The 53,568-nt window shown below is 63.9% G+C and carries 60 protein-coding genes (2 of these 60 cut by a window edge); 33 read left to right on the top strand and 27 right to left on the bottom strand.

The genetic code is table 11. The annotated features are described in order from the left end of the window. From argC to DEM26_RS13750, 4 genes are all read left to right on the top strand, one after another. Positions 1–72 carry the end of an N-acetyl-gamma-glutamyl-phosphate reductase gene (argC, locus tag DEM26_RS13765; protein ID WP_088725563.1) on the top strand. 957 nt of this gene lie to the left of the window's left edge, so only the last 72 of its 1,029 coding nucleotides appear in the window; its start codon lies beyond the left edge, outside the window; it ends in the stop codon at positions 70–72. A 63-nt stretch (positions 73–135) separates the two neighbouring features. Next, positions 136–579, top strand: a complete 444-nt coding sequence (gene ccmE, locus DEM26_RS13760; protein WP_078522044.1) for a cytochrome c maturation protein CcmE — start codon at positions 136–138, stop codon at positions 577–579. An 85-nt stretch (positions 580–664) separates the two neighbouring features. Further along, entirely contained in the window at positions 665–1,276 is a 612-nt protein-coding gene (locus tag DEM26_RS13755; RefSeq protein ID WP_109172636.1) for a holin-associated N-acetylmuramidase, read from the top strand. Beyond that, entirely contained in the window at positions 1,267–1,761 is a 495-nt protein-coding gene (locus DEM26_RS13750) for a holin family protein (protein ID WP_109172635.1), read from the top strand. Before DEM26_RS13755 ends, DEM26_RS13750 begins: the two co-directional genes overlap by 10 nt. A gap of 138 nt (positions 1,762–1,899) precedes the next feature. Here DEM26_RS13750 and metG read toward each other — a convergent pair whose 3' ends face one another. Then, positions 1,900–3,609 (bottom strand): methionine--tRNA ligase, encoded by a 1,710-nt coding sequence (metG, locus tag DEM26_RS13745; protein ID WP_109172634.1) that lies wholly within the window; start codon positions 3,607–3,609, stop codon positions 1,900–1,902. Between the two features lie 248 nt (positions 3,610–3,857). On the opposite strand from metG, the gene DEM26_RS13740 reads away from it, so the two are divergent. Continuing rightward, positions 3,858–4,592 carry a YoaK family protein gene (locus DEM26_RS13740; RefSeq protein ID WP_158275125.1) on the top strand — a complete coding sequence of 245 codons (735 nt, stop codon included), beginning with the start codon at positions 3,858–3,860 and terminating at the stop codon, positions 4,590–4,592. Between the two features lie 84 nt (positions 4,593–4,676). Here the strand turns inward: DEM26_RS13740 and rpmE are convergent, their stop codons facing one another. The 10 genes from rpmE to DEM26_RS13690 form a co-directional block, all read right to left on the bottom strand. Beyond that, complete coding sequence (gene rpmE, locus DEM26_RS13735; protein WP_078522037.1) at positions 4,677–4,898, bottom strand: 50S ribosomal protein L31; 222 nt, start codon at positions 4,896–4,898, stop codon at positions 4,677–4,679. 11 nt (positions 4,899–4,909) lie between these two features. Beyond that, complete coding sequence (gene rplS, locus DEM26_RS13730; protein ID WP_075775806.1) at positions 4,910–5,287, bottom strand: 50S ribosomal protein L19; 378 nt, start codon at positions 5,285–5,287, stop codon at positions 4,910–4,912. Positions 5,288–5,567: 280 nt separating this feature from the next. Further along, a complete protein-coding gene (gene trmD, locus DEM26_RS13725; RefSeq protein ID WP_109172632.1) occupies positions 5,568–6,401 on the bottom strand; it encodes a tRNA (guanosine(37)-N1)-methyltransferase TrmD in 834 nt (277 codons plus the stop codon). Beyond that, positions 6,394–7,209 carry a hypothetical protein gene (locus tag DEM26_RS13720; protein ID WP_109172631.1) on the bottom strand — a complete coding sequence of 272 codons (816 nt, stop codon included), beginning with the start codon at positions 7,207–7,209 and terminating at the stop codon, positions 6,394–6,396. Before DEM26_RS13720 ends, trmD begins: the two co-directional genes overlap by 8 nt. Positions 7,210–7,213: 4 nt before the next feature. Continuing rightward, positions 7,214–7,720, bottom strand: coding sequence for a ribosome maturation factor RimM (gene rimM / locus DEM26_RS13715; RefSeq protein WP_075775809.1), 507 nt, complete (start codon positions 7,718–7,720; stop codon positions 7,214–7,216). An 83-nt stretch (positions 7,721–7,803) separates the two neighbouring features. Next, the gene (rpsP, locus tag DEM26_RS13710) at positions 7,804–8,175 is read right to left on the bottom strand and encodes a 30S ribosomal protein S16 (RefSeq protein WP_075775810.1); all 372 of its coding nucleotides are present in this window, start codon (positions 8,173–8,175) and stop codon (positions 7,804–7,806) included. Positions 8,176–8,220: 45 nt separating this feature from the next. Beyond that, positions 8,221–8,517: a chorismate mutase gene (locus tag DEM26_RS13705; RefSeq protein WP_088727862.1), complete on the bottom strand. Its 297-nt coding sequence runs from the start codon at positions 8,515–8,517 to the stop codon at positions 8,221–8,223. Beyond that, on the bottom strand, positions 8,514–9,056 hold the full coding sequence (locus DEM26_RS13700) for a GNAT family N-acetyltransferase (RefSeq protein WP_075776005.1): 543 nt from the start codon (positions 9,054–9,056) through the stop codon (positions 8,514–8,516). The genes DEM26_RS13705 and DEM26_RS13700 overlap by 4 nt, the downstream gene beginning before the upstream one ends. 5 nt (positions 9,057–9,061) lie before the next feature. Then, positions 9,062–10,561, bottom strand: coding sequence for a signal recognition particle protein (gene ffh / locus DEM26_RS13695; protein ID WP_088735938.1), 1,500 nt, complete (start codon positions 10,559–10,561; stop codon positions 9,062–9,064). A gap of 206 nt (positions 10,562–10,767) precedes the next feature. Next, complete coding sequence (locus tag DEM26_RS13690) at positions 10,768–11,340, bottom strand: FMN-dependent NADH-azoreductase (RefSeq protein WP_109172630.1); 573 nt, start codon at positions 11,338–11,340, stop codon at positions 10,768–10,770. 123 nt (positions 11,341–11,463) lie between these two features. Between DEM26_RS13690 and DEM26_RS13685 the strand changes: the two genes are divergently transcribed. Beyond that, positions 11,464–12,360, top strand: coding sequence for a LysR family transcriptional regulator (locus DEM26_RS13685; protein WP_075775814.1), 897 nt, complete (start codon positions 11,464–11,466; stop codon positions 12,358–12,360). A gap of 1 nt (position 12,361) precedes the next feature. Here the strand turns inward: DEM26_RS13685 and DEM26_RS13680 are convergent, their stop codons facing one another. The 4 genes from DEM26_RS13680 to DEM26_RS13665 are packed head-to-tail and all read right to left on the bottom strand — an operon-like array spanning position 12,362 to position 17,231. Continuing rightward, positions 12,362–13,561 (bottom strand): OpgC family protein, encoded by a 1,200-nt coding sequence (locus DEM26_RS13680; RefSeq protein ID WP_109172629.1) that lies wholly within the window; start codon positions 13,559–13,561, stop codon positions 12,362–12,364. After that, the gene (gene mdoH, locus DEM26_RS13675; RefSeq protein WP_109172628.1) at positions 13,554–15,368 is read right to left on the bottom strand and encodes a glucans biosynthesis glucosyltransferase MdoH; all 1,815 of its coding nucleotides are present in this window, start codon (positions 15,366–15,368) and stop codon (positions 13,554–13,556) included. Before mdoH ends, DEM26_RS13680 begins: the two co-directional genes overlap by 8 nt. Before the next feature lies 1 nt (position 15,369). Further along, positions 15,370–15,582 carry a hypothetical protein gene (locus tag DEM26_RS13670; RefSeq protein WP_075775816.1) on the bottom strand — a complete coding sequence of 71 codons (213 nt, stop codon included), beginning with the start codon at positions 15,580–15,582 and terminating at the stop codon, positions 15,370–15,372. Next, the gene (locus tag DEM26_RS13665) at positions 15,579–17,231 is read right to left on the bottom strand and encodes a glucan biosynthesis protein (protein ID WP_109172627.1); all 1,653 of its coding nucleotides are present in this window, start codon (positions 17,229–17,231) and stop codon (positions 15,579–15,581) included. The genes DEM26_RS13670 and DEM26_RS13665 overlap by 4 nt, the downstream gene beginning before the upstream one ends. A 416-nt stretch (positions 17,232–17,647) precedes the next feature. Between DEM26_RS13665 and DEM26_RS13660 the strand changes: the two genes are divergently transcribed. From DEM26_RS13660 to DEM26_RS13630, 7 genes are all read left to right on the top strand, one after another. Further along, positions 17,648–20,644 (top strand): monovalent cation/H+ antiporter subunit A, encoded by a 2,997-nt coding sequence (locus tag DEM26_RS13660; protein ID WP_109172626.1) that lies wholly within the window; start codon positions 17,648–17,650, stop codon positions 20,642–20,644. Continuing rightward, entirely contained in the window at positions 20,644–20,982 is a 339-nt protein-coding gene (locus tag DEM26_RS13655) for a Na+/H+ antiporter subunit C (RefSeq protein ID WP_088722908.1), read from the top strand. The genes DEM26_RS13660 and DEM26_RS13655 overlap by 1 nt, the downstream gene beginning before the upstream one ends. Continuing rightward, on the top strand, positions 20,982–22,694 hold the full coding sequence (locus DEM26_RS13650; protein ID WP_109172664.1) for a monovalent cation/H+ antiporter subunit D: 1,713 nt from the start codon (positions 20,982–20,984) through the stop codon (positions 22,692–22,694). Before DEM26_RS13655 ends, DEM26_RS13650 begins: the two co-directional genes overlap by 1 nt. Before the next feature lie 13 nt (positions 22,695–22,707). Beyond that, positions 22,708–23,199 (top strand): Na+/H+ antiporter subunit E, encoded by a 492-nt coding sequence (locus DEM26_RS13645; RefSeq protein WP_075776007.1) that lies wholly within the window; start codon positions 22,708–22,710, stop codon positions 23,197–23,199. Beyond that, complete coding sequence (locus DEM26_RS13640; RefSeq protein WP_075775821.1) at positions 23,196–23,465, top strand: K+/H+ antiporter subunit F; 270 nt, start codon at positions 23,196–23,198, stop codon at positions 23,463–23,465. Before DEM26_RS13645 ends, DEM26_RS13640 begins: the two co-directional genes overlap by 4 nt. A gap of 7 nt (positions 23,466–23,472) precedes the next feature. Continuing rightward, positions 23,473–23,889 (top strand): Na+/H+ antiporter subunit G, encoded by a 417-nt coding sequence (locus DEM26_RS13635; RefSeq protein ID WP_075775822.1) that lies wholly within the window; start codon positions 23,473–23,475, stop codon positions 23,887–23,889. A gap of 83 nt (positions 23,890–23,972) precedes the next feature. After that, positions 23,973–24,716, top strand: coding sequence for a sterol desaturase family protein (locus tag DEM26_RS13630; RefSeq protein WP_075775823.1), 744 nt, complete (start codon positions 23,973–23,975; stop codon positions 24,714–24,716). 106 nt (positions 24,717–24,822) lie between these two features. Here DEM26_RS13630 and DEM26_RS13625 read toward each other — a convergent pair whose 3' ends face one another. Beyond that, positions 24,823–25,872, bottom strand: a complete 1,050-nt coding sequence (locus DEM26_RS13625; RefSeq protein WP_109172625.1) for an NAD(P)/FAD-dependent oxidoreductase — start codon at positions 25,870–25,872, stop codon at positions 24,823–24,825. A 49-nt stretch (positions 25,873–25,921) separates the two neighbouring features. On the opposite strand from DEM26_RS13625, the gene mnmD reads away from it, so the two are divergent. Both mnmD and DEM26_RS13615 read left to right on the top strand, forming a co-directional pair. Then, the gene (gene mnmD / locus DEM26_RS13620; RefSeq protein WP_109172624.1) at positions 25,922–26,596 is read left to right on the top strand and encodes a tRNA (5-methylaminomethyl-2-thiouridine)(34)-methyltransferase MnmD; all 675 of its coding nucleotides are present in this window, start codon (positions 25,922–25,924) and stop codon (positions 26,594–26,596) included. Further along, entirely contained in the window at positions 26,589–27,461 is an 873-nt protein-coding gene (locus tag DEM26_RS13615; RefSeq protein WP_088727870.1) for a DMT family transporter, read from the top strand. The genes mnmD and DEM26_RS13615 overlap by 8 nt, the downstream gene beginning before the upstream one ends. Positions 27,462–27,525: 64 nt before the next feature. Here the strand turns inward: DEM26_RS13615 and DEM26_RS13610 are convergent, their stop codons facing one another. Next, the gene (locus tag DEM26_RS13610) at positions 27,526–29,472 is read right to left on the bottom strand and encodes a lytic transglycosylase domain-containing protein (protein ID WP_109172623.1); all 1,947 of its coding nucleotides are present in this window, start codon (positions 29,470–29,472) and stop codon (positions 27,526–27,528) included. Between the two features lie 154 nt (positions 29,473–29,626). Between DEM26_RS13610 and dapA the strand changes: the two genes are divergently transcribed. Then, complete coding sequence (gene dapA, locus DEM26_RS13605; protein ID WP_088720420.1) at positions 29,627–30,499, top strand: 4-hydroxy-tetrahydrodipicolinate synthase; 873 nt, start codon at positions 29,627–29,629, stop codon at positions 30,497–30,499. 73 nt (positions 30,500–30,572) lie between these two features. Here the strand turns inward: dapA and DEM26_RS20850 are convergent, their stop codons facing one another. The 3 genes from DEM26_RS20850 to DEM26_RS13590 all read right to left on the bottom strand — a co-directional run bounded on the left by DEM26_RS20850 (position 30,573) and on the right by DEM26_RS13590 (position 32,825). Next, positions 30,573–31,721, bottom strand: a complete 1,149-nt coding sequence (locus tag DEM26_RS20850; protein WP_109172622.1) for a flagellar motor protein MotB — start codon at positions 31,719–31,721, stop codon at positions 30,573–30,575. A 201-nt stretch (positions 31,722–31,922) separates the two neighbouring features. Continuing rightward, positions 31,923–32,387 carry a MucR family transcriptional regulator gene (locus DEM26_RS13595; RefSeq protein WP_109172621.1) on the bottom strand — a complete coding sequence of 155 codons (465 nt, stop codon included), beginning with the start codon at positions 32,385–32,387 and terminating at the stop codon, positions 31,923–31,925. Positions 32,388–32,555: 168 nt separating this feature from the next. After that, positions 32,556–32,825, bottom strand: a complete 270-nt coding sequence (locus DEM26_RS13590; RefSeq protein ID WP_075775830.1) for a MucR family transcriptional regulator — start codon at positions 32,823–32,825, stop codon at positions 32,556–32,558. 323 nt (positions 32,826–33,148) lie between these two features. Here DEM26_RS13590 and DEM26_RS13585 point away from each other — a divergent pair, with 323 nt between their 5' ends. The 6 genes from DEM26_RS13585 (at position 33,149) to DEM26_RS13560 (ending at position 38,510) form a co-directional block, all read left to right on the top strand. Continuing rightward, positions 33,149–33,892, top strand: a complete 744-nt coding sequence (locus tag DEM26_RS13585; protein ID WP_075775831.1) for a response regulator transcription factor — start codon at positions 33,149–33,151, stop codon at positions 33,890–33,892. Positions 33,893–34,247: 355 nt separating this feature from the next. Next, entirely contained in the window at positions 34,248–34,655 is a 408-nt protein-coding gene (locus DEM26_RS13580; protein WP_146194463.1) for a hypothetical protein, read from the top strand. Positions 34,656–34,894: 239 nt separating this feature from the next. Continuing rightward, positions 34,895–35,638 carry a sigma-70 family RNA polymerase sigma factor gene (locus DEM26_RS13575; RefSeq protein WP_109172620.1) on the top strand — a complete coding sequence of 248 codons (744 nt, stop codon included), beginning with the start codon at positions 34,895–34,897 and terminating at the stop codon, positions 35,636–35,638. Positions 35,639–35,649: 11 nt separating this feature from the next. Then, on the top strand, positions 35,650–36,414 hold the full coding sequence (locus DEM26_RS13570; RefSeq protein WP_109172619.1) for a hypothetical protein: 765 nt from the start codon (positions 35,650–35,652) through the stop codon (positions 36,412–36,414). A 13-nt stretch (positions 36,415–36,427) separates the two neighbouring features. Continuing rightward, positions 36,428–37,825 carry a flagellar hook-length control protein FliK gene (locus DEM26_RS13565; protein ID WP_109172618.1) on the top strand — a complete coding sequence of 466 codons (1,398 nt, stop codon included), beginning with the start codon at positions 36,428–36,430 and terminating at the stop codon, positions 37,823–37,825. A gap of 10 nt (positions 37,826–37,835) precedes the next feature. Then, positions 37,836–38,510, top strand: coding sequence for a flagellar hook assembly protein FlgD (locus DEM26_RS13560; RefSeq protein WP_158275124.1), 675 nt, complete (start codon positions 37,836–37,838; stop codon positions 38,508–38,510). Between the two features lie 38 nt (positions 38,511–38,548). Here DEM26_RS13560 and DEM26_RS13555 read toward each other — a convergent pair whose 3' ends face one another. Genes DEM26_RS13555 through flgF form a run of 5 tightly spaced genes read right to left on the bottom strand, consistent with a single transcriptional unit; the run spans position 38,549 to position 41,973 of the window. Continuing rightward, positions 38,549–38,983, bottom strand: a complete 435-nt coding sequence (locus tag DEM26_RS13555; RefSeq protein ID WP_146194462.1) for a hypothetical protein — start codon at positions 38,981–38,983, stop codon at positions 38,549–38,551. A gap of 9 nt (positions 38,984–38,992) precedes the next feature. Further along, positions 38,993–39,748 carry a flagellar basal body L-ring protein FlgH gene (flgH, locus tag DEM26_RS13550; protein WP_369907845.1) on the bottom strand — a complete coding sequence of 252 codons (756 nt, stop codon included), beginning with the start codon at positions 39,746–39,748 and terminating at the stop codon, positions 38,993–38,995. Continuing rightward, the gene (gene flgA / locus DEM26_RS13545; protein ID WP_088720413.1) at positions 39,745–40,422 is read right to left on the bottom strand and encodes a flagellar basal body P-ring formation chaperone FlgA; all 678 of its coding nucleotides are present in this window, start codon (positions 40,420–40,422) and stop codon (positions 39,745–39,747) included. Before flgA ends, flgH begins: the two co-directional genes overlap by 4 nt. Positions 40,423–40,426: 4 nt before the next feature. Next, complete coding sequence (gene flgG, locus DEM26_RS13540; protein ID WP_075775839.1) at positions 40,427–41,212, bottom strand: flagellar basal-body rod protein FlgG; 786 nt, start codon at positions 41,210–41,212, stop codon at positions 40,427–40,429. Positions 41,213–41,235: 23 nt separating this feature from the next. Beyond that, complete coding sequence (gene flgF / locus DEM26_RS13535) at positions 41,236–41,973, bottom strand: flagellar basal-body rod protein FlgF (protein WP_088735954.1); 738 nt, start codon at positions 41,971–41,973, stop codon at positions 41,236–41,238. Positions 41,974–42,114: 141 nt separating this feature from the next. On the opposite strand from flgF, the gene DEM26_RS13530 reads away from it, so the two are divergent. The 4 genes from DEM26_RS13530 (at position 42,115) to DEM26_RS13515 (ending at position 47,851) form a co-directional block, all read left to right on the top strand. Then, the gene (locus tag DEM26_RS13530; RefSeq protein ID WP_109172615.1) at positions 42,115–43,896 is read left to right on the top strand and encodes a hypothetical protein; all 1,782 of its coding nucleotides are present in this window, start codon (positions 42,115–42,117) and stop codon (positions 43,894–43,896) included. A gap of 133 nt (positions 43,897–44,029) precedes the next feature. Further along, positions 44,030–45,328, top strand: a complete 1,299-nt coding sequence (locus DEM26_RS13525; RefSeq protein ID WP_109172614.1) for a flagellar hook protein FlgE — start codon at positions 44,030–44,032, stop codon at positions 45,326–45,328. Positions 45,329–45,358: 30 nt separating this feature from the next. Continuing rightward, entirely contained in the window at positions 45,359–46,771 is a 1,413-nt protein-coding gene (flgK, locus tag DEM26_RS13520) for a flagellar hook-associated protein FlgK (protein ID WP_109172613.1), read from the top strand. 12 nt (positions 46,772–46,783) lie between these two features. Further along, positions 46,784–47,851 carry a flagellin gene (locus DEM26_RS13515; protein WP_088727884.1) on the top strand — a complete coding sequence of 356 codons (1,068 nt, stop codon included), beginning with the start codon at positions 46,784–46,786 and terminating at the stop codon, positions 47,849–47,851. A 9-nt stretch (positions 47,852–47,860) separates the two neighbouring features. Here DEM26_RS13515 and DEM26_RS13510 read toward each other — a convergent pair whose 3' ends face one another. Further along, positions 47,861–48,613, bottom strand: coding sequence for a response regulator transcription factor (locus tag DEM26_RS13510; RefSeq protein ID WP_109172612.1), 753 nt, complete (start codon positions 48,611–48,613; stop codon positions 47,861–47,863). A 152-nt stretch (positions 48,614–48,765) separates the two neighbouring features. On the opposite strand from DEM26_RS13510, the gene DEM26_RS13505 reads away from it, so the two are divergent. From DEM26_RS13505 to DEM26_RS13475, 7 genes are all read left to right on the top strand, one after another. Further along, positions 48,766–49,923 carry a flagellar basal body P-ring protein FlgI gene (locus tag DEM26_RS13505; RefSeq protein ID WP_077701085.1) on the top strand — a complete coding sequence of 386 codons (1,158 nt, stop codon included), beginning with the start codon at positions 48,766–48,768 and terminating at the stop codon, positions 49,921–49,923. Beyond that, positions 49,923–50,240, top strand: a complete 318-nt coding sequence (locus tag DEM26_RS13500; protein WP_075775845.1) for a rod-binding protein — start codon at positions 49,923–49,925, stop codon at positions 50,238–50,240. Before DEM26_RS13505 ends, DEM26_RS13500 begins: the two co-directional genes overlap by 1 nt. Continuing rightward, positions 50,233–50,730: a flagellar biosynthesis protein FlgI gene (locus tag DEM26_RS13495; protein WP_088735960.1), complete on the top strand. Its 498-nt coding sequence runs from the start codon at positions 50,233–50,235 to the stop codon at positions 50,728–50,730. Before DEM26_RS13500 ends, DEM26_RS13495 begins: the two co-directional genes overlap by 8 nt. 120 nt (positions 50,731–50,850) lie before the next feature. Then, positions 50,851–51,678, top strand: coding sequence for a flagellin N-terminal helical domain-containing protein (locus DEM26_RS13490; RefSeq protein ID WP_088722923.1), 828 nt, complete (start codon positions 50,851–50,853; stop codon positions 51,676–51,678). A 159-nt stretch (positions 51,679–51,837) separates the two neighbouring features. Beyond that, on the top strand, positions 51,838–52,239 hold the full coding sequence (locus tag DEM26_RS13485; protein ID WP_075775847.1) for a flagellar biosynthesis regulator FlaF: 402 nt from the start codon (positions 51,838–51,840) through the stop codon (positions 52,237–52,239). Positions 52,240–52,254: 15 nt separating this feature from the next. Then, positions 52,255–52,689, top strand: coding sequence for a flagellar biosynthesis repressor FlbT (locus tag DEM26_RS13480; protein WP_075775848.1), 435 nt, complete (start codon positions 52,255–52,257; stop codon positions 52,687–52,689). Further along, on the top strand, positions 52,683–53,513 hold the full coding sequence (locus tag DEM26_RS13475; RefSeq protein WP_109172611.1) for a DUF1217 domain-containing protein: 831 nt from the start codon (positions 52,683–52,685) through the stop codon (positions 53,511–53,513). Before DEM26_RS13480 ends, DEM26_RS13475 begins: the two co-directional genes overlap by 7 nt. Positions 53,514–53,537: 24 nt before the next feature. Here the strand turns inward: DEM26_RS13475 and DEM26_RS13470 are convergent, their stop codons facing one another. After that, a protein-coding gene (locus DEM26_RS13470; protein ID WP_075775850.1) for a flagellar motor switch protein FliG crosses the window boundary here: on the bottom strand, positions 53,538–53,568 show its end. The gene runs 986 nt beyond the window's last position; the window shows 31 of its 1,017 coding nt (coding positions 987–1,017); its start codon lies beyond the right edge, outside the window; it ends in the stop codon at positions 53,538–53,540.

Raw genomic sequence — 53,568 nt, 5'->3', positions numbered from 1 at the left:
ATCCAGAACGCGAACCTGATGCTCGGGCTGGAGGAAAGCGAAGGGCTGATGCTCGCCCCCGTCTTCCCTTGATGCGCGTCAATGGCAAGGCCGGCGCGGTGAGGTAGACGAAACGGCATCTCAGGAGGCGAAGAGATGAAGAGTCTGAAGAAGAAACGTCGTATCCAGGTGCTCAGCGTGGCGGCGCTGGCCTTGGTGATCGCGACCGGCACGATCGGGTACTCGATGCGGAGCGGCATCAACTTCTTCCGTGCACCTTCGCAGCTTGCCACCGAACCGCCGCAGCCCGGCGAAGTCTTCCGTCTCGGCGGGCTGGTCGAGAAAGGCTCGCTCAAGCGCGGTCAGGGCGAGGTCATCGAATTCAAGGTCACCGATGGCGGCGCGACCGTCCCGGTGAAGTTCGCGGGCGTCCTGCCGGACCTCTTCAAAGAGGGACAGGGCATGATCGGCACGGGCAAGATGGAAGGGGATACGTTCGTGGCCTCGGAAATCCTCGCCAAGCATGACGAGAACTACATGCCGAAGGAAGTCGTCGACGCGCTGAAGGAACAGGGCGTCTACGAGGGGCCGTCCTCCTGATCCCCACCCCGGCGAACGCTCGCTTGCAGCACTGTTAACCGCACGACCCGAGCCTGCCTGACGTTGTCATCAACGGAGGCAGGCCATGAAATCGGTCACCCAGATCGCGGCGGAGATCGTCGCGCGCGAAGGCGGTTATGTCGATGATCCGGACGATCCGGGCGGCGCGACCAAGCACGGCGTCACGCTCGGAACCCTGCGCCGGTTGGGGCGCGATCTGACCGGCGATGGCCGGGTGGACGCGATGGATGTCCGCGCGCTCGACCCCGCGCAGGCTGCCGAGATATTCATCGAGCATTACTACAAGGGTCCGCGTATCGACCGGCTGCCACCCTCGGTACAGGCCTCGGTCTTCGACATGTATGTGAATGCAGGCGGCAATGCGGTGGTGATCCTGCAGCGTCTGCTGGGCGACATGGGTCAGCGTGTCGTGGTCGACGGGATCATCGGCCCGCAGACCATCGCGGCCGCCGAACTCGCAGATGCGGCCGCGCCCGGCTATTTCGCCGATGCCTACGGGATCGCGCGGCGCAATTACTACTACCGGCTCGCCGATGCGCGCCCCGCCAGCCGCAAATACGCCACGACACGAGCGGGCGCGAAGGGCGGCTGGATCCGCCGCGCCGAGGAATTCATTTCCCCACGCTTTCACCTGACCGAGGGCGAGCATCGCAAGCGGGTGGCGAAATGGGCTTGATCGAAAAACTGCTCGGCGGTGCGGGCACGGTGAAGGCAGCAGGCGAGGCCGCCAGTTCCGTCGCGGAGGTCTTCGTGCCCAATGCCACGAAGAAGCTCGACGCTGCGCAGGCCGCCTACCTTGCGGCGCTGCAGGAACACGGCGCGGAGTTCGAATATATCCGACCCGGTCGCTTCGATCGCATCGTGAACGGCCTCAACCGCCTGCCGCGCCCGGTGCTCGCTTTCGGGATCGTGGGGCTCTTCGTCTATGCAATGGTCGACCCGGTCGGCTTCGCGCAACGGATGGTCGGGCTGAGCTACGTGCCCGAGCCGCTTTGGTGGCTTCTGGGCGCGGTGGTCAGTTTCTATTTCGGCGCGCGCGAGGCGCATTACTTCCGGATGAAGAAGGTGCCGGCGGTGCCTCCCGCAGAGCTCGCGACTCCTCCGGACGAGGAAAACGCGGCGCTTTCGGCGTGGCGGTCTGGCGAGAAACAGAACGGATAGGGGGCGCTGCCCCCGCGCTCTGTGGCCCCCCGGGATATTTCGAAAGAGCGAAGACGAGCGCGGTGTCTGACTTCGCTTTTGCCCAAAGATCCCGGGATGAATTCGCGAAAGCTTAGAGGGGCAGCGCCCCTGATGGCCTCAGTCGCGGGTGCCCGCGAACCGCTCCTGCCACTCTTCGCGCTCTTCATCCGTGATCTTGCGGAAGAGCACCTCGGGCGTGGTGAAGGCATGGCCCGCGGGCAGCGCCTCTAGCGCGGTCTTCACATCGCCCGGCCAGTCGCGATCCTCGTCGCCCATCGCCTCGAGCATGATCTTCGCAGCATCGGGAATGAAGGGCGCCGAGAGCACCGCGTAGATCGGGATAAGGTTCAGCGCGAGCCTTGCGATGGCTGCCGCCTGATCGGGATCGGTCTTGAACACCGACCACGGTGCCGACGCCTGCAGGTATTCGTTGCCCGCGACCCAGATCCCGCGCAGCTCCATCGCCGCCTTGCGGATATCCTTCTCTTCCATATGCGTCTCGTAGGCGCGGATGCGGGTGGTCAGATCCTCGATCAGGGCCGCTTCCTGCTCGCCCCAGCTGCCGCCTTCGGGGATCGCTTCGCCGAATTTCGAGCGGGTGAACTTGGTGATCCGGCTGACGAAGTTGCCCAGCACATCGGCAAGGTCCTTGTTCGCCGAGACCTGGAAATTCTCCCAAGTGAATTCGGCATCCGCGCTTTCGGGCGCGTGGGACAGAAGCCACCAGCGCCAGTAATCGGCGGGCAAAAGTTCCAGCGCCTGATCCATGAAGACGCCGCGACCGCGCGAGGTCGAGAACTGTCCGCCATCGTAGTTCAGGTAATTGAACGACTTGATGTAATCGACGAGCTTCCACGGCTCGCCCGAGCCGAGGATCGTCGCGGGGAACGAGAGCGTGTGGAAGGGCACGTTATCCTTGCCCATGAACTGCGTGTAGGTCACGTCCTCCGCACCCTTGTCGGTGCGCCACCAGCGCTCCCAATCGCCGCCCGTCTTCTCGGTCCATTCCTCGGTCGCGGCGATATATTCGATCGGCGCGTCGAACCAGACGTAGAAGACCTTGCCTTCCATGCCCGACCACGGCGCGCCTTGGAATTGCGCGGGCACGCCCCAGCTGAGATCGCGAGTGATGCCGCGATCCTGCAGCCCGTCGCCGTCATGGAGCCATTTCTTCGCGATCGAGGTGGTCAGCACCGGCCAGTCGGTCTTGCTGTCGATCCACGCATCGAGCTGATCTTTCATCGCCGACTGGCGCAGGAAGAGGTGCTTGGTCTCGCGCATCTCCAGATCGGTCGAACCCGAGATCGTCGAATGCGGGTTGATCAGGTCGACCGGATCAAGCTGCTTGGTGCAGTTGTCGCATTGGTCGCCGCGCGCGCTCTCGAAGCCGCAATTGGGGCAGGTGCCCTCGATATAGCGATCCGGCAGGAAGCGCCCGTCGGCCTTGGAATACATCTGGGTTTCCGAGACTTCACGGATCAGCCCGGCCTCGGCCAGCTTCACGGCGAAATGCTGCGTCAAGCGATGGTTTTGCGGGCTCGACGAGCGCCCGAAGTGATCGAAGCTGAGGCGGAAGCCTTCCGCGATCTTCGCCTGCACCTCGTGCATCTCGGCGCAATACTCGGCGACCGGCTTGCCCGCTTTCGCTGCGGCCAGTTCGGCGGGGGTGCCGTGCTCGTCGGTGGCGCAGATGAACATCACCTCGTTGCCTCGCGCGCGCTGGTAGCGGGCGAAGAGATCAGCCGGCAGCTGCGAGCCCACGAGATTGCCGAGGTGCTTGATGCCGTTGATATAGGGAATGGCCGAGGTAATGAGATGGCGCGCCATGTAGGACCCTCTTGCTGTGGAGCGTTTGGGCGCGGGTTTACTAGGGAATCATGCGAAGGGCTAGGGGGGAGCGCCGAGACGCGCCCGCTTGCGGCTTTGCGATCAGTCGAGGGTGTAGACCTTGCCGATTGCGCCATCGGTTTCGCGTCATGTCTCGGTGCCGGCGCGCTGATAAAAGGCGAGTGCAAAGAGGGCGCGCGCGTCCAAGGCTTGCTTTTGCGCGGGTGGCGTCGATAGTCGGGGCGAGAGTGCAAAAGCGTGGGGGGCAGGCGGTGCTGATACATGCCGGAGACGATCGGAGCGTTTCGATCGACCTCGCGCTGGCGGTCTGGCTGTCGCTGGTCGCGGGTGCGGTGAATGCGGCCGGGTTCAGGGCGCTCGGCTATTTCTCGGCCAACATGACCGGGAATGTCTCGACCGCGACCGACCTGCTCGCGCTGGGGCGGTTCGGCACGGCGATCTGGTTCCTGCTGCTGCTTCTGGCTTTCGTCTTCGGCGCCTTTGCGTCTGGCGTGCTGATCGACGTGGGGCAGCGCCGGCGGTTGCACGGGATCTACGCGCTGTCGATCCTTCTGGAAGCAGGACTGCTGATCGTGCTGACGATCCTGGACATGGTCTGGGCCGCGGCGATGAGCGAGCATCTGATGATGATCGGCCTCAGCTTCCTGATGGGGCTGCAGAACGCGGCGAGCACGAAAATCTCGGACGGGCGGGTGCGCACGAGCCACGTGTCCGGCATCGCGACCGATCTGGGGCTGGAGCTTGCGGCGCTATTGCCGGGCGCGCGCGATGCGGAAACCAGGCAGGTGTTGCGATCGCGGCTCCTGCTGCATGTCGCGACGCTGTGTTCCTTCTTCGCGGGCGGCATCGCAGGCGTGCTGGGATATGAGCGCATCGGCCCGATGGTCTTCGCGCTGGCGGCGGCGCTGCTGATCGTCATCGCCGTGCCGGAACTGCGCAAGGTCTATCGCGGGGGGCGGTGACCCTCGCGGCTATGCACATGACGACACACATGAAAAAGGGCGCCCGCGAGGCGCCCTTTTCCGTAACAGTCATGCAGCTCAGGCTTAGAAGCCGAGGCCGGCATACTTGTTCTTGAACTTCGACACGCGGCCACCGGTGTCCATGAGGCGCGACGAACCGCCGTTCCACGCCGGGTGCGAGGTCGGGTCGATGTCGAGGGTGAGGGTGTCGCCCTCGGAGCCCCAGGTCGAGCGGGTCTGGTATTCGGTCCCGTCGGTCATCTTGACGGTGATCGTGTGGTAGTCGGGATGGGTTTCGGCTTTCATCGTCCCGCTCCTTATTTCGCAGCTTTGGGCTTGTAGTGGGTGTCTTCGGCGATACGAGCCGACTTACCGCGACGGGCGCGCAGGTAGTACAGCTTGGCGCGACGCACGCGGCCACGGCGGACCACTTCGATCGAGTCGATGTTGGTCGAATACAGCGGGAACACACGCTCCACGCCCTCGCCGAAGGAGATCTTGCGCACGGTGAACGAAGCCGCCAGCGTGTCGCCGCCCTTGCGCGAGATGCAGACGCCTTCATAGGCCTGCACGCGCGAACGGGTGCCTTCGGTCACTTTGTAGCCGACGCGAATGGTGTCACCGGCTTTGAAATCCGGGATGGTCTTGTTGAGCTCGGCGATTTGTTCCGCCTCGAGCTGTGCGATCAGGTTCATCGCAACGTCCTTTCACATGCTCACGGTTTGTCCCGTGAAGGTTTCGCCGCCTCAGAGCTCCGCGTCTTCATCGGGTCCGGTCGCCTTTTCAGGGTCGCGCCCGCGGGAGATTTCAGGTCGTCTTTCGCTTTTTGCGCCCTTCGCCGGTGCCGTGACGCGGGCCGAAGAAGGCGCCGCCGGGCAACAGCAAAAGGGTCCGAGGGCCGATTCCGGTCCGGACCCGCGCGTATTACGGGGAAATGGGGTGTGGATCAAGCCTGTTTTATAGGGGCGCGCGGGATCAGCTGGATGAATCGTCGTTTGAGGGAAGCCCCCGCTTCTCCCACAGATCCGGCCGCCGCTCGGCGGTGAGCTTTTCGCTCATCTCGCGGCGCCAGTCTTCGATCTTCTTGTGGTTGCCCGAGGTCAGCACTTCGGGGATCGAGCGGCCTTCCCATTCGGCGGGGCGGGTGTATTGGGGGTGCTCCAGCAATCCGCTGGAATGGCTTTCCTCCACCGCGCTCTCGGCATTGCCCAGCACGCCCGGCAGCAGCCGCACGGTGGCGTCGATCAGCACTTGGGCGGCCACCTCGCCGCCGGTGAGGACGAAATCCCCGATCGAGACTTCCTCGACGCCGAAATGTTCCAGCACACGCTCGTCCACGCCCTCGAACCGCCCGCAGAGAAGCGTCATGCCGTCGGCCTCTGCGAAGCGGCGCGCCATCTCCTGCGTCAGCGGCTTGCCGCGCGGCGAGAGATAGACGACCGGCCAGCGCGCGCGGTCGGGCGGCGTGCCGCGGGCGGCCTGCTTGAGCGCCTCGCCCACCACATCGGCGCGCAGCACCATCCCAGCGCCGCCGCCGGCGGGCGTGTCGTCGACATTGCGGTGCTTGCCAATGCCGAAGGGGCGTAGGTCGATCGTCTCAAGCGCCCAGAGACCCAGATCGCGAGCGCGGCCCAGAAGGCTCAGGCCCAGCGTGCCGGGGAAGGCCTCGGGGAAGAGCGTGACGATCTTCGCGGTCCACGCGCCTTTCAGCCGCAGCGGCTCGTCCATCAGCGAGCTGGGCTTGCGCGTCGGCGAGATCGTCAGGCGGCCATGCGACTTGGTCGCGAGCTTGGGTTTGTCGTCACTCATCGGATTTCGCCTCTGCCTCTTCGCGCCATGCCGCTCGCAATATGGCGCGCTTTTTCTCTTTTGTGGCCTCGCGCGGCAACCCTTCGGCGTTGATCGCGGCGAGTTGGTCGGCCAGCGCCGCCCGATCCACCCGCCGCGGGCGCGCGTTGGCCGTGGTCCCGACGCCAAGCGACGCGCGAAATTCGGGGGGCACGCCCATCAGATCAAGAAGCGGCGTCAGCGGGCCGTGAGGATTATCGCGGGCTTCGTCGAGCATGACCCAGTTCACCGGGAAAGGCGCCACGGCGCTTACGATCTCACGCAGAACAGGGGCGAGATCGAAGCCCGACAGTCGAGTGCGAAAGGTGTCGAGCGAGTCCGTCAGCATGCCGCTGCGCACGTGCTGCCAATGCAGGCTGTCGATCCATGCAGTCTTCTCGCGGGTGGTCAGAAAAAGCTGCAACTCCAACGCGTCTTCGTATTTCGCGCGGAACATCTCGGCCAGCGCGCCCATCAGGGCTGGCGTGGCGGAATAGTCCAGCACGCCATCGCGCCCCGGCATGTGGCCTGCGAGCCCTTCGATCGAGATCACGGCTTGCCTGGTGTCTTCGGGGAGGGCATCGGCCCAACTGGCGAGCGCGGCCTGATAGAGCCCCAACTCGAACGGGTCCCGCGTCAGCGAATAGGCGCGGGCAGCGGCGGCCGCGTCGGGAATGTCTTCGCGCAGCGCAATCACCCAATCGGGCAGATGGGCGCTGACTTCGCGCAGTCCGGTCTGGATCGTGGAGGTGCCGGTCTTGTGAAAGCCCGGATGGACGATCACACGCATCCGATTACAGATCCTCGGGCGGATCGACGACGATACGCTGCGCGGCGAGATCCACGGTCGGCACGATGGCCTTGGTGAAGGGCAGTAGCAGCGCCTGTTTGCGCCCGGGCGCGTAGATTTCGAGAATGTCACCCGCGCCGTGATTGTGTACCGCGCGCACGGTGCCGATCTTGGCGCCGCCGGTGTCCACCACCGTCAGCCCGATCAGGTCGGCATGATAGAATTCGTCGTCAGGAAGCGAGGGCAGCTTGTCGCGGTCGGCCCAGAGGGTCGTGCCCCGCAGCGCATCGGCCTCTTCCTTCGTGGCCACGCCCGACAGCCGTGCGCCAAGCCCGTTCTTCAGGCCCCGCGTCAGCGTTACGTCGAACTGGCGTGCGCCGTCTTCGGTATAAAGCGGGGCATAGCCTGCGATATCCTCGGGTTCGGCGCAGAAACTCTTGAGGCGCACTTCGCCCTGCACGCCGAAAGCTCCGGCAATGGCACCCACGCAGACGCGTTCGGGTTGGGTCATGATGCGATCCTCTGTGCTAGATCGGATGGGGCAGGGGCCGGGCACATATCGCGCCCGGCCCACCAGCCATCCATAGCTGCCGATTATTCTTCGGCGGGTGCTTCTTCGGCGTTCGCCTCGGCGGCCTTGGCGGCACGCTGTTCGGCGCGCTCCTGGGCTTTCTTGCCCGGAACGGCTTTCTTCATGTTGGCGCGGGTCGCCTTGCTGCGCTCGCCAGCGGCTTCGAGGAAGCGCGCGATGCGGTCGGTCGGCTGTGCGCCCTGGTCGAGCCAGTACTTCACGCGCTCGATGTTCATTTTCACGCGGTCTTCGCTGTCCTTCGGGAGCAGCGGGTTGTAGGTGCCCAGCTTCTCGAGGAAGCGGCCGTCACGCGGCATGCGCGAGTCGGTAGCGACGATCGAATAGAACGGACGCTTCTTGGAGCCCCCACGGGCGAGGCGGATTTTCATAGCCATGTCAGTTGTCTCCTTTGGATGGCTGGTGATGGGCCGGATGGCCCGTCATTTCTGGAATTTCTCGTGATGCCGGATCACTTCCGAAATCACGAAATTGAGGAACTTCTTCGCGAATTCCGGGTCGAGCCCGGAATCGCTCGCCAGCTTTTCGAGCCGGGCGATCTGCTTGGCCTCCCGATCGGGATCGGAGGGCGGAAGGTCGTGCTCTGCCTTCAGCTTGCCGACGGCCTGCGTCTGGGCAAACCGTTCGGCCAGCGTGTAGATCATCACCGCATCGAGCCGGTCGATGCTGTCGCGATGTTCTTTCAGCAACTCAGCGGCACGGGTGGTTGCATCTCTCATGCGGCGGCCTCCTTCGGGGCGGGGTGGCGCCAGACGACGATCGGCGGCTCCCCGGGATAGGCGGCCTGCGGGTCGGGGCGCGCGCCCAGACGCTCGGCCAGCGCGGTCGAACGGGTGTTGTTCGGGTCGATATAGCTGACAGCGGTGGACCATTTCAGGTCGCGGAACGCATGAGCGATCACCGCGCGCGCAGCCTCGGCCACGTAGCCCTTGCCCTCGGCCTCCTGTGACCAGACCGACCAGGCGATCTCGGCCTCGGGCCAGCTCTCGGGCATCCAGGGGCCGAGCGCCCCGAAACCCTGATCCGAGCCGCGCTCGGTCATCACGAACATGCCCCAGCCGCGCAGGACCCAATGGCCGGCGATCGCCGCGAAGCTGCGCCATGCGGCTTCGGGGGTCGGCTCTTTCACCGGCCGAAACCAGTGGCTGCGCTCGGACATGTAGAAATCGCGCCATGCCGCCCAATCCGCAGCCTTCGGGGCGCGGAGCACGAGACGCTCGGTCTCGAGAACAGGCGTGGGGGACAGCGCGACGGTCATCTCGATCACTTCTTCTTGCCGAAGCCCGAAAGGCCCGGCGGCAACGCGCCGCCCAGACCGGGCATGCCGCCCTTGGGCATCTTGCCGCCCATCGCCTTGGCGGCGGCTTCGACCTCGGACGGATCCATGTTTGCCAGATCCGGCGCGCCGCCGCCTTTGCCGCCCATCATCTTCATCGCCTGTTTCATCATGCCGCCCTTGCCCATCTTCGAGAGCTTCTTCATCGAGTCGGACATCTGGCGATGCATCTTCAGCAGCTTGTTGAGATCGGACACTTCGAGGCCCGCGCCCGCCGCGATCCTCTTCTTGCGGCTCGCCTGAAGGATCTGCGGGTTGGCGCGCTCCTTCTTGGTCATCGAGTTGATGAGCGCGATCTGGTGGCTGATCGTCTTGTCATTCAGCCCGGCGTCTTCCGCCTGCTTGGCGTATTTCGACATGCCCGGCATCATGCCCATGACGCCCTGCATCCCGCCCATCTTGATCATCTGCTCAAGCTGGTTCTTCATGTCGTTCATGTTGAACAGGCCCTTCTGGAAGCGCTTGGCCATGCGCTCCGCCTGTTCCTGTTCCAGCGTTTCCTGTGCGCGCTCCACGAGGGCGACGATGTCGCCCATGCCGAGGATGCGGCCCGCGATACGCTCGGCCTCGAAGGTCTCGAGCGCGTCCATTTTCTCGCCCAGACCCACGAAGCGGATCGGCTTGCCGGTGACCGCGCGCATCGAGAGCGCCGCACCACCACGACCGTCGCCGTCCATCCGGGTCAGCACGACGCCCGAGACGCCGACCTTCTCGTCGAACTCGGTCGCGACGTTCACGGCATCCTGACCGGTCAGGCCATCGACGACGAGGAGCGTCTCACGCGGGTTTGCGACATCGCGCACCGCCTGAACCTCGTCCATAAGCACTTCGTCGATATGCAGACGTCCCGCGGTGTCGAGCATGTAGACGTCATAGCCGCCGAGCGTCGCTTGCTGCTTGGCGCGCTTGGCGATCTGCACGGCGCTTTCGCCCTTCACGATCGGCAGCGTGTCGACACCGATCTGGGTGCCGAGGATCTGCAGCTGCTCCATTGCCGCCGGGCGGTTGGTGTCGAGCGAGGCCATCAGCACGCGCTTGCCTTCGCGGTCCTTGAGACGTTTGGCGAGCTTGGCGGTGGTGGTGGTCTTACCCGAGCCCTGAAGACCGACCATCAGGATCGGCGCGGGCGGATTGTCGATCTTCAGCGCATCGGCAGGCTCTTCGCCCGCGAGCATCTTGATCAGCTCGTCATGAACGATCTTGACGACCTGCTGGCCCGGCGTGACCGATTTGGTGACCGCGGCGCCGGTGGCCTTGCCCTCGACCGATTTGATGAACTGACGGGCGACCGGCAGCGAAACGTCAGCTTCGAGAAGCGCGACGCGCACTTCGCGCATGGCCGTTTTCACGTCATCGGCGGAAAGCGCACCTTGTTTGGTCAGCCGGTCGAAGACGCCGCCTAGGCGCTCGGATAGACTTTCGAACATGGGCCACCCTCCTGTGATTGGGGCCGGGACAAACGACAAGCGCACCAGTGGGCGCAACGCGCTGACTGGTGGCGATCCCGACCTCATGCCGGGACCGGAGGGATTCGTCCTCCGGGGAAATCTCGCGTGAACTATGACAAAGGCCCCGCGGAGTCAACCACGGGGCCAGTCGGGGGAGGTAGGGAACGTCTTTGCAGGCTGGGGGATCAGGCTGCGAGCTCGATGATCTGGGTCTCGGCCTTGGCGATCGCCGCCGCCTCGTCGAGGTTCACGCCTTCGGCTGCGACCACGGTCACGTCGGTGATGCCGATGAAGCCCAGAACCTGCTTGATGTAGGGCGTCGCGAAATCGAAGGCGGAGCCCTGCGGCACGCCGCCCGAGGAGTAGGCGATGATGACGCGCTTCGGGCCGGCGAGGCCTTCGGGACCGGCATCGGTGTAGCGGAAGGTCTCGCCCACGCGGCAGACCATGTCGATCCAGTGCTTGAGCGGACCGGTGACGCCGAAGTTGTAGACGCCGCAGCCAATGACGATCGTGTCGGCGGCCTTGAGTTCGGCGATCAGCTCGTCGGACAGGGCGAGCAGGTCTTTCTGCTCGTCGCTGCGCTGGTCGGCCGGGGTATAGGCTGCGCCGATCCATGCACCGTCGATGGCGGAAATGGCGGTCGCGTCGCGGGCGGTGACGTCGCCGCCGATCCGCTCGACGATCTTGTCCGTGAGGCGTTTGGAGATCGACGCGTCGCCTTTGATGGAGCTGTCGATACGAAGGGTCTTGGTCATGGGGAGGACTCCGTAAAACGTGTTCGATTTGGGGTAGTGATTTTCGTTCTGCGCCTTACTTGTCCCTTGCAATCCAGAACGCAACGGGCATGATCGAGCAGATTATGTTCACGGGCGCACAGCATGAGCTTTGACAGTTGGGATGAAATCCGTACCGCGTTTCACGTGGCGCGGATCGGCACCGTTTCGGGTGCAGCGGAGGTTTTGGGCGTTCACCACGCGACGGTGATCCGTCATGTCGACGCGTTGGAAGACAAGCTGGGCACGAAGCTGTTCCAGCGCCATCCGCGCGGCTACACGCCGACCGAAGCGGGGCAGCAACTGCTCTCCGTGGGGCAGGCGACCGAGGACCAGTTCAGCCAACTCGCCGCCCGGATCGCGGGCGCGGGCGACGAAGTCACGGGCGAGCTGATCGTGACGTCGCTGACCGCGGTTTCGGTGCTGGTGCTGCCCGCGATGGAAAAGCTTCTGGGCGAATATCCCGGGCTGCGGCTGCGCTATCTGACCGATCAGCGCGTGTTCCGGCTGGAATATGGCGAAGCGCATGTCGCGATCCGCGCCGGCAACCGCCCGACCGAGCCCGACAACGTCGTGCAGTCGCTGGGCCGGATGCAGAATGCGCTCTATGCGAGCCACGCCTATGTCGAGCGCTTCGGGATTCCGCGGTCCAAGGAAGAACTCGCAAAGCATCGCTTCGTGTCGAACGACAACCGCGACAGCCGTGCGCCGTTCTACCGCTGGCTGCGCGACAACGTCCCCGACGAGCAGGTCGTGTTCCGCGCGAACGAGCACGAGAGCCAGGTCGATGCGATCAAGGCGGGTCTGGGCTTGGGCTTCCTGACCGTGCCGATGGGGCGCGCCGATCCGACGCTCGAAGAGGTGGTGAAGCCCTATGATACCTGGGACACCAACCTGTGGCTGGTGACCCATGTCGATCTGCACCGGACGCCGAAGGTTCAGGCCGCCGTGAAGGCGATCAAGGAACAGGCGGCGCGCTCGGACGGTCTGATCCTGAACTGAGCTATTCTGCGGCGTGCAGCCGCCGGACCGGAGCGGGCGCAGGCTCTGTCTCGTCGCGGGCCTTCCGGCGCCGGGCCACAGCCTTCGCGCCGAAATTGTCGCGCCCGTAGGCGAAGGCGAATTGCAGCGCGAGCCCGCCGAAGATCAGAATGCTGTCCTGCCAAATCCCGCCCGGATGTACCTGCTTCACCGTCTGGCCCGCGATCGCCAGCACCGTGCCGAGCGCGAAGATCGGCAGCGAGTGGCGGCCCAGCATCCGGATCGGCTCCAGCACGCGCGCCTCGGCGATGCGCGGGACGATCCCCGGCAGCGACAGGATGTAGGCGAGCGCCAGCAGGTGCAACAGGCGCGGCAGCGACACGAATGTCTTGTCGAAGCCCGCGATGAAGAAGGGCACGTTCCACTGGCGCAACTGCCAGACCGCGTGGCCAAAATTCTTAAGCATCCAGTCGTTGTGAATCCACACGAAGGTCAGTGCCAGCCAGCCCGCCGCAAGCGCGATGATCCAGCCTTTCACAGGCACGAGCCGCTTGCCTTGGCGCAGCGAAAGGCCCGTCAGGATGCCGAGGCTGAACACCAGTTGCCACGCCAGCGGGTTGAAGAACCAGCCGCCTTCCATCGGGTAGTTCGGCAGGTTCAGCCGGAACAGCCCCGTCGCCGCCCAAAGCCCGACCGAGGTCGCCAGCAGCGCCAATTTGCTGCGCTGACCGATCCGGATCAGCGCGGGCGCCATCAAGAGAAGCGCCATATACATCGGCAGGATGTTCACATAGCCCAGCTGGTGACCTAGCGTCGCGATCCCGATCAGGAAGCCAAACGGGTCTGTGCCATAGATCTTCATCGCGTTCTTGGACAGCATCGCCTCGTTGCCCCAGAACTGCACGGCGGCCGAGACGATGGCGATCGCCCAGACTGCAGTCAGGATATGCACGAGATAGAGGAGCCACGCCCGGCCCCAAAGTCGCGAGGTGCCTTCCCAGCTCAGCCCCTTGGCCAGTGCCGGACCGTAAGCCAGCGCGGCGGCAAGGCCGGACATGAAGACGAAACCCTCCGCCGCATCCGAGAAGCCCAGATTGCGGGAGGTGAAGTTCTCGTAGAGATTGCCCGGGATGTGATCGATATAGATCATCACCAGCGCGAGGCCGCGGAACAGGTCGATCCGCAGGTCGCGCCCGGGTTTCATCAGCGCGATATTACGCATGTGCGGGGCTCCGGTGAGGGGCGTCCGCGAAACCGGCGCGGTCGCCCTCGGGGGCCGGGAAAGCGTTTTCCCAGCGGGTGAAGATCGCGTCGTGCAGACGCAGGATGCGCGGCGTGTCGATCTCGCTAGGCACCAGCATCAGCTGCGAGGCCGAGGGTTGCGACGACCACGAAATCAGCCACGGCGCGGCGATCATCGGCAGACCGACCGGCAGCAGCCAGAACAGCAGGCCGGGCGCGAGCCACCACGTGACGGCAAGGCCCGCAGCACCGATGGCGACAATCCACCACGCCGCGTTGAACCCGTCGGCCACGCTCAGCCGTCCGTCGCCGCGGTTATTGGTGGGCCAGCCGCCATCCGCTCCGAACAGCACCTGAAAGACCGAGCGCGTGGCGAAGGCCAGCAGCACCGGGGCCGTGAGCGAGGAGAAGAGCAGCTCGCTCAGCGTCGAGGCGAAGGCGAGGTTGCCGCCGCCGAAGCCGCGCGACGTGCCGTTCATCGCGGCGCGCGCGGCGATCAGCAGTTTCGGCACCAGCAGCAGGCCGAAGATGCCGATGGCGAGGCCGATCGCCTTCGAGGCCTCCGACGGCGGGAAATAGGGGAAGGGCCAATAGGGCTCGGGGAAGTAATCCGGCGGCGGCACGAACAGGGGCGCCGCGATGGAGGCCACGAGAAATCCCAGCCAGAACAGCGGCGCGATATAGGCCATGATGCCCTGCGCAAAGACGAAGCGCGACCAGCCACGCAGCCCCGGCGCGCCGATGATGCGCGCATGTTGCAGGTTGCCCTGACACCAGCGGCGGTCGCGCTTGGCGTGATCGACGATATTCTCCGGGCCTTCCTCGAACGAGCCCTCCAGATCGTCGTCGAGCCGCACAAGCCAGCCATTGCGCGCCAGAAGTGCCGCCTCGACATAGTCGTGGCTCATCACATGCCCGCCGAAGGGCGGTTGCCCCCTCAGCGCGGGCAGGCCGCAGCTTTCGGCGAAAGCGCGGGTGCGCACGATGGCGTTGTGGCCCCAGAACGGGCCGGTCCTGCCCTGCAGCATCGCCAGGCCACGCGCGAAGACGGGTGAGAAGAAGCTGGCCGAGAATTGCATCGCCCGAGCGAAGCGTGAGCGACCCCGCACGACTTTCGGGAGGGTCTGCAGCAGGCCAAGACGGGGCTCGGCCTCGATCCGACGGATCATCTGCAGGATCGTCTCGCCTTCCATCAGGCTGTCGGCATCGAGGATCAGCGCGAAGTCGTAGGCTGCGCCGGAGCGGGTGATGAAATCCTCGATATTGCCCGCCTTCTTGCCCACGTTGTTGGTGCGGCGGCGATAGAAGAACCGGCCAAGCGCGTCGCGCTCTTCCACGAGATGGGCGAAGACCTGCAGTTCGCGATGGGCGATGTCGTCCTTGCGGGTGTCCGAGAGGATCGCGAAATGGACCTCCGCGTCGTCGTCGGTCGCGGCGAGCGAGGCATCCATCGCGGCCACGCGCGAGAAGGTGGAGACCGGGTCTTCGTTATAGACCGGCACCAGCACGACCGTGCGCCCTTGGATCCGCGCATGGGGGTCCACCCGCGGCGGTGGTTCTGCACGCGAGGTGAGGCCGATCAGTGCCTGCACAGCGCCCCAGGCGAGCCAGAGCGTCGAGATCAGGATCAGCAGCGCGCGCACCACGTCGAGCGTTTGCAGCCCATCGGCCTGCCCGAACTGGATGAACAGTACGAAGGCGCCGATGCCCGCAAGCGCTGCAAGCCCGAGCGCCAGAGCGCGCAGGCCGATCAGCAATGCGCCACGGGGGCGCGCTAGCGCGGACATGTCAGGTGCCTTCCCCGACCGGGCGGCGGGTCAGCATCCGGGCGAGCCGGGTACTCAGCCGAAGATCGGGTTCGATCTGTTGCGCAGGCATGGACATCGGGGCGACCGGCAGCGCGGCGGGCCCCTCAACGAGGTCTTCGGGGGCCAGTCGGCGCAGGGCGCTCGGCTGGTCGGTCAGCGCCGGCACGGCCGGCAGCTTCAGGTGTGATTTCATGCTTTGGTCCACTGATAGAGCCAGGTCTCGGATAGGTTCCGTCCAAAACCGGCTAGTGTCGCAGAGAGTTCCACCGGCGCTTCGCCATCGGCGGAAATATCCAGAACGAGACGCCAGACATTGTCCTGCTCGACCTTCGACAGGGCTTGAGTCACGATCTTGCCCTTGTTCGCGTGGGTGACCGGCTTGATCTCGTCGACAGCCGGTGCGGGGAGGCGCGAAATCTCTCCGCCTTTGAAATCAATGACGAATTTCCGGGTTCCCTTAGTGTTCTCGACGCCCGACACGCCGCCGGTTCCGGCCCATGTCTGGTCGACATAGGCGCGTTGATCGCTCGGATCGGGGGGAAGGTCGCCCCATTCGAGGCGATAGGCGAATTCCAGCGCATCGCCTGCTTTTGCCGGAGCTTCGGGCACCCAGAACGCGACGATATTGTCGTTCACTTCGAGTTTCGAGGGAATCTCGACCAGGCGAACCATGCCCTTGCCCCAGTCGCCCTGCGGCGTCACGCGGACCGAGGGGCGACGCTCGTAACGGGCCGAAGCGTCCTGATAGTGATCGAACTCGCGCTCGCGCTGATAGAGCCCGAAGCTTTTCGGCGCGCTCTCCGCGAAATAGGAGGAGGCGAGCGTGTCGGGGTTCTGCAGCGGCCGCCATAGCTTGTCGCCATCGGCCTGCTCGATCGCCAGCCCGTCGCTGTCATGCACGCGCGGGCGGTAATCGTCGAAATCGTGCCGGTTGCGCGGTCCGTAGAGGAACATCGAGGTCAACGGCGCCACGCCGAGCTGCTGGATATCCTCGCGGATGAAGAGGCGTGCGGTCACGTCGACCGCGGTCGCCTCGCCGGGCGTGATGACGAACTTGTAGGCCCCCGTCAGCGAGGCCGAATGCATCTCGGCGAAGACGGTGATCGAGTTCGCGCCCGAGGTCGGCGTCTCGACCCAGAACTGGGTGAAGCGCGGGAATTCCTCGGCGACCGAGACGCCGGTATTCACCGCCAGCCCGCGCGCGGAGAGCCCGTAGGCCGAGCCGCGCCCGAGCGCGCGGAAATAGGATGCGCCCTGAAACGCGATCAACTCGTCCATGACATCGGGGCGGTTGATCGGCGTATTCAGCCGGAAGCCCGCGATGCCCGGCAGATCGGCATGTTCGGGGACGATCTTGCGCGCCTTGCTTTGATAGATGAAATCGTCAGTCGAGAAGGTCATCGGCCGCGCTTGCCCGTTCTCGACGCTGGAGAGATGCACCGGCTCCTTGAAGAGCCAGCCCAGATGGAAGGCCTGCAACTCGAAACGCGTGTCCTCGATATTCTCGAAGCGCGACTTGTCCGGGTCGAAGCGGATCATCCGGTAGCTGTCGTAATCCAGCTCGCTCAGGAAATCGGCCGAGCTGGTTTCCGGCGGGACAGCTTCGCCCTTGGCGGCTTTCTGCATCCGCGCCGCGAGATCGTCGAAGGAAAACGGCGATTGCTGCGGTGCGGCGGGAGCCGGGGCAGGGGCGGTCGAGGGCTCGGCCGGGGCGGCGCTATCTTGCGCGAGCGCATGGTTCGGCCAGCCTCCCGTCGCGCCGAGCGCGCCAAAAGCGGAACCGGCGGCGAGGAGCTGACGGCGGGAAAGGCGGGGCACTTGCACAGTGCGGGAATGAGACATCTGTTTCCCTGCGATTACAGTCGCTTCGCGCGGCCTCACAAGGGCCGTGCTGCAATTTGCATATCCACATGACTTGAAAAACTGCAAGAGGCGAAGCGAGGCCGCTGGGGCGGACAGGGCCGAGCCATGCGATTCTCGCATAACACCGCCCATCCATGCATCGAAAAGCGCAATTTCCCGCCGATTCCGCGACATTTTCGCCGCAGATTGCTGCGCCTGCAAAGGGCGCCGCGCGGGCGGGTCGCTGTCGCATTCGGGCGGCACCGGCACAATGCCTTGCGATTCTGGTCAGGAAACGTCTTCGTGAAGCTTGACAGCCATGTCCCCTGTGCGCAGGTAAAGTAAAGCTTGCGCGGGGGGAGAGTGCGGTCGCATCCATCGCCCCAAGGCCCGCCAGAGAACGGACCGGAGAGAAGATGTCGCCTGCCCTGATCGCCGCTTTGCCCTTCCTGGGCGCAGCCATGCCGTCGATCCTGATCCGCACCGGACGCACCAATGCCGCAGCGGTTTCGGCCCTTTTCACGGGGCTTGCGCTGCTTGGGTTGTTGCTCAACCTGCCGACCGTGATGGCGGGGGGTGTCGTCGAGACGAAGATCGACTGGCTGCCTTGGCTGGGCCTGAACGTGAATTTCTGGATCGACGGTCTGGGGATGCTCTTCGCGACACTGATCCTCGGGATCGGGTTGCTGATCATCCTCTACGCGCGGTTCTACCTGTCGAACAGGGACCCGGTTGGCCAGTTCTACACTTACCTGCTTCTGTTCCAGGGCGCGATGGTGGGGATCGTGCTGTCCGACAACATCCTGCTGCTGCTGATCTTCTGGGAGCTGACCTCGCTCAGCTCCTTCCTGCTCATCGGCTATTGGAAGCACCTGCCCGCGGGCCGTCAGGGCGCGCGCATGGCGCTGACCGTGACCGGCTTGGGCGGGCTCTCGATGATCGCGGGGATGCTGATCCTCGGAAATATCGCGGGCAGCTACGACATCTCCGAGATCCTGAAGCACAAGGACGCGATTCAGGCGAGCCCCTATTACATCCCGGCCCTGCTCCTGATTCTCGGCGGTGCGTTCACCAAATCCGCGCAATTTCCGTTCCATTTCTGGCTGCCGCACGCGATGGCCGCGCCGACGCCGGTCTCGGCCTATCTGCATTCTGCGACGATGGTGAAGGCGGGGCTGTTCCTGATGGCGCGGATGTGGCCGGTGCTCTCGGGCACGCCGGAATGGTTCTACATCGTGGCGAGCGTGGGCCTGATCACCATGCTGATCGCCGCCAAGATCGCGATCTTCAAACATGACATGAAGGCGTTGCTGGCTTTCTCGACCGTCTCGCATCTTGGCCTGATCACCTTCATGCTGGGGCTGGGGACCGAGGCCGGTGCGCTGGCCGCCGTCTTCCACATCATCAACCACGCAACCTTCAAGGCGGCGCTTTTCATGTCGGCGGGCATCGTCGATCACGAGGCGGGCACGCGCGACCTGACCCGCGTCTCGGGGCTGCGCAAGCTGATGCCGATCACCTTCGTGATCGCGACCATCGCCGCGCTGTCCATGGCCGGGATTCCGCTGTTCAACGGCTTCTTGTCGAAAGAGATGATGCTGGAAGCCGCCGCCCATACCAAATGGCTCGAAAATGTCTGGCTGATCCCGGTTCTGGCGACCGTCGCGGCGCTGTTCTCGGCCACCTATGCCTTCCGCTTCATCAGCCACGGCTTCTTCGGCCCGCCGCCGCAGGATCTGCCGAAGACCCCGCATGATCCGCCTTTCGGCATGTGGATCAGCCCTGCCTTCCTGTCCTTCCTTGTGATCGCGATCGGCCTGTTTCCGATGGCGGTGGCGGGCGGCTATGTCCAGATGGCGACCAATGCGGTCGTCGGTGGCGGCTATCACATGCACGAGCTGAAGATCTGGCATGGCGTCACGCCGGCGTTGATCATGTCGGCCATCGCGGTCGCCGGCGGTATCGCGTTGCTTGCTGCACATCGTCCCTTCCAGCGCCTCTGGGACACCACGCCGCGTCCCGAGGCCAAGGCGATGTTCGACTGGGTGATTGCGCGCGCGCAGAGTCTCGCGGGCTGGATCACGCAGGCGCTGCATAACGGTGCGATGGCGCGTTACCTGATGCTGTTCACGATTACCTCGGTCGGCGTCGGTCTTTACGCCTTCACGAGCGGCACGCTGGGCCCCCAGACGCGGGCGCTGACGCCGGTGAATGGAGCTGCGGTAACCTCGTGGCTGCTGTTGCTGACCGCGACGATGTGCATCGTCGCCTTCCATCACAACCGCATCCTCGCGCTGGTGCTGATCGGGATCGTCGGCCTGACCGTCTCGGTCTCCTTCATCTTCCTGTCCGCGCCCGATCTCGCGCTGACGCAGATCTCGGTGGAGGTCGTGACGACGGTGCTGATGCTTCTGGCGCTGAACTTCCTGCCGAAGATTACCTCGATCGAGTCGAGCCGGATGAAGATCAGCTTCGATGTGGTGCTCTCGGTCGTGGCGGGCGTCGCGGTTTCGGGGCTGATCTACGCGCTGCTGACCCGCGATTTCGCCTTCCCGACGATGTCCGGCTACATGCTCGACAACAGCTATAACCTCGCGGGCGGGGATAACGTGGTGAACGTGATCCTCGTGGACTTCCGTGGCTACGATACCTTTGGCGAGATCACGGTGCTCGGCATCGCCGCGCTGGTGATCTTCGCGCTGACCGAGGCGCTGCTGCAGGGCGCCTCGTCGCGCAAGCTGATCGCATGGCGGCCCGACGTGCCGCGCGGCGGCGACAAGCACCCGCTGATGCTGCTGATCGTGACGCGGGTGATGATGCCGATCGCGCTGGTCGTGGGCCTGTATATCTTCCTGCGCGGCCATAATGCGCCCGGTGGTGGCTTCATCGCCGGTCTGGTGATCGCGATCGCGCTGGTCACGCAATACATGGCCTCGGGCTTTGCGTGGACGCAGGCGCGCCAAAAGGTCTATTACCACGTGCTGATCGCGTCCGGCGTGCTGGTCGCAGGGATCACCGGGGCAGGGGCCTTCTTCAACGACATGCCCTTCCTGACCTCCGATTTCGGCTACGTTAAACTGCCCGGCCTCGACAAGTTCGAGCTGGCGACGGCGGCGGGCTTCGACCTTGGCGTCTTCCTTGGCGTCGTGGGCTCGGTGATGCTGGCGCTTGGCGGTTTGTCGCGCCTCGCACGCCGTGCCGCTATGGGTGAGGAAGGCGGCGAGGACGGTGCGCATATCGCCGCCGAGAAACCTGAAGCCCGCGTGCTCGCGCCACTCTCGGCCGGGCCATATCCACCAGACGCCAAAGTGCCGCGCCGCTGGTGGAAGACCGCCCGCGCCGCGCGCGAAGCCACCCAGCACGAACGTGACATCGTGCACGAGAACAAGAAGAACCACGGGGGCGATCACTGATGGAAGTGCTCGTTGCATCGGCCATCGGCGTGCTGACCGCCGCCGGCATCTACATGATCCTGCGTCTGCGCACCTTCCCCGTGGTGGTGGGCATGTCGCTGCTGTCCTACGCGGTGAACGTCTTCCTGTTCGCCACCGGTCGTCTGGTGATCAACCAGCCGCCGATCCTGCGCGAGGGCGTGACTTCCTATACCGACCCGATCCCGCAGGCGCTGGTGCTGACCGCGATCGTGATCTCCTTCGGGATGACGGCGGTGGTCGTTATGCTCGCGCTTGGCGCCTTCATCGAGGCGGGCAATGACCGCATCGACCTCGAGGAAGAGGAGGACGGCCGATGATGGAACATTGGATCATCGCGCCTGTCCTGATCCCGGCGATGCTCGCACCGCTGATCGTGCTGTGGATGCGCTACGATCTGGTCACGCAGCGCGTGGCCTCGATCCTCGGCATGTCCGCGCTGGTCGTGCTGGCGATCGTGCTCATGACCTCGGCTTCGATGAACCCGCCCGAGGTCTACCGCCTCGGTAACTGGGAGCCGCCCTACGGCATCGTGCTGGTCCTCGACCGGCTGTCGGCGCTGATGCTGCTGCTGACCTCGATCCTCGGCCTCGTGATCGTGCTCTATGCGATAGGCTCGGGCTGGGACAAGCGCGGCTGGCATTTCCACTCGCTGATGCAGTTCCAGATGATGGGGATCAACGGTGCCTTCCTGACGGGCGACGCGTTCAACCTGTTCGTCTTCTTCGAGGTTCTGCTGATCGCCTCCTACGGTCTGATGATCCATGGAGGCGGGCGCGCGCGGCTGAAATCGGGCGTGCAATATGTCGTCTATAACCTCGCGGGCTCGACGCTGTTCCTGTTCGCGCTGGGTACGATCTACGCGACGGCGGGCACGCTCAACATGGCGGATCTCGCGGTGAAGGTCGCGCAGATGCCGGTCGAGCAGACGGCGCTGATCAAGGTCGGCGCGGCGCTGCTGATGGTGGTCTTCGCGGTCAAGGCGGCGCTGGTGCCGCTGCAATTCTGGCTGCCCGCGACCTATACCAACGCGCCCGGCCCGGTGGCGGCGTTGTTCGCGATCATGACCAAGGTGGGCACCTACGCGATCGTTCGCGTCTACACGCTGATCTTTCCGATCACCGGCACCACCGGCACGCTTGCGCATGACATCCTGCTGCCCGCCGCGTTCCTGACGCTGGCGATCGGGATGATCGGTATTTTCGGGGCGCGCGATCTGGGTCGCACGGTCGCCTATGCGGTGATCGGTTCGGTCGGCACGATGATGCTGGGCTTCGCGCAGTTCACCCAAGGGGCAACCTCAGCAGGTCTCTACTACATGGTTCACTCGACGTTGGTGGCCGCGGCGATGTTCCTGATTGCCGATCTCGTGCGCGAGCGGCGCGGCCGTTGGGGGCTCGGCTATACCGATGCGCCTCTGATGAAGAACCACGGGCTGATGGCCGGGATGTTCTTCGTGGGCGCGATCGCGATGGCGGGGATGCCGCCGCTGTCGGGCTTCCTCGGCAAGCTGATGATCCTCGACGCGACGCGCGGCCAATGGGCGCTCTGGGCCACGGTTCTCGTGACCTCGCTGATCGCCATCGTGGGCTATGCCCGGGCGGGTAGCCAGGTGTTCTGGCGTTCCTACGCCGTCGAGGCCGAGGAGGACGAGCTGCCGGCCGGGCCTAAGGATGCGAGCGCGCCGGGCCTCGCCTTCACCGCGACCGGTGTCCTGCTGGCGGGCTCCGTGGCGCTGACCGTGCTGGCCGGACCTGCGAGCAACTGGCTGCAGGGCACCGCCGCGCAACTCTTCACGCCGTCGCAATATATCGACGCGGTTCTCGCGGGCGCCGAAGCACGCGCGCAGGAGGCGGCGAAGGTCGGCGCGCATGAGCATGGCCATATGGAAGTGAGCGAGGAGATGCAGGCGGAGGACGGGCATGGTGGCGACACCGGTGTCGCGGACCCGCACGCTGCCGACGGTCAACCGGCCGGTCAGACCGACACCCACACCGAGACGGGGCAGGATGCCCCCGCCGCGGCGCATTGAGGGGAGCAAAGATATGATCCGCAAGATCCTTCCCCACCCCTACCTGACCGTCACGCTGGTGATGGTCTGGCTGATGCTGGCCAATAGCTACACGCTCAACTCGCTGGTCTTCGCGATCCTCGTGGGTCTCGTGATCCCGTGGATCACCGCACCCTACTGGCCCGCGCGCCCGAGTTTCGCGAAGCCGCTGAAGATCATCGAGTACATCTTCATCGTGATCTGGGATATCATCGTCGCGAATATCACGGTGGCGAAGATCGTCCTCTTCATGCCCAATTCCAAGCTGCACCCCGCCTGGGTCTCCGTGCCGCTCGACATTGTCACGCCCGAGGCGGTGACGGTGCTGGCGGGCACGATCACGATGACGCCCGGAACGCTGACGGCGGAACTGGCCGCCGACGGTCACTCGCTGCTGGTCCACGCGCTGCACGCGCCGGATGCCGATGAGGTGCGCGACGAGATCAAGTCCCGCTACGAGGCCCGCCTGAAGGAGATTTTCGAATGATCACCTATGCCCTGATCTTCGCCATCGCCTGCTATTCGATGGCGCTTCTGTTCAACCTCTTCCGGGTCGTCAAGGCGCCCGGCGTGACCGACCGGGTTCTGGCGCTCGACACGATGGCAATCAACGCGATCGCGATGATCGTGCTCTTCGGCATCTGGGAGGGGACCGCGCTCTTCTTCGAGGCGTCGATCCTCTACGCGATGACGGGCTTCGTGGCGACGGTTTCCTTCGCCAAGTTCATCCTGCGCGGCGACATTATCGAGTGAGGGCGTGATGGAACTGTTCTGGGATATCCTGATTTCAGCGCTGCTCGTGATCGGTGGCATCTTTGGCCTCGTCGGCAGCTTCGGGCTGGTCAAACTGCCCGACCCGATGACCCGGCTGCATGCGCCCACCAAGGCCGCGACGCTGGGCGTGGGCGCGATCCTGATCGCCTCGATGGTCTGGTTCGCGGTGAAGCAGGGCCACGTGACCCTGCACGAGCTGATGGTCACCATCTTCATCTTCCTGACGGCCCCGATCACCGCGCATTTCATCTCGAAGGCGAATATCTTCCGCGATTGGCCGCCCGAGAAACTGCCGAAACCCGCCGGCGAGGGCGACTGGGCGGTGCATACCGCCGATGCCGATACCTCGAAAGGCGAGCTGGCGGTCGAGCGGGAAAAGAACATCCCGCATGAGAACGACTGACTCCCTGACGCCGCGAAATGCTTTGACGTGGGCGTAAGCCGTGGCAGGCTGATCTCCGGAGGAGATTTCGGGAGATTTTTTCGATGCGGATGCGACTGATGCTGTCCCATCTGTCGATCTGGGTGATGATCGCAGTCGTCGCTGCGGCGCTCTACTGGACCGCGCAGGGACCGTGGTGGCTCTGGGCGGTCGCGCTGCTCGGCATCCCGGCGCAGATGCTCAACGAATACGGGCTTCATCGCTACATCTTCCACATGACGCCCCCGAAACGGCAATGGGCCTTCAACTGGCTCTACCGGGTGCATTACGGACACCACGAATTCCCGACCTGTTGGCCGCTTCTGTTTGCGCCGCTCTCGGTGATCGTGCCGGTGCTCGTGGGCAATACCGCGCTTCTCTGGGCGGTGCTGGCGCTGATCGGCGCGCCCCATGCGTTCGACATCGCCGTGGCCGTCGTGCCGCTGGGTGGAGCCGCCACCTTCCTCGCTTATGAATGGTTCCACACCACCGCTCATGTGACGGTGAAGAAGACCGCGATCGAGCGGCATGTCTCGACGCTGCACAACCAGCACCATTTCCGCGACTTCTCGAAATGGTTCCACGTCACGGCAGGGGGCGAGGTGATCGACCGGCTGATGGGCACCGCGATTTCGCGCGATCAGCTCAAGACACAAAGCCGCGTCGAGTTCATCCGGACCCTCGGCCTGCGCCCCGATGATCCGCGCCTGATCGCGGCACGGGAGAAATTCGCGCCGCGCTTCGGGATCACCGAGGCCGAAGTCTCGCGGGCGGGTTATGTCGGAGGGGGCGCTGCCCCCGCGCGCTGACGCGCGCCCCCCGGGATATTTGGACAAGCCCGAAAAAGCGCGCGGTCTGCCTCTTCGGGCTTGCTGAAATATCCCGGAGGAGGCCGCAAGCCGGGGGCGGCGCCCCTTACAGGTTGTCAGTCACGCGGAAGCCTTCGGGGATCGTGTCGCGCCCCTCCAGCACCAGATCGACCATCACCTCGGCCACTTTCGGCGCCATGCCGAAGCCGATCTTGAAGCCGCCATTGGCGATGAAATGGCCCGGACGGTCGGGCCAGTCACCCAGCATCGGCGCGCGCGATTTGGCGCGCGGGCGCACCCCGGCCCAACGGTCGATCACCGGGGCCTCGGCGAGGGACAGGCAAAGCGCGCGGGCTTTCTCGATCAGCGCGTCGAGCTGCGCATCGGTCGTGTCTGGGGCGGCGAATTCGCGCTCGGAGGTCGACCCGATCGCGACCGTTCCATCGGAATGCGGGATGATGTGGAGGCTTTCAGCAAAAAGCTGAGGCACGTCGCCAGCCGCGTATCTCAAGAGCGCCGATTGGCCCTTCACGCCGCTGCCGATGGTCTTGCCGACCACCGCGTTCAGCTCGGCCAGACCTTCGGCGCCGGTCGCGTGGATGACCGGACCAACCTCGTCGGCCTCGCCGATCACGATCTCCGCACCCATCGCTTCGAGCGCCGCGACCAGCGCGGCCCCGGCGGCGCGCGGATTGGCGCGCGCCGTGAGCGTGTCATGGATCACGAGCCCGGTGGGCGAGGGGGGCGCGAAGGCGCCGAACTCCGCAGTCTCGGCCACGCGCCATGTGGCGAAGCCCTGCCACAGCTCGGCCGCCCCCGCCGCGCGGTCCCTGGCGCGTGCGATCTGCGCCTCATCCGCCAGCGGCTGCAGCCGTCCGAGACGCGCATAGCCCGGATCGCCGCCACCGATGCGTTGCACCTCGCCCCAGAAATCCTCGGCCATTCGGAGACTCTCGAATTGAAACTGTTTCTTGGGGTTCCAGTTCTCCGGTACATGCGGGGCGAGCGCGCCGACATGGCCACCCGAGCTGCCCGCGCCGATGCGGCTGCGTTCGATGAGCCGCACCTTCGCGCCGCGCTTTGCTGCCTGATACGCGATCGCGAGGCCGAAGATGCCGCCGCCGCGCACGGTTATGTCGTGTCTGCCGCTTGTCATTTCGCGCCTCCTGCTTCAAGGCTGGGCCGGAGACTGTGGACTATCCCCGATGAACGCCCCTGACCAGAGCAAAGCCGATCTCGATTGGCGCGATGACCTTGTGCCGGTCTCGCGGCGGTTCGACGATCCCTATTTCAGCCTTGCAGGCGGTCTGGACGAGACGCGGCACGTTTTTCTGGCAGGCAACGATCTGCCTGCGCGGCTGCAGCCTGGCTTCCATATCGCAGAGCTGGGCTTCGGCACGGGGCTGAACCTGCTTGCGTTGCGGCTGGCCTGTCCCGAGGACTGCCCGATCCGCTTCACCTCCTTTGAGGCCTATCCGATGGAGGCGGACGAGATCGCACGGGCGCTGGACGCATTTCCGGAGACCGCGCCCGTCGCCGGTCCTTATCTGGACGCCTGGGCTGCAGGGCAGCGTCAGTTTCAACTCGGTCCGGTGGCGGTGGAGATCATCGAGGGTGATGCGCGCACGGCGCTTCCCGCTTGGGACGGCGCTGCCGATGCGTGGTTCCTCGACGGGTTCTCGCCCGCGAAGAACCCCGAGCTTTGGGGCGGGGGTCTGATGGCCGAAGTCGGCGCGCATACTGTGCCGGGCGGCACATTCGCGACCTATACGGCGGCGGGCTTCGTGCGCCGCGCGCTCGAGGCCGCCGGTTTCGAGGTCAGCCGTGGCCCGGGTTTCGGGCGCAAACGCCATATGTCGCTCGGGGTGAAACATGGTTGAACAATCGACCCGCCGCGGCATTGCGCTGATGGTCGCGGTGACCTTCATCTTCGCGATCCAGGACGGCATCTCGCGCCACCTGGCCGAGACTTACAACGTCTACATGGCGCTGATGGTGCGGTTCTGGTTCTTCGCCGCCTTCGTGCTTGCGATCGCGGCGCGCAGCCCGGGCGGCATCAAGCGGGCGACGCGCTCGGGCCTGCCTTGGGCGCAGGTCTTCCGCTCGGTCGTCCTGATCACCGAGGTGATCGTGATGGTGCAGGCCTTCGTCTATCTCGGGCTCGTCCATTCTCATGCGGTATTCGCCTGCTACCCGCTTCTGGTCGCGGGTCTCTCCGGGCCGGTGCTGGGCGAGAAGGTCGGCTGGCGGCGCGTGGCGGCGATCGGGGTGGGCTTCATCGGGGTGCTTATCATCCTCAAGCCCGGTTTCGGTGTTTTCTCCCCCTATGCGCTGATCCCGCTGGCGGCGGCGACACTGTTCGCGCTCTACTCGCTGATGACGCGCTACGTGGGTCGGGTCGATCCGGCTTCGGTGTCCTTCTTCTACACCGGTGTGATCGGCGCCGTGGTAATCACCGTGGTGGGCATATGGCATTGGGAAAACATGATCCCATCCGATTGGGCGTGGATGATCGTGCTGTGCTTCACCGCCGCGACCGGGCATTTCCTGCTGATCAAGGCCTATGAGGTGGCCGAGGCCTCCGCGATCCAGCCCTTCGCCTATCTCCAGCTGGTCTTCGCCTCGACCCTGGGTGTCGTCGTCTTCGGCGAGGCGCTGGAATGGAACGTGGTGATCGGGGCTGGGGTCGTGGTCAGCGCGGGGCTCTTCACCCTCTGGCGCGCGCGGGTGGCCCAAGAGGCTTAACCGCCTCTTTCGCTTCGGTTCAAATATCCCGGGTGAGGCCGTGAGGCCGAGGGGGAAGTGCGCCTCAATCTTTCACGTCGCCGCGCAGGACGTCGGTGAATTTCACCTCCTCCTTGCCCAGTCGAGCGCGGTAGGGTGGGATCGCTTCGGAGACGCGCATGACGTAGTTGCGGGTCTCGGTGAAGGGGATCATCTCGACCCAGTCGATCACGTCGACAGTCCCAACGCGGGGGTCGCCGCGATCCTCTATCCAGCTTCGCGGGCGGCCCGGACCGGCATTGTAGCCCGAGGCGACAAGCACCGAGGATGCGCCGAACTCGTCACGCAGTTCCGCGAGATAGGCGCCGCCCAACCTGAGGTTGTAGGTCGCATCCGTCGTCAGCCGCGCCTTCTCGTAGGGCAGGCCGGTTTTCTCCGCCATCATCTTCGCGGTGCCGGGCATCAGCTGCATCAGGCCCTGCGCGCCGACCGGAGAGCCAACGCCGACCGCGAACTGGCTTTCACGGCGGGCGACGGCGAGGACCAGTTCCTCCGGCACGCCCAGGTCATGGCTCGTCAGGCCCGGGATCGGCCAGAGCGCCTGCGCGATGATCTCGCCCTTCAGTGCGGCACGTTTGCCGATGATCAGCGCGAGATAGGTGTCATCCTCTTCCAACGCGTATTGGGTCAGGGCGCCGAAATTGCCCGGGCCGAGGCTCTCCTCGAGGTGCAGCACGAAGCGCGCGCCCAGCTCGTTTTCGCCCGCCTCGTAAAGCAGTTGCGCGGCCTTGAAGACGGAAGAATGGCGCAGCTTGTAGCGTCGCCAGTCGGGCAGGTCGGGGCCCTTGGCGAAATTCGCTGGCAAGGGCAGGTTCAGCCGCTCGGCCGACAGGAGCCCGTAATAGGCGTCCTGATTTTCAGCGCCTTTGCGCCATGCGGCCTTGGCTTCGTCGCTGCGGCCCAGAACCTCGAGCGCGCGGCCTTGCCAGTACCACGCGCGCGACGACGAGATCGGCCCGTCCACCGCTTTCTCGAGATTGTGAAAATGGCCGAGCGCCGTGTCGGCACGGCCCAGTTTCAAGGCGGCATAGCCCGCCACCCATTCGAGATTGGCGTAATCTGCCCCGCCCGGTTCCAAGTGGTGCGAGGAAGCCAGATCATAGGCGCGCTGGGTATTGCCCGCGCGCAGGTCCCAGCGCGACTGATAGCCGCGCAGCGTGGCCCAAAGGTCGGGATCTTCCAGATCGGTCGCGGATTTCGACCGCTCGAGGATCAGCTCTGCCGCGCCGTCTTCCAGCCCGGCGCGCCAGCGCCACATCGCGCGGTCGCGGGCAAGCCCTGCGGACCGCTCGACCATGTAGCCGGGGACGGCGGCCACGAGATCGTCGACGCCCTGCTCGCGCGCCTGCAGGGCGATCCGCGCCTCGGCGACGGCCTTGGTGCCGGGCGTGACCAGATCGATCATCCGGCGCGCATCCGACAGGTGACCGCGATCGAGCATGTTCTGCATCCGCCCGCCATGATCGGCGGAGATAAGCGAGGGATAGTCGGCCAGAAACTTCGCCTGCTCGTCTGCCTCCATTGGCAGTTGGCGCCAGGCAGTCTTGGCGACCTCGGCCGCCTGTGCCTTCTGCCCCAGGGCGAGATGCGCACCAATCAACGCCAGCGCGCCGGTGCCGGTCTGCGGAGGGCCGAGCTTGAAATAGGCGATCACCTCGCGCGGCGGGATGCCGTCGAGCTTAGCCTCGCCTTTCTCGCGCAGCCACGGCATGCCGGGCCAATCGGCGCGACGTGTGGCGAAATCGAGATAGTCGGCGAAGTCGCCCTCGCCATCGCGCAGGCGCTTCCACTCGATGACATCGAAGCCGAGGGGGCCCACGCGACGCGCGAGATTTTCGGCCTCGTCCCAATCGCCGGAATTGGCCGCCGCGAAGGCATCGGACAGCGCGGAACTCGCAGCGCGAAGCGCGGCCGGCGAGAGCGCGAAACTCGAAGCCGCAAGCGCGGCGAGGAACTGGCGTCGGATCATCATGGCTGCTCGTGGTCGCGGGTTTGTCCCTTTGCTACGGGCCTCTCACAGATGGGGATGAATCACAAGTTGGCAACAGCCGCGCAACCGCCTATAACCCGGCCGATTTCCGCCGGGACGACTCAACCCCCCGGCCCAACCAAAAAAGGAGCGTGTCATGTTCAAAGGGTCTCTTCCCGCACTGGTCACGCCGTTCAAGGACGGCGAGCTGGATCTGGACACGCTCAAGAAACTTGTCGAGTGGCATATCGATCAGGGCAGCCACGGCCTCGTGCCGGTCGGCACGACCGGTGAGAGCCCGACGCTGAGCCATGCCGAGCACATGACGGTCATCACCGAGGTCGTGAAAGCCGCGAAGGGCCGCATTCCGATCATCGCGGGCGCAGGCTCGAACTCGACGGCGGAAGGTGTGCGGCTGATCCAGCACGCCGGCAAGACCGGGGCCGATGCGGCGCTCGTCGTGACGCCCTATTACAACAAGCCGACGCAGCGCGGCATGATCGAGCATTACCGCGCGCTGCACGATGCCTGCGAACTGCCGATCGTGATCTACAACATTCCGGGCCGCTCGGTGGTCGACATGATCCCCGAGACGATGGGCGAACTGGCGAAGCTGCCGCGTATCGTCGGCGTGAAGGATGCGACCGGCAAACTGGAGCGCGTCTCGATGCAGCGCGCGACCTGCGGGCCCGATTTCATCCAGCTCTCGGGCGAGGACGCGACGGCGCTCGGCTTCAATGCGCATGGCGGCGTGGGCTGTATCTCGGTGACGGCGAACGTCGCGCCCAAGCTTTGCGCGGAATTCCAGGAGGCGACGCTTGCCGGCGATTACGCCAAGGCGCTGAGCTATCAGGACAAGCTGATGCCGCTGCACATGGCGATCTTCCTCGAGCCGGGCGTGGCGGGTGCGAAATACGCGATGTCGAAGCTGGGCATGTGCTCGGCCGAGGTGCGTCTGCCGCTGACCGAGTTGTTGCCCGAGACGAAGACCGCGATCGACGCGGCAATGGTCCATGCCGGTCTGATCTGAGTTTCGCCTCCACCGAATAAGAAAACGCCGGCGCGATAGGGTTCGCGCCGGCGTTTTTTTTGTGTCCAGAATCTTACTGCAGAGCGCTGCGCAGGTCATCCATCGCGATCGAGCTGTATTTCTGAGGCTGATCCGACGGGGTGGCCGCCGCGGGGGTGACGATTTCGGGCGACGCTTGCTCGACCGCAGGGGCCGGCGGGGTCTGCTCGGCATTCGCTTGGAGACGCGGCCTCGTTGCCTCGGTCGGCGTTTTCGTGTCGGCCTCGGGCTGAATATAGGCGAGGGTGACGGTGATCCGACGGTTCGACGGATCGCGCGGATCGGCCGGCTTCAGCGGATCGGTATCCGACAGGCCCGAGACGCGGGTGACCCGTTCCGGGGCGACACCGGCGGCCACGAGCGCCCGGCGCGTCGCGTTGGCGCGGTCCGAGGACAGTTCCCAATTCCCATAGGTACCGCCCGCTTTCTGATAGGGGACCGAGTCGGTGTGCCCCGCGATCAGCACGTCATTGGGCAGATCGGAGAGGGCGCGGCCGAGCTGATTCATCAGCGCCAGCGTGGGCCCATCGAGCTTCGCGCTGCCCGAGGCGAACATGGCTTTGCCCGCCTGATCCACGACTTCGATATTCAGCCCGTCCGGCGTGCGGCGGAATAGGACGTTCTGCTGCAGCGGACGCAGGTCCGGAACGCGCTGGATCGCCTGCGTGATCCGGGTCTGAAGCGTCTGGAAGCGGGCGTCGTCGACGGCATGCGGTGTGGCTGCAGCAGTCTTCGCGCCGGTTGTGTCGCCTGCCTCTGCCGTCGCCTGCACCGCGTCGGCGACTTTATTCGTCGTCGCGTCCGGCGTGGCCTCCTTGGAGCTGCCGGAGGCGTTGGCCAGCTCGGTCGAGGGGGCTGTCTCGCTCCCGGCGCCGGGATTGGCGGGAATCGTGTCGTCGGCGCGCGAGGCGTTCAGCACCCCTTTCGGCCCGATCGTCTCGCCGGCGAGGGGGCCGGTGCCGCCGGGGGCCTGCATCGAGACTTTCGCAGGGGCGAAGTAATCGGCGATCCCGGTGAGCTGGTTCTCGTCCGAAACGGAGAGAATCCACATCAGCAGGAAGAAGGCCATCATCGCGGTCATGAAATCGGCATAGGCGACTTTCCACGCTCCGCCGTGATGCTCGGATTCGTGATCGTCATCGCTCCGCTTCACGATGATCGGCGCCTGATTTGACCGTGCCATGAGTTGCCCTTTCCCACCTCGCTGGCAGGAGCCAGCAGCCTTCTCTGGGCATGCGTTTTCTGCAGCCCTTGAGTGTGGGTTGTCGGCTTAAAAATGGGCCAAAAAAGGGCGATAATCGTTCATGATCTGGAAACAAAGATGCTGGCCGACCGCTTTGGCATCCTGCCCAGAGTGGCGGAACTCGTGCCCGCCGATCCTTCCTCAGGCGTCGTGGAGCGATGCTTCGTAGTCGTCGCGGCTGTGTTTGCCCAATCCGACTTTCTTGGCATAGGCCGCTTTGCGGGCCGAGTAGCTCGGTGCGACGAGGGGCATGTCAGCAGGCAGGCTGAACAGGGCGCGATATTCGTCTTCGCTCAGCCCGTGTTCCGAGCCCAGGTGGCGCTTGAGCATCTTGAAGCCGCGTCCGCAGCACAGGCAGAAAACCTTGTCTTCGGTGACGGCCTCTTTCACGGGCAGCGCCGGTTGCGGCCGCGCGGGACTGGAGCTAGCCGTTGGCGCCTCTGCCGCGTGATTGGCGGCCGCGTTGTACAGATCCTCGCCGAACTGCGCGGAGAGTTTCGCCACGAGGTCGACCACCTGATCCGCCGTCACATCCGAACGCGCAGCATAGGCCGCAGCAACTGTCGCGATAATGTTTGCTGCATCCGTGGGCCGGTCCTTCGACATCTGGTCTCTCCAATGCTTAAAGTTGCACTCTCCCCGGATTAGTAGAGAAAGTTACGTGCGAGGCGCGTTTCTGTCAATGAACGCGTGAATCTGTGTTTGGGTTTCCGGGGAAAATACTGTTTCTGCACAGGATTGTTTCTCTGAGTGCTTCGCCTGTCCTGTGGCTGCTCAATGGAGTTTGCCTTTTGTGCGCCATCGCTGCTTGGCGTATTGGTAGTTCGGCGCGGTCGTCGGATAATCCGGCGGAAGCCCCCATTTCGCGCGATATTCCTCGAAGGTCATTCCGAGTAGGTTTTGGAGGTGACGCTTCAACATCTTGATTGGGCGGCCCGTTTCCAGACAGATCAGTCGGTCTGGTAGGACGCTCTCCGAGATTGGCACCGCAGGAACGCGGGACGTCGCAGGCTCGCCGGACCGGTCCGGGGAATGTTGCGTCATGTCTATCCTCACATGTTTTTGTCCTACGGGAGAAAGATTGAAGGAATTCTTAAAGTTAGGTCAAAGAAATCAACTTTTCCCACGAGACGTCACGAAGGCGCGGTCCATGTCAAATGAGTGGTCGGGCTTGTCAGGTGTAAACACGTAAATTAGTTGCATAAAGCAGGTAAAAAAATTTGAAAACGCGAACATGCCGGGGCAGGCGGATTTACGCTCTCTCCTTCAGCTTGGCGCTGCGTTATTCAAAAAAAGGGCTGCGCGATGGGGGCGGCGCGAAACCTAAGGTTCGCGTCGACGCGCAGAGAGATACGGGGAGTTGCCTTTTGTTTGGCTCGAGCGCCATGCGGAGACAGAACGTTATCGTCGTAGCGGAAGAAAACGCGAAGCAAGCCAAGTTGGCTGCCTTCTTTCTTGCGTGCTGTGGTTGGGGCTCCTTACCGTTCGCGACGGCGGTGGAGGCGGAGCAGTATATCCTGCTGCATGGCAATCCGTGCCTGTTGATGATCAGTCTTGCGCAGCCCGAGGGCGCAGCGGATTTGATCCGCACCTCGCGTGTCAGTACGCCCGAGAGCCTCATCCTGTTCGTCGATCCCTCGAGCGACGGAGTGTTCGCTGCCGAGATGATCCTCGCTGGCGCCGATGACGTACTCCGGGAGCCCTATTCCGACAGGGAGTTGACGGCGCGACTCTGGCTTCGGGCGGGGAGCAGATTGCCCATCAGTTTCCCGGGAGAAGAGAAGCGGGTCGCGCGCCTCAAGATAGACGAGGAAAACCGGCTGACCGGCCCGGACGCGACTGAAGCTGTCCAGCTGACTCCCATGGAACGGGAGATCATGTGCGAGCTTATCCGCAGCGGCGGTCGAATCGTGACACGCGACGCGCTCTCGCGCCGCATCGACAACACTATGTGGGTCTATGGCGACCGGAAGTTCGACGTTCACATCACCAAGATCCGCAAGAAGCTGCGCGATGCGTTCGGCGACCGATATGTCGTCGAAACGGTGCGATCCGCCGGATACTCGTTCTATGAAATTCCCCTGCGAAAGCCCTCAGACTTTGCAACCTAAGGTTGATTCGCTGATCCTCCGAAACTGGTTTCGAGGGAGTGCCTGTCAAGCGCTGAATTGTTAACGTCTCAGCGATTGATCGTGAGCACACAATTTGTAGCGGAACCGTCGACAAGCTGTGGAGGATTGAAGTTGTAGCCACAACTTGTAGCGTAAGAGGCCATGAAAAATTGGGTCATCGACGCTTCTTTCGAGGTTCGCCTGGGGATAACTCGGCGCGGCGGCAAGTTGTCCTTTTGGGCAGGAACTATCCTTACTCGCCTTACAGTTTTAACAATCCTTAACCTTACGGGAAAGGGAATCGCTGGTAATCTGCAGCCACTGACTTTGGGGGACTTGGGGATTAGGGATGTCCATGAAAAGTAACAATTTGTTAGCGCAAATTTGGGAAGGCTCGGTGAAGCAAGTGTCAGCCGGAGCAGGTTCTCAGGGAAGTTTGGTGGCGGCTGCGCTTCTGCCTGCGCAGACCGTGGTGCTGCGTTCGACACACAAGGAAGCAAGCCTGCTCGTGCTGCCCGAGTCGGAAGAGCTCCTGCCGGGTATTTCGCTTGGCGACGTGCTCGTGGAAGAACTGGGTATCGAGGTGCCTTATGGAAGCCTCGTGGTCATCGAGCCAGCGAATGCCGCGGAGGTGAAGCATGGTTTTGGGGACCGCGCGATCAACCTCCGCCTGCCGGCCATGGCGTCGCGGCCCCGGAGCGAGTTCTCGGTGCACGAAGATGCGCGCGATTGCAGCGCAACCGCGATGGGCGGCTATCTCTGAACGTGAGTACAGTGCCGAAAGCCCGGTATGAACGCGCTGCTCGGCGGGTGGGCCGTGCAACCGCGACATCGTTGGAAATACGAAGCGCCGCCCTTGGGGCGGCGCTGCCTTTTGGGGCGTTAATCTAGGGTTAACCAGAAAACACCGCGATTAACTCGCCTTTAATCAAGTAAAGCTTTCTCCAAACAGGGCGCCGTGGTCTTCTGTTCAGCAAGAATAGAGTGAATAGAGGCGGGGTAATGTTTGCATTGAGCTTTCGTGCTGCACTTGATGCGCCGTTTCTCGATGTCGAAGAAGAGCGGCAGGCGATCTCCCGGTGGCAGGAACACGGAGATCAGAACTCGCTTGAAATTCTGCTGCGGTCGCATGTCCGGCAGGCCTACGCGCAGGCGCGTCGCTGGGCGTCCAATCCGGTCGAGCTCGAAGACCTCGTGGCCGAAGGGATCATCGGTCTGATGCGCGCCGCCGAACGGTTCGATCTGACGCAGGATGTCCGGTTCTCGACCTACTCGCATTGGTGGGTGATGACTTGCGTGCTGAACGCCCTCGCCCGGATCAAAACGGTGATCGACGTGCCGGCGCGGGTCTATCTCGATGCGCGGATGGGGCGGCTCGACAATCCCGAGGCGAGCCAGCTTCTGACCGGTCTCGTCGCTTTGGACGCCAAATCCTTCGATGACAGTGACGCCGACCTGATGGAGATGATGCCCAGCCCCGATCTCACACCCGAGGAACAGACGCTGGCGTCCTCCGCCGCGCGGGCTGCGCATGAGGTGCTGAGCAGCGCGCTGGATGATCTGGACGCGCCGGATCGCGAGATCGTTTTGCGGCGCAAATTGCAGACGCCGCCGGAGTCGCTCGACGATCTTGCCCGTGATCTTGGAATCAGCCGTGAGCGTGCCCGACAGGTCGAGAAGCGTGCGCTCCTCCGGCTGAAGCGGTGTCTCGAAAAACGCGGCTTCAGCCCCGCGATGCTGAACTGAGGAGAAGGGCGATGGCACGTCATCTGATGATCGCAGGGCACGGGCGCGCAGGCACCACGCTATTTTACAACATGCTGCGCGAGACTCTCAAAGGTTTCGAAATCTCGCCGCGCGAGACCAGCGCGCTTTCCACGATCGGGCAGCCGGGCGACTGGGTCAGCAAGCGGCCGCTCGATATTTTCCAGGTCGCGAATGTCGCGCGGGCGAACGTCCGTAGCAAGCGGATCGATCTGATCGTGCCGCTGCGCGACCCGCGCGACATCCTCGTGAGCCGTCATTCGGCGGTGCCGGACGATTATTTCATCTCGGCGGACGCGATGTATTTCATCGGCGGTCCGGATGCGCCCGCGCCGGTGATGCCGGGGTTCCTGCAGATTCACGAGGCGATCGGGACCGTGCTGAGATCCGGCATTTTCCCGCAGGGTGTATTCCTCCTGAAATACGAAGACCTGGTCAATGATCCCGACAGGATTCAGGAGAAGTTGCGCGATGCGCTCGGTCTGCAATTCGAAGGGCATTTTTCCGATTTCGGCGCCGCCGAAATTCCCGAGGAGTTGCAAGGCCCGCTCAACGGTGTGCGCCCGGTGGAAAAGGCGCGTGCGAAGTGGCTCGACGAAGAGCATCGGGCGCGGATTTTCGATCAATTCTCGCGCTTCCCGGTGCTGTTCGACCTGCTCGAGCAGTTGGGCTACGAAAAGGATCGCGACTGGTTCGCGCCGTTCATGGCGTGGCAGGCGGCCTCGAGGCCCCGGAGCAAGCGTATGAGTTTCGTGTGACGAGGGTGATGAGATGGACGCGATAGCCGCGACATTGCTGAAGGTAACGGCGTCGGCCGCAGGCACCGGGCGCAAATCCGCGACAGAGGGGACCGGTTTCGGATCGCTCGTGCAGGGCGTGCCGGCGGATGGGCTTGCAGCTTCGGGCGTGGGGGCTGCCACGGCGGCCGCGACGCCGGAGGCTGGCGCAGGCGCAGCGTCCGCCTTGACCGACAATCCAGCGCTTCAGGCCGAGCTGGCCAGCAAGCTGCAAACGGTTCGCGACGGCGCGCTGGCAGAGCTGGCGCAGGGCAAGTCGATGAGCGAGGTGCTCAAAAAGCTGGGCGCGTCGCTGGCTACGGTCCTCACGGAGTTCGACGCGGCGCATGGCACGAAGCTGCAGCAAGGTTTGACGCGGGCACTTGAAGGTATGCGGCTGCAAACTGACGGCGCGGGGGCAAAGCCCGCCTCGGATCGTGCGAGCGACAAAAGCGACACGATCGACGCGGTCTTCGCGAGCCTTCTGGTCTCGCTCGGTCTGCAAGCGAAGCCATCTGGGACGGCATCGCCGCAAACGGGTGGTGCGCAGATTCCGTCGGTAGCGGGGCGCATGCCCGCGCACTCTGCTGGCAATCTATCCTCTCCGGTGGCACAGCCGAAGCTTGAGGCAACGCAGACGCAGTCGCAGGCGCAGGCGCAGGCGCAGGCGATCATCGCCGTTCCGCAGGGGCTTGCCGGGGTGATTCCAGCGCCGCTCACGGCGGAGATTCAGCAGAGCGACATGGACCCGCGGGTGCGCGCCGTGCTGGAAGCTGCCGCCAACGGCGCCACGAACACCGGCAAGGTCGAGGCGCAAGCCGCGGTTCTGCCTGCAGCGCAGAGCAAGGGCGACCCCAAGCCCGCCCAGTTTTTTGCCGAGGCCGCCCGTGCAGGCGTCTTGCCCGAAACCGCGGTGGCGCGGCTCACGCAGCATGACGCCAGCCACGTTGCGCGCAGCGACGCTGCTGCCCAATCGGCGCAGACGGCGGCTCAACCCTCGCCGCGCTTCGCGGCCTTCGTCGCGACGCAGCTTCGGCGCGCGGATCTGCAGGAAGGACGCACCCGCGTGGCGCTGACCCCGCGCGGGCTCGGCGATATCGAGATCGACGTGGAGCGCGACAAGCGTGGTCAGGTCAACGTGGTCGTGCGCGCCGAGAGCCCGGCGGTGCTGAGTGCGTTGCGCGGCGATCGCGAGACCTTGGCGGCGATCCTCGCCGGGCAGGGGCTGCAGATGGATAGCGGCGCGCTCGATTTCGAGCAGTTCGGCGGTCACGGCGAACGGGGCGATGAGCGCGCGTCCGGCGCGCATGTTACCGCAGATGAAGACATCCCCGTGCTGGGCGCCGACTGGCAGCCCACCATTCTCGACGGACAACTGGATATCAGGACCTGAGGAGCCACCGATGAGCATCTCACCGACAAGGACCAATCCCGCTGCGACCGCGGCCGACGCCAAGGCGAACCCGGCGCAGTCAAAGATCTCGGCGGATTACAACAGCTTCTTGCAGCTTCTGACGGCGCAGATCCGAAATCAGGATCCGCTGAAGCCGATGGATTCCACGCAATTCGTTTCGCAACTGGCGCAGCTGAGTCAGGTCGAGCAAACGGTGCAGACCAATACCAACCTCAAGACCATCGATGCCAAGCTGAGCGCAATGGGTGCGATGTCGGATGTGGCCCTGATGGGCAAGACAGTGTCGCTCGCCTCCGACCGGATCGAGTTGCGCGACGGTCAGGCCAGCACCAGCTACGAGCTTGCCGCACCCGCCGACAAGGTGACCGCGATCATCAAGACGGAAGACGGGACCGAACTGCGCCGGATTACTGGCCTGCCCGGACGGGCGGGCGAGAAGATCGCGCTGAACTGGGACGGGCGCGATTCTGCGGGATTGCCGGTGCCGGATGACACGTTCCGGGTCGAGATCGACGCGCAGGACGCCGATGGCAATGCGGTCTCGTATGACACCTATCCCAGCACGCAGGTGGAGCAGGTGCGCTTCTCTGCGCAGGGGCAATCGCTGGTTCTTCGCAATGGCGAGGAAGTGCCGAGTTCGCTCATCGTCGCGGTGTCGGGCTGACACGCCTGCACCGGGCGCGATCCGTGATGGGAGGCTTTCTATCCCTGCTTGAACGGCTCGGCGCTGTTTACCTTGGCCGCTTGCAGGCCGGGTACTCGGTCCGCGAGGCCGCGCTCTAGCAGGGTGGCGAGGTCCTCGGGTTTGACCGTATCGGGATCGAACATCCGGTTATCCGCGAGCTTGCTCAAAAGGTCGAGTGTCTCGTCGCGCAGCTTCGGCACCAGCGCGGGGCCATCGGGAAGCCCGTCTCCCTTCAGCACCAGTGTTACGTCGACGTTCAAATAGCTGATCGTACGCGCCCGGTAGACCGGCACCGTGACAGGCCCCAAGGCGACGTCACGCGGCGTGGGTTCGGGCGGCGCTTCTGGGGCAGCAGGTCGCGGCGCGATCTGGCTTCCGCCCAGATAGCCAAGCCCCGCCGCGACGATCGGCACCACCACGACAAGCAGTACGAGTGTTCTCCAGCGCGGCATCGGAGACGATCAGTAGGGGAGGACGACGTCGAGCGCGTCTTCCCCGTAGCGGGGCTGTTGCACCTTGCTGATCTGGCCGCGCCCGCCATAAGAAATGCGCGCCTCGGCGATCTTCTCGTAGGGGATGGTGTTGTCCATCCGGATGTCTTCGGGCCGGATGATCCCGGCCACACGCAATTCGCGCAGCTCGTGATTGACCTTCACCTCCTGGCGTCCCGCGATCACGAAATTCCCGTTCTGAAGCTTCTGGATCACGAGGGCCGCGACCTTCAGGCTGATGGTCTCGTTGCGCTTGATCGAGCCGCTGCCGTTTGAGGTCGATTGCGAGCTGAGATCGACGATGTTGCTGCCGGTGGGCAAGTCCTTCTCGCTGACGCCCGGCAGGATCTTGGCGATCTTGCCGCCATAGCCAAGGAAGGTCGGAAAACCGACGCTCTGGCTGCCGTCGCGGCTCCGCTGGGACGCGTTCTGAAGCTGCGCCTCGTCCTTGATGTTGATATCCACCGTCAGCAAATCGCCCACCTTGTCGGCACGCTGATCGCCGAAAAAGCCGGTGGAGCCGGTCTGCCAGAGCGACGCGGCCTCGGCCCGCTGCGGAATGCGCGTGGGCTCGAGCGGCGGCATCGGCACGCTCACCCGGTTCACCTCGGGGATCGTGTCGCCATCGACCACCATGTCGCTCACTTTTGGGTCGCGCTCAAAGGCCGTGCCGGAACCGCAGGCGGCCAGTGCGAGCATCGGCAGGACGTAGAACGGATGTCTCACTTCTGAATCTCCACTTTGCCGTCGGGCTTGGCGATGCCTTCGACAATCTTGTTGCTCACGAGATTGACCACGCGCACTGACTGGTCGGCATGGGCGTCGGAGATCGCCTTGCCGGGTGCGGTCAGGGACATGGCGCCTTTCGAATATTCGATCGAGACCGGGTCGCCGCGCGAGATGATGACCGGCTCGGTGATGGATTGGCTCATCACCGGGCGTCCGCGGGCGAGCACGCGGCGCACCTGCATCCCCTCCAGATGGTCGAGCCGCGTCACCGCATAGGCGCCCACCTGACCGTAGGGCAGGTCGACGACCTGGAAATCATCTCCGGAAAGAATCTTGCCGGGAAGCAACTGCTGCGTCGGCACCGGGACGGGCACGTTGAGCAGCGCAAGCCCCGCGAGGCGGCGCACGTCGCCCGAGGCCTCAACCGCATTCGCCAGGAACTGCCCCGTGGAGCGGTCCATCCAGAAGTCGCTTATCATCTCCGCGTCGCCCGGGTCGCTGTCTTGCAGCGTGATCTCGAAATGGCCGCTCGGCGGCATCTCCAGCCCCCACGACTGCTCCGCCTTCTCGGCGATCAGCACGCGCACGGATTCGGCGCTCGCGGGGGCGACGAGAAGCGCGGCGGCGAGCGTGGCGAGAACGGCGGTCGCGGAGGCGCGTATCGGGCTCATGGCATCACTTGATCTGGTTCGAGGTGGACATCATCTGGTCGGCCGTCTCGATGGCCTTCGAATTCATCTCGTAAGCGCGCTGCGCCGAGATCAGATCGGTGATCTGCTGGATGATGTTGACGTTCGAGCTTTCGAGATAACCCTGACGCAGGATGCCCACGCCCGGATCGCCCGGAAGCGCCTCGGTCGGATCGCCCGACGCGGTCGTCGCCTGCAGGAGGTTGTTGCCCAGCGGTTTCATCCCCGCCTCGTTGACGAAGGTCGCCATCGTCAGCTGGCCGATCTGAACCGGGGTCGGGTCCTTGCCGACATAAGCCATCACGAGGCCCTGCTGGTTGATCTCGACATTCGTGGTGTTCGCCGGGACGTTGATCCCGGGCGCGACCTCGTAGCCGTCGAGGGACACGATCTGTCCCTCGGGGCTCAGCTGGAATGTACCCGCCCGCGTATAGGCCTGGCTGCCATCGGGCATGTTGAGGGTGAAATAGCCGCCGCCGTCGATTGCGAGGTCGAGCTGGTTCTCGGTCTGGACGAGCCCGCCCTGGGTGTTGAGCCGCACCACGCCCGCGCTTTGTACACCGAGGCCGATATCCACGCCCACAGGGCGCGCTGTCCCGTCGGCAGAGGTCAGCGAGCCTTCGCGTTGCAGCGACTGGTAGACCAGATCCTGAAATGCGGCGCGGGTGCTCTTGTAGCCGGTGGTGTTCGCGTTCGCGATGTTGTTCGAGATCACGTCCACATTGGTCTGCTGGGCCAGCATCCCCGTCGCGGCAATTCCAAGTGCTCTCATGGTTCAGCTCCTTTTCGCGCCGGTCAGACTTTGCCAAGCCTGCGCAACGTTTCCTGACGAAGGTTGTTCTGTTCATCCATCAACTTCACCGCGCGCTCGTAGGAGCGCTGGATGTCCATCATCCGGGTCATCTCGACCACCGGTTGGACATTGCTCTCCTCGATGAAGCCCTGAGCGACCTGCGTCGTTTCGGATGGCGTAAAGGCGGGTACGGCGCCGCCGGGCGCGGCAAAGAGGCCTCCACCCAGCCGGCTGTAGCTCTGGATGTCGGGCACGGCGAACATGCCCAGCGTGCCGATCGTGCCGCTATTCGGCCCCGAAATCGTGCCGTCGCGGGAAATGGTGATCTCCTCGCCCGGCGGGATCGCGATCGGCGCGCCGCCCCGGTCGAGTACCCGATTGCCCGACAGCGTCACGAGATTGCCTTGCGGGTCGACGGTCAGCCGGCCGTCGCGCCCGAAAGCGGTCTGGCCCGCCGGCGTCTGGTAGGCGAACCAGCCATCGCCGTTCAGCGCCACATCGAGCGGGTTCGAGGTTTTCGTGAGGGATCCCTGCCGGTCGTCGAGATAGGAGCCCTTGTCGAGCACGTAGCTCACGTCATCCTCGGCCCCGGCATTGCCCTTCGACTCGAAGCTCTCGGTCAGCGAGCGCTCCGCCTTGAAGCCGGCCGTGTTGGCATTGGCCATGTTGTTGGCGGAGATGTCGAGACTGCGCCACAGCGTCGAGGCGAGGGATAGGGAGACGTAATTTGAGCTATCCATGAATGTCCGCCCGCGCGAATAGAACTTGTGGCTTTGCTTGGACTGCTGCCGATTTCCGGTCGATAATGTTTGCTCTTCTTGGAATAATCAATACTATTCTTTAAAGAGGGAAGGAATTATGGCGCGTTTGGGCAAGAGGTGATGGAATTGCGAGGCGGTTTCCCCTTGATGGGCGGCGTTTTGGCGCTCTGTCTTCTGTGCGGCCCCGCCGCGGCGGAGGCCATACCTGCGCCGCCACCATTCGATTTCGCGCAATACACTCAGGCGGGCTTCCTTGCGGACCGCGATGCGCTAACCGCAGGTTTCGCCGCGGCCGAGCCCGGGCCGTCGCGCGCGGTCGCGCGGCTCAATCTGGCTGAATTCTATCTCGCGCATGTCATGTTGCCCGAGGGGCGGTCGGTGCTGGGCGACGAGATGCCCGACGGTCTGATCCCCGCCGAACAGGCCCGCTGGCGCGCGATCGCCGCCGGGTTCGATATCATGGAAGGGGTGGGGGTGCCGACTGGCACGCTCTTGCCCAATGCGGATTGGGCGAACTGGCAGGATTATCACCTCTGGGCGGCGCTGAATGCGATCACGCAGGGCGACGCGGAGGAGCTCGAGGGGAACCTCGCGGGTGCGGCGGACCGGCTGCCCGCCTATCCGCCCGTTTTCGTGGAGGCCTGCCTGCCCGCGCTTCTGGAAGGCGCGATCGCGGTCAAGCAATGGGCGCTGGCCGAGCGACTGAGCCGGGATTTCGACAACTATCCCGAGTTGAAGGCCCAACCGGTTTACAGCTTCCTCATCGGGCGGGTGGCAGAGCAATCGCATCATCCGGAGAAGGCCTACGCCGCCTATCGCGAAGCAGCGAAGGGACGGGATCGATACGCTCAGCGGGCGCGGCTCGCTCTGGTCGATCTCGGCCTTGCGAAGGGTGCGCTCACGACGGACCAAGGTTTATCCATGCTCGCCGAGGCCAATCTTGCGTGGCGCGGCGACCGGTTCGATCTTCAGGCCCTCGAACAGCGCGCGCATCTGGGGGAAAAGAGCGGTCGCGATGTGGAGGCGCTGATCGCCTATGGCGAGATCCTGACCCGTTTCCCGGACCGCCCGCAGGCGCGGACGGCCGCCGAGGCGGCGGATCGGTTGCTCAAGGCGTTCTATGCGAAAGGCGCGGCGGGGAAGATCTCGCTCACCGCCTTCACCGCAGGCCATCAGCGCTTGGAGCCCTATTACGAGGCTCGCGCCGATTTCCATGCCTATGCCGAGCAATTCGCGGATCGTCTGCTGGAACTGGGCGCCACGACGCAAGCCTCGTCGGAATATCGCAAGATCCGAGAGGCTCTCAGCGTGCAGCGCAAAGATAACCCCGAGGCGGTGTCGCAGGACCGGATGGCCTATCTTGCGCTTCGCGAGGCGGAAGCACTTGCCCGTGGCGGGCAATTCGCGCGTGCCGCCAAGGTGTTGGAGGCCTCCGAGCGTCCCGCCGACGCGCAGGAGCTGAACCAGTTCAACGCACTGCAGGCCCGCGTTCTGGCCGAGGCCGGAAAGACCGATGCGGCCCTGGACACCAAGGTCACCGCGCAATCGATCGACCATCTCCGGTTGCAGGCGCAGCTCCATTGGAAGAAGGGCGACTGGTCAGCGGCGACGCGGTCCTATCGCGCATTGTGGAAGACGGCCTCTGGTGATTTTTCGGAGACCGATGCGGTCCAATTGCTGCTGGCTGCCTACCGGTCCGGCGACCTGACCACGGCCCGCAGCGTCGCAGAGGTTTTCCCCCGTCTCGCGGGGCGGGAGGACCTGAACAAGCTCGTCGCAAGCCTGCTGGCCGAGCCCGCCAAACTGACCCCGCTTATGGACGCCGCAGCGCGGGATCGGCTGCGCAACGCCGGTGATGCGATCGAGATGGTCGGGGCGGAGGCGAAGCGGGCAGGAGGCTAGGTATCTTTGCTATGCATTGCGCCCCTGACACGAGGACAAAGAAAAACGGCGGATATTTTTAACTTCAGTGAAACATCACTCGTCTATCTCTTGGATAGGACCCCTTTCTCTTCGGACATGAGAGGATAAAACCATGAGTATTTCGAGCGCAATGCAGACCGGTGTGAGCGGCCTGAATGCGAACTCCGTCGCCGTTGGCGAAATTTCCGAGAATATCGCGAATGCGAACACCACGGGCTACAAGCGCAGCTTCGCCCAGATGGTGACCATGACGCCGACCGGCGGGCTCAACGCGCCATCCGGGGTCAATGCCGTCGTCTCCTCCGATCTGCAGAATGGCGGCGCGGTGATCCCTACCAACTCGCCCACCGATTTCGCGGTGAACGGGAACGGGTTCTTCGTCGTGTCCAGCAACGCCAATACCAGTGTGCAATCCGATTACGTCATGACGCGCGCCGGCTCGTTCCAGCCCGACGAGAACGGCAACCTCGTCAATTCGGCGGGCTACTTCCTGTCCGGCTATCCTTACACGGACGTCAAACTCGCCACGATCGACGGCAACAGCTTCAACGGTCTGAAGACGGTGAACGTCACGGACGCCACGCTGAGCGCGAAGGCGACCACCGCGATCGGGGTGCAGGGCAATCTTCCCTCGCAGGAAACCGGCGACGCGACGCCGGGCGCGCCTTTCACCTCCTCGTCGCAATATTACACGCCGCTCGGCGCGGTGAAGCGGCTCGAATATTCGTGGCAGCCGACCTCGACGCCGAACCAATGGGACATCACTGTCTCCGATGGTGACGGCGTGCCCTATGGTCAGGTGACGGTCGATTTCGCCCCGGGCGGTGCCAATGCCGGCGCGCCGATCAGCTATTCCGGTGTGACCAACCTCGCCACGGCCCCCGGCGCTTTCTCGATGGACACGACCACGGGCGTGATGAGCCTGACGATGAATGACGGCGGCACCACGCAGCCGATCGAGATCGGGCTCGGCGCATTGAACAGCTTCGACGGGATCACCCAGTTCGCTGGCGATTTCACGCCCCAGAAGTTCACTGCAGACGGCTCCTCGTCCGGCGCGCTGACCCGGATCGAAGTCGACGATACCGGCACGATGTACGGAATCTTCGACAACGGGCAGCGCCAGCCGCTCTACAAGATTCCGCTCGCCCATGTGGAGAACCCCAACGGCATGCAGGAGATCGACGGCGACGCCTATCGTCTGACCCGCGACAGCGGCGCCTACACGATCCACAAGGCGAACGAGGGTCCGGTGGGCACGATCAGTTCGGGTGCGCTCGAAGGGTCGAATGTCGATATCGCGCAGGAACTGAGCGATCTGATCCGCACCCAGCGGGCCTATTCCACCAACGCCAAGATCGTCACCACGATGGACGAGATGCTCGACGAAACCACGCGCCTCAAGCGCTGATCGTCACGCTGAGAAGAACGGAGCAAACCGATGAGCTTGACCGGCGCCCTCCAGGCGAGCACGAGCGGTCTGCGCACGGCGCAGATGCAATCGGAAGCGACCTCGCGCAATATCGCGAATGCGAGCACCGAGGGCTATGTGCGCAAGGAGCTGCCGCAGGTCACTATCTCGGGCGGCCTCGTGCAGACCGGCGAGGCGCGGCGCGACGTCGACGCCTCGCTCAACCGCATGTATCGCCAGCATTCTTCTGCCATGGCACGCGAGCAGGCGATCTTCGAGGCGGTGGGCGAATATACCGCGACCCTCGGCCAGCCGGGCGATGGGCTGTCGCCCGCGGATCGACTGACCGACCTGCGCAGCTCGATGATCGCGCTGGCGAACAATCCTGGCAACAACGCGGCGCAGAACGGCGTGGCCTCCGCCGCGCAGGAGATGGTGACGTCGCTCAACCAGAGCAGCGACATGCTCGCGCGGATCGGTGGCGAGGTTGATATGGAGATCAAGTACGACGTCTCCGATTTCAACGAGACGCTGCATAAGATCACCTCGCTCAACAAGCAGATCTCGGATGCGCAGCCCGGCTCGCTCGGCGCGGCCGATCTCGGCGACCAGATGGACGTTCTGGTGGAAAAGGCGTCGAAGTTGATCGATATGCAGGTGCGCCGCTCCACCGATGGGCGGGCCACGCTCTACACCGCGGGGGGCACGCCGCTCGTCGATGGCGATCAGGCAAATTACGTCACCTATGACAAGGTGGCCGGAAAGCTGTTCGCGGGCAAGACGGAGATCACCCCGGAATCAACTGACGCGCGCGGCTTCCAGAATGGCAGCATTGCCGGGCTGTTCGCGGTGAAGAAGGATGTTCTGCCGCGCTTCCAGCTTCAGCTCGACGAGATGGCGCGCGGCCTCGTGCAAGGGTTCGAGGGGGCGGATGCCTCGCTCGCTCCGGGGCAGGCGGGTCTCTTTACTGACGCTGGTGCGGCTTACGATCCCGCTAAGCTCGACGGGCTTGCCGGACGGATCGCCGTGAGCGCAGCCGTGGACCCTGCGCAGGGCGGGCAGTTGTCGCGACTGCGCGACGGGATCGGTGCGACCACGCCGGGCGCGGCCGGGGATTCGACGCAGATCGAGGCCTTTGTGTCGATGTTCGACGCCCCGCTTTCGGCGAATCCGGACACCGGGCTGGCGGCGTCCCTGTCGTTGCGCGACTACGGCAGCAGCATGATCTCCGCGCAGGAGTTCGAGGGCACCCGCGCGCAGGAGCGTTTCGCTGCCGCCCGCACCGCCGCTGAAACCGTGAACGGTACGCGTCAGAGCATTCAGGGCGTGAATATCGATGACGAGATGCAAAAGCTGATCACGATTCAGCAAAGCTACGCCGCCAATTCGAAAATGATGACCGCCGTCATGAAGATGATGGACACGCTGCTCGCCGCCGTCTGAGGAGACTGAACGATGATCCCCCTGATCCGGAATTCGCTGTCGACCCTGCAGATGAGCATCATCTCGCGCCGCTCGGTCGACCGCACCACGGCAGAGCTGCAACGCACGAGCGACGAGGTCGCGACCGGGCGCAAATCCGATGTCTACGCGGATATGGGGGCGAAATCGGCATTCGTCCTCGCTCTGGAAGATCGCGCGACCACAAATTCGAATTACGTCACCTCGAACAAGCTCCTCGGAAGCAAGCTCGATATGATTGCATCGAGCGCGTCGACGGCGCGCGGGGCCGCGCAGGATGTGCTCGGGCTCGCCGTCGGTAACCTCGAGCAACCCGGCGCCGCGGCGGCGACCCTGCAGCAAAGCGCCCGCGCGGCGCTCGATACCATCATGACGAGCCTGAACATCTCGCTCGACGGCGAGCACCTGTTCTCCGGCGTCGCGTCGGACAAGCCCGCGCTGCGGGGCTATGACGTGGCGAATGGTGCGACGGGCCTGTCGGCAAAGGATGTCCTGGCGGGCATCGTCGGTGGTGGCCCAGCGGATGCGACCCAGGCGGCGGCGATGCTGTCGCAGATCGACAGCGTGTTCGACGACAGCAATGCCGATCCGGCCAAGCGCTTCAGTTCTACCTTCTTCAAGGGCGACGCGACGAGCGGAGCGGCGCGCAAGTCGGCGTTGATCGGGGATGGCGAGACGCTTGATTACGGGATGCAGGCGAACGATCCCGAATTCCGCAACATCATCAAGGGGCTCGCACTCTTCGCCTCGACCGACGTCTCGAAGATCACGGATCGGGATGCCTATAAAAGCTGGGTGGCGGCCGGGGTCAAAGCATTGAGCGATGGGGTAGAGGGGCTGCGCAATTCCGAGACCGCCCTGGGTGCGAAGCAGAAGCGGCTCGACATCAAGCTGACGCAGCAGCAATCGATGGATGCGGTGCTCAACAGTCGGCTGTCGGATTATGTCTCGGTCGATCCCTATGAGGCCGCGACGCGGATGACGGCACTGCAGACGCAGCTCAACGCGAGCTATAGCGTTGCCGCGCAGATGTCGAAACTGTCGATCCTGAATTATCTCTGAGCCGCGCGTTTATCGCGCGGCCACCGTGCGGCGCGAGTCGGTCTGCTCGTAAGCGGCGATTTTCACGTCGCTCGTACTATCCATTTCGCTGAACTTGTAGCCGCGACCGTAGACCGTCTCGATATACTGGTGGCCGCTTTCGGCCGCGTCGGCGATCTTCTTGCGCAGCTTGCAGATATAGACGTCGATCACCTTGTCGAAGGGCTGGTCGTCGCTCATCCCGTAGACCGCGTCATAGATCGCGCCCTTTGCGATCACCTTGTTCGCGTTCAGTGCCAAGTGCTGGAAGATCGCGTGTTCGCGGTTCGACAGTTTCAGCCGCACACCGGAGACAAGCGGGTCGCGCCCGTCGAAGAAGGCGGTGATTTCGCCGACGCTGATGCTCTCGGCGGCGTGGCCATAGGAACGCCGGATGATCGAGTTGATCCGCGACAGCGCCTCGATCCCCTTGATCGGGCTGACCATGACATCGTCTGCCCCGGCATCGAGCGCCTCGGAGGCGTCGCGCGAGTTCTTGAAGTCCCGCATCACCAGTACCGGGTTGCGGCAGCCGCAGCTGCGGATGGCCCGGATGTAATCGGTCACTTCGGGGCAGTCGCCGATCAGGATCGCCCGCGTGTCGACCCCCTTCTGGTTTAGTGTGCTGAGATCGGACGCGAAGAAGGACGCAGGGATGAGGACGGGCTGCAACCCAACGCTCTCCAGCTCGCCGAGCAGGCCGCGAACACGGCCATCGCGAGGCTCAAAGACGTAAATATTCATACAGGTCTCCATCCCGGGCAAGTTTCTCGCACAAGCGGCAAGCTCACGCTAAGTTGCCACAAAGGATTAGTCAAGAATAGTACCGATTTATATTGGACACTATTCGCGTTTTACTTTAATTTAATGAAATGTGTCGGTGACGTGAGGAAACTATGCTTGCTGCCTTGTGCCGAAAAAGTCGTCGGGCGTCGCTTTCTTGCGCCGGGTTTCGCGGAGCGCTCGTCGCGCTCTCCGTCTTTGCGGGGGTGCTCAGCGCGATCCCGGCCACCGCACAGGTCCGGATCAAGGACATCGCCAGTTTCGAAGGCGTGCGCGAGAACCAGCTTGTGGGCTACGGTCTCGTCGTTGGCCTGAACGGGACTGGCGACACCCTCAACGGCAGCCCTTTCACGAAGAAGTCGATCGAGGGGATGCTCGAGCGGCTCGGAGTCGGCAATCTCTCCGGCGATGCGATCAAGACGAAGAATACGGCCGCGGTGATGGTGACTGCCAAGCTGCCGCCCTTCGCCCGCCGTGGTTCGACGATCGACGTGACGATCTCCTCGCTCGGCAATGCGGACAGCCTGCGGGGGGGCACGCTGATCGTGACGCCGCTCGTCGGCGCCGACGGTGAGATCTACGCCGTGGGGCAGGGGCCGATCTCGGTTGCGGGCTACAGCGCGAAGGGCAACGCGGCGAGCATCGTGGACGGTGTGCCCACGGTCGCGCGCATGGAGAATGGCGCAATCGTCGAGAAAGAGATCGATTTCGAATTGAACTCCATGAACTCGGTGCGCCTCTCCCTGCGCGAGCCGGATTTCACGACGGCCTCCCGGGTCGCAGGGGTGATCAATGACAAGCTCGGCCACAACACCGCGCAGATGCTCGACCCCTCCACGATCGAAGTGCAGGCGAAGGGCAAATATGGTGTGCCGGAGCTTCTGGCGATGATCGAGAACCTCCCCGTCACGCCCGACTCCGTGGCGAAAGTAGTGGTCGACGAGAAGTCCGGAACGATCGTGATCGGCGCCAATGTGCGGATCGATCAGGTCGCGATCAGCCAGGGCGGGCTGACCGTGAAGGTCAAGGAAAGCTACGCGGTCAGCCAGCCGAAGCCCATCTCCATCGGGCAGACGGTCGTGGTGCCCGAAACGGATGTGCAGGTCGAAGAGCGCAACACTCAGTTCAGCGTGCTCCAAGGAGGTGATGTCAGCCTTCAGGACCTCGTGGACGGTCTCAATGCGATCGGTGTCGGCGCGCGGCAAACCATCTCGATATTGCAGGCGATCAAAGCCGCCGGCGCGCTTCATGCCGATCTGGAGATCATCTGATGAACCCGCTCGGTCCGTCGAAGCCATTTCTCTCGGCTGCGTCGCTCAAGGCGCCTGCCGCATCTGGTGCGAAGTCGCAGAACGCGAAGGAGATCGCCAAGAATTTCGAGGCGACCTTCCTGCAGCAGGCCGTGGGCGAGATGATGAAGACCGTGAAGATGGGCGGGCTGGATGGCGGCCACGCCGAGGAGATGTGGAAGTCCTTCCTCGCGCGCGGCATCGCGGATGAGATCGCCGCCTCGGGCCGGACCGGAATCGCGCAAAGCGTCGAGCGGATGATCGGCGCCTATACTTCGAACGGAGAAGATCATGGCTGAAGAAACCCCGTCGCGATTTCGCAAGCGGATGCAAGCCCGGCGCGACGATATCTCCGCCGACGGGCCCGTCCTGACCGAGGAGGACGACGCCAACCTCGCCGCTTTCGAGGCGAATATCGATGCGACGCTCGATCTGTTGCATGAGGAAATCGCGGCGATCGAGGCGGGACATCTCGACCGCGTCACGGAGCTTTATGATCGCAAGGCGGACCTTCTGAAGCGGATCGAGCTGAAGATCCCAGTGATCGAGCCGTTTCTGGAGGCGTCTGAGCAAGCCGCGCCCGCACTTCGCGAGAAGCTCCGCCAGCTGAAGGTCGCCGTGCAGGACAATAGCGTTCTGTTGTCGCGGATGTCCGACGCGACCCGGGACATCGTGCGCGAGATCGAGAAAATCCGGAACCGGCACAGCCTCGACGGTCTCTATGGAAAGAGTGGCAAACCGGTCACAGGACAGGATGGTCCACAGATGCATATCGATAAGGAATTCTAAGTTTCGGCCAAACGTTAACCCGCGCTTAATCTTCGGTCCAAAGTTCCTCTCCACGGCTCGCGCCGTTTTTCTGTCAGAAGACGAAAACAAAATATCTTTCAGAATGAGGAGTGACCAGAAATGTCGTCCATTCTTACCAATACCTCCGCGATGAATGCTCTTGCGACCCTGCGTTCGGTGAACAAAGGTCTCGAAGACACGCAAAACCGCATCTCGACCGGCAAGAAGATCAACTCGGCGAAAGACAACGCCGCGTATTTCTCGATCTCGGAATCGATGAACAGCGACAGCGGCATGTACAAGTCGATCAACGAAGGCCTGACCCTGACCAAGAACTCGGTTTCGACCGCACGTCTCGGCGCAGAGTCGGTAAAGGATCTCGCCCAGCAGTTCGTCGAGCGTGTTTCGTTCGCGCAAGGCGATGCGGTGGATCATGCTGCGGTTCAAAAGGAACTGCGCAGCATCGTTGATCAGATCGGCACCACGATCAGCCAGGCAACCTTCAACGGTGACAGTCTCGTCGACGGTTCGGCGAACGTGACGGTCGTCACCGGGATCAGCCGCGCAAGCGGTTCCTTCGCAACGACGTCGATGACCTTCCAGGCGGTCGATCTCTCATCGCTTCAGGCGACGCTGAGCGGGATCGACATCTCTGGTGGTTCGGCGGCGGTTCTGACCAGCGCGCTGACGAGCGCACAAAGCGCTCTCTCGACGGCCATCGACAACGCGACCTCGCTGGGCGTTGCGGAGAAGTCGCTGGAAGCTCAGCAGAACTTCCTTGGCAAGCTGACCGACAAGCTCGACACCGGTGTCGGCAACATGGTCGATGCGGACATGGAGCAGGAGGCGGCTCGCCTGCAGTCCTACCAGGTTCAGCAGCAGCTCGCGACGCAGTCGCTCTCGATCGCGAACCAGGGCCCTCAGAACCTTCTGAGCCTGTTCCGCTAATCGGTGGCGAAGACATGAATGGAAAGGCCCCGTGCAGTGCGGGGCCTTTTCTTTTATCGCGCTCCGGTTGTCTTTTCCCCCAAAGTTTAAAAACGCCTTTAACCGGGTTGTGCTAAGTTCGGGCAAAGAGAACAAAAGAATATCGAGAGGAGAGCTTGCATGAGCGTCGCCGCGTATAAGCGAACCATTTCCGAAACCGAGTCTCCGCGGCAGATCGAGCGTCGTATCCTGTCGCGCGTCACTGGCGAGCTTGAGGCCTTTCTCGTCGATTATGACGAGGCGCCACGGGCCGGACGGGGGGCGATCCTCGCGCAGGGGCTGCGCACCGCGCTCTGGGAAAACGAACGCATCTGGACGGCATTGCGCGATGACCTCGCGGAGCCTGCGAACCAGTTTCCCGCCGAGTTGAAGGCCGGGCTGATCTCGCTCGCGCTCTGGGTCGAGCGGCAGACGCAGATGGTGATGGGCGGCGGCGGCGCGGTTGCGCCGCTGGTCGAGGTGAACCGCAACATCATCCGCGGGCTCAGCGGCGACGCGGGCGAGCCGGTCGCTGCGGAATAAGAAGGGGCGCGGGTCATGGCATTACGACTGACGTTGAAACCGAACGAGCGGATCGTGGTCAATGGATGCGTCATCCGAAATGCCAACCGCCGCCAGACACTTCAAATCGAGAATACCGCCGACGTGATCCGGGCCGAAGACCTGCTGGATGAAAACTGCGAGCCGACCCCGGTGAAGCAGGCCTATTTCCTGATCCAGACCGCGCTGATCCGCGCCGATACCCGCGACACGCTGGTGCCGGTCATTCAGGAGAAGCTCGCCGATCTCGCCACGATCTTCAGTGCCGCCGTGGTTGGCAGTGTTTTCGAGGCCGCGAACTGGGTGTCTCAGGGCGATTATTACAAAGCGTTGAGCGCGCTGCGCCCGGTCATGCGCCGCGAAGAAGAACTGTTCGCCCGCCTGTCCGCAAACACGAGCGCGACGGCGGCGCTGGAGGGCGAAGAATGCTGACGATTTCGGGCATGAGCAGTCGGCTCGCGCTGAGCCTGATCGATCGGACGCAGGCCAAGCAACTCGATCAACTGGCGCAAGAGCCGCAGCATGCGCGCGCGATCAGCCGTTTCCGCGAGAAGATCGGGGATATCCATACCGCGGCCGACTTGGTGAAGGATTACGACGCCTATAGTTTCGTGATGAAGGCCTTCGATCTGGAAGACCAGATGTTCGGCAAGGCGATGATGCGCGAAATCCTGTCGAGCGATCCCACTGACAAAAGTTCCCTCGTCAACAGGCTCACCGATCCGCGGTTTCGCAAGCTCTACGATGCGCTCGGGTTCACCAATGGCGGCACTGCAAACGCGAATACCTCCTCGGCCTCGTGGCAGGACAAGATCGTCGATCAATATGTCAGCCAGCAGTTCATCAATGGTGAGCGCGACCAGAACGAGACCGTCGGGTCCGTGCTCGAATTCCGGCAGAAGCTCGGCGGCGTCAAAACATGGTATTCGGTCCTGAAAGACAAGGATATGGCGCAGTTCATGCGCACCGCTTTGGGGATCCCGAATGACGTGGTGAAGCTCGATGTCGAGCGGCAGAAACAGATTTTCGAGGACAAGTTCGATCTTGCGAAACTCAAAGACCCGAAAGAGGTCGATGATCTGGTCTCCCGTTTCGTCGCTGTGTCCGATGCGAATAACTTCTCAATCGGAGGGGCGGCGGGGAATGCTGCGGTGACGCTGATGCAAGGCGCGGTGCAGGGGGGCTCGGGCCAATTCGTGCCCGCGACCTTCGATTTGACTGCGATCGCTACCTTCTCGGCTTCGCGCTACCGGTAAGCTGGTCGCCGGTCACGGACGGCTTCAGTCGATAATCACGTCATCATCGTCGAGC

Origin of the sequence: Thioclava sp. NG1 (assembly GCF_003122275.1) — a bacterium.
GTDB classification, from domain to species: Bacteria; Pseudomonadota; Alphaproteobacteria; order Rhodobacterales; family Rhodobacteraceae; genus Thioclava; species Thioclava nitratireducens.
The sequence above is the reverse complement of the archived record's forward strand: the minus strand, read 5'-3'. Positions and strand labels throughout refer to the sequence as shown.

What these genes read in the sequence shown, in the direction of transcription:
- DEM26_RS13525 (WP_109172614.1), top strand. Translation starts at nt 44,030, where the DNA reads ATGAGTATTTCGAGCGCAATGCAGACCGGTGTGAGCGGCCTGAATGCG.
- DEM26_RS13630 (WP_075775823.1), top strand. Translation starts at nt 23,973, where the DNA reads ATGCGGATGCGACTGATGCTGTCCCATCTGTCGATCTGGGTGATGATC.
- DEM26_RS13650 (WP_109172664.1), top strand. Translation starts at nt 20,982, where the DNA reads ATGGAACATTGGATCATCGCGCCTGTCCTGATCCCGGCGATGCTCGCA.
- DEM26_RS13640 (WP_075775821.1), top strand. Translation starts at nt 23,196, where the DNA reads ATGATCACCTATGCCCTGATCTTCGCCATCGCCTGCTATTCGATGGCG.
- DEM26_RS13565 (WP_109172618.1), top strand. Translation starts at nt 36,428, where the DNA reads ATGGACGCGATAGCCGCGACATTGCTGAAGGTAACGGCGTCGGCCGCA.
- rpmE (WP_078522037.1), bottom strand. Translation starts at nt 4,898, where the DNA reads ATGAAAGCCGAAACCCATCCCGACTACCACACGATCACCGTCAAGATG.
- rpsP (WP_075775810.1), bottom strand. Translation starts at nt 8,175, where the DNA reads ATGGCTATGAAAATCCGCCTCGCCCGTGGGGGCTCCAAGAAGCGTCCG.
- flgG (WP_075775839.1), bottom strand. Translation starts at nt 41,212, where the DNA reads ATGAGAGCACTTGGAATTGCCGCGACGGGGATGCTGGCCCAGCAGACC.
- DEM26_RS13665 (WP_109172627.1), bottom strand. Translation starts at nt 17,231, where the DNA reads ATGTCTCATTCCCGCACTGTGCAAGTGCCCCGCCTTTCCCGCCGTCAG.
- dapA (WP_088720420.1), top strand. Translation starts at nt 29,627, where the DNA reads ATGTTCAAAGGGTCTCTTCCCGCACTGGTCACGCCGTTCAAGGACGGC.
- ccmE (WP_078522044.1), top strand. Translation starts at nt 136, where the DNA reads ATGAAGAGTCTGAAGAAGAAACGTCGTATCCAGGTGCTCAGCGTGGCG.
- rimM (WP_075775809.1), bottom strand. Translation starts at nt 7,720, where the DNA reads ATGACCCAACCCGAACGCGTCTGCGTGGGTGCCATTGCCGGAGCTTTC.
- ffh (WP_088735938.1), bottom strand. Translation starts at nt 10,561, where the DNA reads ATGTTCGAAAGTCTATCCGAGCGCCTAGGCGGCGTCTTCGACCGGCTG.
- DEM26_RS13575 (WP_109172620.1), top strand. Translation starts at nt 34,895, where the DNA reads ATGTTTGCATTGAGCTTTCGTGCTGCACTTGATGCGCCGTTTCTCGAT.
- metG (WP_109172634.1), bottom strand. Translation starts at nt 3,609, where the DNA reads ATGGCGCGCCATCTCATTACCTCGGCCATTCCCTATATCAACGGCATC.
- DEM26_RS20850 (WP_109172622.1), bottom strand. Translation starts at nt 31,721, where the DNA reads ATGGCACGGTCAAATCAGGCGCCGATCATCGTGAAGCGGAGCGATGAC.
- DEM26_RS13555 (WP_146194462.1), bottom strand. Translation starts at nt 38,983, where the DNA reads ATGCCGCGCTGGAGAACACTCGTACTGCTTGTCGTGGTGGTGCCGATC.
- DEM26_RS13655 (WP_088722908.1), top strand. Translation starts at nt 20,644, where the DNA reads ATGGAAGTGCTCGTTGCATCGGCCATCGGCGTGCTGACCGCCGCCGGC.
- DEM26_RS13635 (WP_075775822.1), top strand. Translation starts at nt 23,473, where the DNA reads ATGGAACTGTTCTGGGATATCCTGATTTCAGCGCTGCTCGTGATCGGT.
- flgF (WP_088735954.1), bottom strand. Translation starts at nt 41,973, where the DNA reads ATGGATAGCTCAAATTACGTCTCCCTATCCCTCGCCTCGACGCTGTGG.
- DEM26_RS13660 (WP_109172626.1), top strand. Translation starts at nt 17,648, where the DNA reads ATGTCGCCTGCCCTGATCGCCGCTTTGCCCTTCCTGGGCGCAGCCATG.
- trmD (WP_109172632.1), bottom strand. Translation starts at nt 6,401, where the DNA reads ATGAGTGACGACAAACCCAAGCTCGCGACCAAGTCGCATGGCCGCCTG.
- DEM26_RS13670 (WP_075775816.1), bottom strand. Translation starts at nt 15,582, where the DNA reads ATGAAATCACACCTGAAGCTGCCGGCCGTGCCGGCGCTGACCGACCAG.
- DEM26_RS13500 (WP_075775845.1), top strand. Translation starts at nt 49,923, where the DNA reads ATGAACCCGCTCGGTCCGTCGAAGCCATTTCTCTCGGCTGCGTCGCTC.
- DEM26_RS13610 (WP_109172623.1), bottom strand. Translation starts at nt 29,472, where the DNA reads ATGATGATCCGACGCCAGTTCCTCGCCGCGCTTGCGGCTTCGAGTTTC.
- DEM26_RS13750 (WP_109172635.1), top strand. Translation starts at nt 1,267, where the DNA reads ATGGGCTTGATCGAAAAACTGCTCGGCGGTGCGGGCACGGTGAAGGCA.
- DEM26_RS13720 (WP_109172631.1), bottom strand. Translation starts at nt 7,209, where the DNA reads ATGCGTGTGATCGTCCATCCGGGCTTTCACAAGACCGGCACCTCCACG.
- DEM26_RS13625 (WP_109172625.1), bottom strand. Translation starts at nt 25,872, where the DNA reads ATGACAAGCGGCAGACACGACATAACCGTGCGCGGCGGCGGCATCTTC.
- flgK (WP_109172613.1), top strand. Translation starts at nt 45,359, where the DNA reads ATGAGCTTGACCGGCGCCCTCCAGGCGAGCACGAGCGGTCTGCGCACG.
- DEM26_RS13510 (WP_109172612.1), bottom strand. Translation starts at nt 48,613, where the DNA reads ATGAATATTTACGTCTTTGAGCCTCGCGATGGCCGTGTTCGCGGCCTG.
- DEM26_RS13685 (WP_075775814.1), top strand. Translation starts at nt 11,464, where the DNA reads ATGAGCTTTGACAGTTGGGATGAAATCCGTACCGCGTTTCACGTGGCG.
- DEM26_RS13495 (WP_088735960.1), top strand. Translation starts at nt 50,233, where the DNA reads ATGGCTGAAGAAACCCCGTCGCGATTTCGCAAGCGGATGCAAGCCCGG.
- DEM26_RS13560 (WP_158275124.1), top strand. Translation starts at nt 37,836, where the DNA reads ATGAGCATCTCACCGACAAGGACCAATCCCGCTGCGACCGCGGCCGAC.
- mnmD (WP_109172624.1), top strand. Translation starts at nt 25,922, where the DNA reads ATGAACGCCCCTGACCAGAGCAAAGCCGATCTCGATTGGCGCGATGAC.
- DEM26_RS13530 (WP_109172615.1), top strand. Translation starts at nt 42,115, where the DNA reads ATGGAATTGCGAGGCGGTTTCCCCTTGATGGGCGGCGTTTTGGCGCTC.
- DEM26_RS13595 (WP_109172621.1), bottom strand. Translation starts at nt 32,387, where the DNA reads ATGTCGAAGGACCGGCCCACGGATGCAGCAAACATTATCGCGACAGTT.
- DEM26_RS13580 (WP_146194463.1), top strand. Translation starts at nt 34,248, where the DNA reads ATGAAAAGTAACAATTTGTTAGCGCAAATTTGGGAAGGCTCGGTGAAG.
- rplS (WP_075775806.1), bottom strand. Translation starts at nt 5,287, where the DNA reads ATGAACCTGATCGCACAGCTCGAGGCGGAACAAATCGCCGAGCTCAAC.
- DEM26_RS13680 (WP_109172629.1), bottom strand. Translation starts at nt 13,561, where the DNA reads ATGCGTAATATCGCGCTGATGAAACCCGGGCGCGACCTGCGGATCGAC.
- DEM26_RS13755 (WP_109172636.1), top strand. Translation starts at nt 665, where the DNA reads ATGAAATCGGTCACCCAGATCGCGGCGGAGATCGTCGCGCGCGAAGGC.
- DEM26_RS13485 (WP_075775847.1), top strand. Translation starts at nt 51,838, where the DNA reads ATGAGCGTCGCCGCGTATAAGCGAACCATTTCCGAAACCGAGTCTCCG.
- DEM26_RS13515 (WP_088727884.1), top strand. Translation starts at nt 46,784, where the DNA reads ATGATCCCCCTGATCCGGAATTCGCTGTCGACCCTGCAGATGAGCATC.
- DEM26_RS13705 (WP_088727862.1), bottom strand. Translation starts at nt 8,517, where the DNA reads ATGAGAGATGCAACCACCCGTGCCGCTGAGTTGCTGAAAGAACATCGC.
- DEM26_RS13570 (WP_109172619.1), top strand. Translation starts at nt 35,650, where the DNA reads ATGGCACGTCATCTGATGATCGCAGGGCACGGGCGCGCAGGCACCACG.
- DEM26_RS13490 (WP_088722923.1), top strand. Translation starts at nt 50,851, where the DNA reads ATGTCGTCCATTCTTACCAATACCTCCGCGATGAATGCTCTTGCGACC.
- DEM26_RS13615 (WP_088727870.1), top strand. Translation starts at nt 26,589, where the DNA reads ATGGTTGAACAATCGACCCGCCGCGGCATTGCGCTGATGGTCGCGGTG.
- mdoH (WP_109172628.1), bottom strand. Translation starts at nt 15,368, where the DNA reads ATGTCCGCGCTAGCGCGCCCCCGTGGCGCATTGCTGATCGGCCTGCGC.
- DEM26_RS13645 (WP_075776007.1), top strand. Translation starts at nt 22,708, where the DNA reads ATGATCCGCAAGATCCTTCCCCACCCCTACCTGACCGTCACGCTGGTG.
- flgA (WP_088720413.1), bottom strand. Translation starts at nt 40,422, where the DNA reads ATGAGCCCGATACGCGCCTCCGCGACCGCCGTTCTCGCCACGCTCGCC.
- DEM26_RS13690 (WP_109172630.1), bottom strand. Translation starts at nt 11,340, where the DNA reads ATGACCAAGACCCTTCGTATCGACAGCTCCATCAAAGGCGACGCGTCG.
- DEM26_RS13505 (WP_077701085.1), top strand. Translation starts at nt 48,766, where the DNA reads ATGCTTGCTGCCTTGTGCCGAAAAAGTCGTCGGGCGTCGCTTTCTTGC.
- DEM26_RS13475 (WP_109172611.1), top strand. Translation starts at nt 52,683, where the DNA reads ATGCTGACGATTTCGGGCATGAGCAGTCGGCTCGCGCTGAGCCTGATC.
- DEM26_RS13700 (WP_075776005.1), bottom strand. Translation starts at nt 9,056, where the DNA reads ATGACCGTCGCGCTGTCCCCCACGCCTGTTCTCGAGACCGAGCGTCTC.
- DEM26_RS13480 (WP_075775848.1), top strand. Translation starts at nt 52,255, where the DNA reads ATGGCATTACGACTGACGTTGAAACCGAACGAGCGGATCGTGGTCAAT.
- DEM26_RS13590 (WP_075775830.1), bottom strand. Translation starts at nt 32,825, where the DNA reads ATGACGCAACATTCCCCGGACCGGTCCGGCGAGCCTGCGACGTCCCGC.